This window comes from Pseudomonas sp. FW305-25 (assembly GCF_017351415.1).
GTDB lineage: Bacteria > Pseudomonadota > Gammaproteobacteria > Pseudomonadales > Pseudomonadaceae > Aquipseudomonas > Aquipseudomonas chlororaphis.
The window spans coordinates 115,344-173,014 of record NZ_JACNDE010000011.1; the positions used below are offsets into that span (position 1 = coordinate 115,344).

General features: G+C 64.0%; 48 protein-coding genes (2 of these 48 cut by a window edge). 28 read left to right on the plus strand and 20 right to left on the minus strand.

What is annotated here, in order from left to right; genetic code table 11:
* Nucleotides 1–774, plus strand: the 3' portion of a protein-coding gene (locus J4E58_RS13275; RefSeq protein WP_087089455.1) for an acyltransferase. 114 nt of this gene lie to the left of the window's left edge; the window shows 774 of its 888 coding nt (coding positions 115–888); its start codon lies beyond the left edge, outside the window; its stop codon occupies nt 772–774.
* Here the strand turns inward: J4E58_RS13275 and J4E58_RS13280 are convergent, their stop codons facing one another.
* The 9 genes from J4E58_RS13280 to J4E58_RS13320 all read right to left on the minus strand — a co-directional run bounded on the left by J4E58_RS13280 (nt 775) and on the right by J4E58_RS13320 (nt 11,906).
* The gene (locus J4E58_RS13280) at nt 775–1,347 is read right to left on the minus strand and encodes a DUF2780 domain-containing protein (RefSeq protein ID WP_053262917.1); all 573 of its coding nucleotides are present in this window, start codon (nt 1,345–1,347) and stop codon (nt 775–777) included.
* 322 nt (nt 1,348–1,669) lie between these two features.
* Complete coding sequence (fdhA, locus tag J4E58_RS13285; protein ID WP_007931017.1) at nt 1,670–2,869, minus strand: formaldehyde dehydrogenase, glutathione-independent; 1,200 nt, start codon at nt 2,867–2,869, stop codon at nt 1,670–1,672.
* Nucleotides 2,870–3,006: 137 nt separating this feature from the next.
* Nucleotides 3,007–3,864 (minus strand): formyltetrahydrofolate deformylase, encoded by an 858-nt coding sequence (gene purU / locus J4E58_RS13290; protein ID WP_007926386.1) that lies wholly within the window; start codon nt 3,862–3,864, stop codon nt 3,007–3,009.
* 156 nt (nt 3,865–4,020) lie between these two features.
* Entirely contained in the window at nt 4,021–4,653 is a 633-nt protein-coding gene (locus tag J4E58_RS13295) for a sarcosine oxidase subunit gamma (RefSeq protein WP_087089457.1), read from the minus strand.
* A gap of 176 nt (nt 4,654–4,829) precedes the next feature.
* Entirely contained in the window at nt 4,830–7,847 is a 3,018-nt protein-coding gene (locus J4E58_RS13300) for a sarcosine oxidase subunit alpha (RefSeq protein WP_007926382.1), read from the minus strand.
* Nucleotides 7,844–8,173: a sarcosine oxidase subunit delta gene (locus J4E58_RS13305; protein ID WP_007926380.1), complete on the minus strand. Its 330-nt coding sequence runs from the start codon at nt 8,171–8,173 to the stop codon at nt 7,844–7,846. The genes J4E58_RS13300 and J4E58_RS13305 overlap by 4 nt, the downstream gene beginning before the upstream one ends.
* Before the next feature lie 14 nt (nt 8,174–8,187).
* Nucleotides 8,188–9,438: a sarcosine oxidase subunit beta family protein gene (locus J4E58_RS13310; RefSeq protein ID WP_007926378.1), complete on the minus strand. Its 1,251-nt coding sequence runs from the start codon at nt 9,436–9,438 to the stop codon at nt 8,188–8,190.
* 23 nt (nt 9,439–9,461) lie between these two features.
* Entirely contained in the window at nt 9,462–10,715 is a 1,254-nt protein-coding gene (gene glyA, locus J4E58_RS13315) for a serine hydroxymethyltransferase (RefSeq protein WP_087089459.1), read from the minus strand.
* A gap of 447 nt (nt 10,716–11,162) precedes the next feature.
* Nucleotides 11,163–11,906 (minus strand): TraX family protein, encoded by a 744-nt coding sequence (locus J4E58_RS13320; RefSeq protein WP_087089461.1) that lies wholly within the window; start codon nt 11,904–11,906, stop codon nt 11,163–11,165.
* A gap of 224 nt (nt 11,907–12,130) precedes the next feature.
* On the opposite strand from J4E58_RS13320, the gene J4E58_RS13325 reads away from it, so the two are divergent.
* From J4E58_RS13325 to J4E58_RS13340, 4 genes are all read left to right on the plus strand, one after another.
* Nucleotides 12,131–13,171 (plus strand): low specificity L-threonine aldolase, encoded by a 1,041-nt coding sequence (locus J4E58_RS13325; protein WP_007926372.1) that lies wholly within the window; start codon nt 12,131–12,133, stop codon nt 13,169–13,171.
* A 167-nt stretch (nt 13,172–13,338) separates the two neighbouring features.
* Nucleotides 13,339–14,784: a cytosine permease gene (locus J4E58_RS13330; protein WP_087089462.1), complete on the plus strand. Its 1,446-nt coding sequence runs from the start codon at nt 13,339–13,341 to the stop codon at nt 14,782–14,784.
* Nucleotides 14,781–15,605 (plus strand): nitrilase-related carbon-nitrogen hydrolase, encoded by an 825-nt coding sequence (locus J4E58_RS13335; protein ID WP_087089465.1) that lies wholly within the window; start codon nt 14,781–14,783, stop codon nt 15,603–15,605. Before J4E58_RS13330 ends, J4E58_RS13335 begins: the two co-directional genes overlap by 4 nt.
* A 137-nt stretch (nt 15,606–15,742) precedes the next feature.
* Nucleotides 15,743–16,567, plus strand: coding sequence for an NAD(P)-dependent oxidoreductase (locus tag J4E58_RS13340; protein WP_007926369.1), 825 nt, complete (start codon nt 15,743–15,745; stop codon nt 16,565–16,567).
* 129 nt (nt 16,568–16,696) lie between these two features.
* Here J4E58_RS13340 and gbcB read toward each other — a convergent pair whose 3' ends face one another.
* Nucleotides 16,697–17,797 carry a glycine-betaine demethylase subunit GbcB gene (gene gbcB / locus J4E58_RS13345; protein ID WP_009045947.1) on the minus strand — a complete coding sequence of 367 codons (1,101 nt, stop codon included), beginning with the start codon at nt 17,795–17,797 and terminating at the stop codon, nt 16,697–16,699.
* A 330-nt stretch (nt 17,798–18,127) separates the two neighbouring features.
* Between gbcB and gbcA the strand changes: the two genes are divergently transcribed.
* On the plus strand, nt 18,128–19,423 hold the full coding sequence (gbcA, locus tag J4E58_RS13350) for a glycine-betaine demethylase subunit GbcA (RefSeq protein ID WP_007926366.1): 1,296 nt from the start codon (nt 18,128–18,130) through the stop codon (nt 19,421–19,423).
* 862 nt (nt 19,424–20,285) lie between these two features.
* Here the strand turns inward: gbcA and J4E58_RS13355 are convergent.
* The 6 genes from J4E58_RS13355 to J4E58_RS13380 form a co-directional block, all read right to left on the minus strand.
* Nucleotides 20,286–21,056, minus strand: a complete 771-nt coding sequence (locus J4E58_RS13355; RefSeq protein WP_087089466.1) for an electron transfer flavoprotein subunit beta — start codon at nt 21,054–21,056, stop codon at nt 20,286–20,288.
* Nucleotides 21,057–21,071: 15 nt separating this feature from the next.
* Nucleotides 21,072–22,292, minus strand: a complete 1,221-nt coding sequence (locus tag J4E58_RS13360; RefSeq protein ID WP_053262926.1) for an electron transfer flavoprotein subunit alpha/FixB family protein — start codon at nt 22,290–22,292, stop codon at nt 21,072–21,074.
* Nucleotides 22,292–24,241 (minus strand): dimethylglycine demethylation protein DgcB, encoded by a 1,950-nt coding sequence (gene dgcB, locus J4E58_RS13365; protein ID WP_087089468.1) that lies wholly within the window; start codon nt 24,239–24,241, stop codon nt 22,292–22,294. The genes J4E58_RS13360 and dgcB overlap by 1 nt, the downstream gene beginning before the upstream one ends.
* 140 nt (nt 24,242–24,381) lie before the next feature.
* Complete coding sequence (gene dgcA, locus J4E58_RS13370; RefSeq protein WP_087089470.1) at nt 24,382–26,442, minus strand: dimethylglycine demethylation protein DgcA; 2,061 nt, start codon at nt 26,440–26,442, stop codon at nt 24,382–24,384.
* Between the two features lie 15 nt (nt 26,443–26,457).
* Nucleotides 26,458–26,988, minus strand: coding sequence for a DUF5943 domain-containing protein (locus J4E58_RS13375; protein WP_007926354.1), 531 nt, complete (start codon nt 26,986–26,988; stop codon nt 26,458–26,460).
* Nucleotides 26,989–27,151: 163 nt separating this feature from the next.
* Nucleotides 27,152–28,129 carry a dipeptidase gene (locus J4E58_RS13380; protein ID WP_007926352.1) on the minus strand — a complete coding sequence of 326 codons (978 nt, stop codon included), beginning with the start codon at nt 28,127–28,129 and terminating at the stop codon, nt 27,152–27,154.
* A 227-nt stretch (nt 28,130–28,356) separates the two neighbouring features.
* On the opposite strand from J4E58_RS13380, the gene J4E58_RS13385 reads away from it, so the two are divergent.
* From J4E58_RS13385 to J4E58_RS13400, 4 genes are all read left to right on the plus strand, one after another.
* Nucleotides 28,357–28,758, plus strand: a complete 402-nt coding sequence (locus J4E58_RS13385) for a lysozyme inhibitor LprI family protein (RefSeq protein WP_087089472.1) — start codon at nt 28,357–28,359, stop codon at nt 28,756–28,758.
* Between the two features lie 229 nt (nt 28,759–28,987).
* The gene (locus J4E58_RS13390; protein ID WP_087089474.1) at nt 28,988–29,242 is read left to right on the plus strand and encodes a type II toxin-antitoxin system RelE/ParE family toxin; all 255 of its coding nucleotides are present in this window, start codon (nt 28,988–28,990) and stop codon (nt 29,240–29,242) included.
* Nucleotides 29,181–29,549: a helix-turn-helix domain-containing protein gene (locus tag J4E58_RS13395; RefSeq protein WP_087089476.1), complete on the plus strand. Its 369-nt coding sequence runs from the start codon at nt 29,181–29,183 to the stop codon at nt 29,547–29,549. Before J4E58_RS13390 ends, J4E58_RS13395 begins: the two co-directional genes overlap by 62 nt.
* 33 nt (nt 29,550–29,582) lie before the next feature.
* A complete protein-coding gene (locus J4E58_RS13400) occupies nt 29,583–29,999 on the plus strand; it encodes a DUF3010 family protein (protein WP_087089478.1) in 417 nt (138 codons plus the stop codon).
* 99 nt (nt 30,000–30,098) lie between these two features.
* Here the strand turns inward: J4E58_RS13400 and J4E58_RS13405 are convergent, their stop codons facing one another.
* On the minus strand, nt 30,099–31,046 hold the full coding sequence (locus tag J4E58_RS13405) for a GlxA family transcriptional regulator (RefSeq protein ID WP_087089480.1): 948 nt from the start codon (nt 31,044–31,046) through the stop codon (nt 30,099–30,101).
* A 193-nt stretch (nt 31,047–31,239) separates the two neighbouring features.
* Between J4E58_RS13405 and choX the strand changes: the two genes are divergently transcribed.
* The 7 genes from choX to aac(6') all read left to right on the plus strand — a co-directional run bounded on the left by choX (nt 31,240) and on the right by aac(6') (nt 37,213).
* A complete protein-coding gene (gene choX / locus J4E58_RS13410) occupies nt 31,240–32,184 on the plus strand; it encodes a choline ABC transporter substrate-binding protein (protein WP_087089482.1) in 945 nt (314 codons plus the stop codon).
* Between the two features lie 73 nt (nt 32,185–32,257).
* A complete protein-coding gene (locus J4E58_RS13415) occupies nt 32,258–33,145 on the plus strand; it encodes a 3-keto-5-aminohexanoate cleavage protein (RefSeq protein WP_053262932.1) in 888 nt (295 codons plus the stop codon).
* 140 nt (nt 33,146–33,285) lie between these two features.
* Nucleotides 33,286–34,251, plus strand: coding sequence for an L-carnitine dehydrogenase (locus tag J4E58_RS13420; protein ID WP_087089484.1), 966 nt, complete (start codon nt 33,286–33,288; stop codon nt 34,249–34,251).
* 147 nt (nt 34,252–34,398) lie between these two features.
* Nucleotides 34,399–34,875 carry a thioesterase family protein gene (locus J4E58_RS13425; RefSeq protein WP_087089486.1) on the plus strand — a complete coding sequence of 159 codons (477 nt, stop codon included), beginning with the start codon at nt 34,399–34,401 and terminating at the stop codon, nt 34,873–34,875.
* 23 nt (nt 34,876–34,898) lie between these two features.
* On the plus strand, nt 34,899–36,062 hold the full coding sequence (locus J4E58_RS13430) for a gamma-butyrobetaine dioxygenase (RefSeq protein ID WP_087089488.1): 1,164 nt from the start codon (nt 34,899–34,901) through the stop codon (nt 36,060–36,062).
* Nucleotides 36,063–36,443: 381 nt separating this feature from the next.
* Nucleotides 36,444–36,704 (plus strand): hypothetical protein, encoded by a 261-nt coding sequence (locus tag J4E58_RS13435; RefSeq protein ID WP_007925996.1) that lies wholly within the window; start codon nt 36,444–36,446, stop codon nt 36,702–36,704.
* Between the two features lie 62 nt (nt 36,705–36,766).
* Nucleotides 36,767–37,213, plus strand: coding sequence for an aminoglycoside 6'-N-acetyltransferase (aac(6'), locus tag J4E58_RS13440; protein ID WP_087089490.1), 447 nt, complete (start codon nt 36,767–36,769; stop codon nt 37,211–37,213).
* Here the strand turns inward: aac(6') and J4E58_RS13445 are convergent, their stop codons facing one another.
* Nucleotides 37,214–38,308 carry a GlxA family transcriptional regulator gene (locus tag J4E58_RS13445; protein ID WP_007925992.1) on the minus strand — a complete coding sequence of 365 codons (1,095 nt, stop codon included), beginning with the start codon at nt 38,306–38,308 and terminating at the stop codon, nt 37,214–37,216.
* A 466-nt stretch (nt 38,309–38,774) separates the two neighbouring features.
* Nucleotides 38,775–40,151 (minus strand): L-serine ammonia-lyase, encoded by a 1,377-nt coding sequence (locus tag J4E58_RS13450; RefSeq protein WP_087089492.1) that lies wholly within the window; start codon nt 40,149–40,151, stop codon nt 38,775–38,777.
* 426 nt (nt 40,152–40,577) lie between these two features.
* Here J4E58_RS13450 and J4E58_RS13455 point away from each other — a divergent pair, with 426 nt between their 5' ends.
* The 3 genes from J4E58_RS13455 (at nt 40,578) to choV (ending at nt 43,612) form a co-directional block, all read left to right on the plus strand.
* The gene (locus J4E58_RS13455; protein WP_053262938.1) at nt 40,578–41,525 is read left to right on the plus strand and encodes a choline ABC transporter substrate-binding protein; all 948 of its coding nucleotides are present in this window, start codon (nt 40,578–40,580) and stop codon (nt 41,523–41,525) included.
* 66 nt (nt 41,526–41,591) lie between these two features.
* A complete protein-coding gene (choW, locus tag J4E58_RS13460) occupies nt 41,592–42,437 on the plus strand; it encodes a choline ABC transporter permease subunit (RefSeq protein ID WP_007925985.1) in 846 nt (281 codons plus the stop codon).
* Nucleotides 42,434–43,612, plus strand: a complete 1,179-nt coding sequence (choV, locus tag J4E58_RS13465; RefSeq protein WP_007925983.1) for a choline ABC transporter ATP-binding protein — start codon at nt 42,434–42,436, stop codon at nt 43,610–43,612. Before choW ends, choV begins: the two co-directional genes overlap by 4 nt.
* A 230-nt stretch (nt 43,613–43,842) precedes the next feature.
* Here choV and betT read toward each other — a convergent pair whose 3' ends face one another.
* Nucleotides 43,843–45,840, minus strand: coding sequence for a choline BCCT transporter BetT (gene betT / locus J4E58_RS13470; protein WP_007925980.1), 1,998 nt, complete (start codon nt 45,838–45,840; stop codon nt 43,843–43,845).
* 425 nt (nt 45,841–46,265) lie between these two features.
* Between betT and betI the strand changes: the two genes are divergently transcribed.
* The 8 genes from betI to J4E58_RS13510 form a co-directional block, all read left to right on the plus strand.
* Nucleotides 46,266–46,859 carry a transcriptional regulator BetI gene (gene betI / locus J4E58_RS13475; protein ID WP_007925978.1) on the plus strand — a complete coding sequence of 198 codons (594 nt, stop codon included), beginning with the start codon at nt 46,266–46,268 and terminating at the stop codon, nt 46,857–46,859.
* Between the two features lie 110 nt (nt 46,860–46,969).
* Complete coding sequence (betB, locus tag J4E58_RS13480) at nt 46,970–48,442, plus strand: betaine-aldehyde dehydrogenase (RefSeq protein WP_087089494.1); 1,473 nt, start codon at nt 46,970–46,972, stop codon at nt 48,440–48,442.
* Nucleotides 48,443–48,581: 139 nt separating this feature from the next.
* On the plus strand, nt 48,582–50,285 hold the full coding sequence (gene betA / locus J4E58_RS13485) for a choline dehydrogenase (RefSeq protein WP_087089496.1): 1,704 nt from the start codon (nt 48,582–48,584) through the stop codon (nt 50,283–50,285).
* A gap of 410 nt (nt 50,286–50,695) precedes the next feature.
* Nucleotides 50,696–52,138 (plus strand): TldD/PmbA family protein, encoded by a 1,443-nt coding sequence (locus tag J4E58_RS13490; protein ID WP_087089500.1) that lies wholly within the window; start codon nt 50,696–50,698, stop codon nt 52,136–52,138.
* On the plus strand, nt 52,138–53,475 hold the full coding sequence (locus J4E58_RS13495) for a TldD/PmbA family protein (protein ID WP_087089502.1): 1,338 nt from the start codon (nt 52,138–52,140) through the stop codon (nt 53,473–53,475). The genes J4E58_RS13490 and J4E58_RS13495 overlap by 1 nt, the downstream gene beginning before the upstream one ends.
* Before the next feature lie 16 nt (nt 53,476–53,491).
* Nucleotides 53,492–55,012, plus strand: coding sequence for a multidrug transporter subunit MdtD (gene mdtD, locus J4E58_RS13500; RefSeq protein WP_331459910.1), 1,521 nt, complete (start codon nt 53,492–53,494; stop codon nt 55,010–55,012).
* Between the two features lie 213 nt (nt 55,013–55,225).
* Nucleotides 55,226–56,563: an ATP-dependent RNA helicase DbpA gene (dbpA, locus tag J4E58_RS13505; protein WP_238437657.1), complete on the plus strand. Its 1,338-nt coding sequence runs from the start codon at nt 55,226–55,228 to the stop codon at nt 56,561–56,563.
* Between the two features lie 157 nt (nt 56,564–56,720).
* Nucleotides 56,721–57,671, plus strand: the 5' portion of a protein-coding gene (locus J4E58_RS13510) for an NAD(P)/FAD-dependent oxidoreductase (protein WP_087089506.1). Its footprint extends 228 nt past the window's final position; 951 of the gene's 1,179 nt are visible here — the first part of the coding sequence; the start codon lies at nt 56,721–56,723; the stop codon falls past the right edge of the window.

The window sequence follows — 57,671 nt, forward strand, 5'->3', positions numbered from 1 at the left end:
CTGCGCGACCATGCGTCGAAGGCGGTGATGTGGATTGCCGAAACCTGGGCCGAAATCGACAAGCTGATCTTCGCCCTGTGCATTCCCACCCAATGGGATATCCGCGGCGGTGACGAGCTGCGGGGCGACACTTCTTACCTGGTGATCAGCAACCACCAGTCCTGGGTCGACATCCCGGCGCTGATCCAGACCCTCAACCGCCGTACCCCCTTCTTCAAGTTCTTCCTGAAAAAAGAGCTGATCTGGGTGCCCTTCCTCGGCCTCGCCTGGTGGGCCCTGGACTACCCCTTCATGAAGCGCTACAGCAAGGCGTTCCTGGCCAGGAACCCGGAGCTGCAAGGCAAGGACCTGGAAATCACCAAGGCCGCCTGCGAGCTGTTCAAGCGCCAGCCGGTCACGGTGGTCAACTACCTGGAAGGCACCCGCTTCACGCCGGCCAAGCGTGAGCAACAGCAATCCCCTTTCAAGCAGTTGCTCAAGCCGAAGGCCGGCGGCGTGGCCTTCGTGCTGGCGGCCATGGGCGAACAGCTCGACGCCATCCTCGATGTGACGGTGGTCTATCCGCAGCAGAAGATTCCCGGTTTCTGGGACCTGATCAGCGGCAACGTGCCGCGGGTGATCGTCGATATCCAGACCCGTGAGCTGGACCCGGCGTTGTGGCAGGGGGATTACGAAAACGATCCGGCGTTTCGCCAGACCGTCCAGAACTGGGTCAACCAGCTCTGGACCGAAAAGGACCAGTGCATCGACGCCTTGCGCGCCGAGCGCCGTTGATCAGCTGCCGCTGCCGACGCCCCAGATCCCGCCCAGGCTGTTGAGCAGCGAACCGCCCACGCCCTGCTGACCCAGGTATTGCAGGAGCACCGGGGCGAACTGGCCGATCATGCCGCTGTCCATGCCCAGGGCGCTGAACGCGCTGTTCAGGTCATTGGTGTTCTGCACGTTACCCAGCGCGCTCTCCAGACCGGCGGTCTTGCTGCCACCGCTCTGCCCGAGCAGGCCACTCAAGGCGCCCAGGCTGCCCAGCGCGTTGCCGCCCGAGAGCTTGTCCAACCCCGGAACGCTTTTGCTCAGTTGCGAGTAGTCGGTGCTGCTCAGCTGGTTCTTCGCCAGGCCCAGCATCGCACCGGTACCGCCGATGGCCTGCTCCGGCGTGACATCCAGTTGCGAAAGGGCACTGAGCAGATTGGCGGTCTGCGAGGTTGGAGCGGCAGCGGCGGCCTTGTCGCCACCCTGCATGCTGGACACCGCATTGGCGGCATCGCTCAGGCTGAAGCCTGCGGCAAAGACCGGGCTGGCTCCCAGGGTCAGCAACGTAGCCAGTGCAACACTGCGGGAAATTTTCATCGAGACAACCTCTTGAACCAGAAAGACACCGTGACAACGGCGGGAAAACTGCGGATTTGACCGGGAAAACCGGAGCAATGTTCCGCATCGGCCCATCCATATTTAGCCGGCCCGGATATACCCGGAACCTCGCGGACGGGCAACCATTATTCCAACGCCGATATCTGTAGCCGCTGCCGCAGGTTGCGATACCAAGAGCGGCGCCCGCTTCGCGGTCGATCGCAGCCTGCGGCAGCGGCTACAGGATGCATGATCGGGTTTTGCTCGAGCCAGGCATAAAAAAGGGCGACCCGAGGGTCGCCCTTTTTACTGCGTCAAAGCCTTACGCCGCGCTGAACAGCTTGTGCGGGTCGATGACGAATTTCTTCGGCACGCCGGCGTCGAATTCGCCGTAGCCACGCGGGGCGTCGTCCAGGCTGATGACCTGCACGCCGACCACTTCGGCGATGTTGATGCGGTCCCACATGATGGCTTGCATCAGTTGGCGGTTGTACTTCATCACCGGGGTCTGGCCGGTGTGGAAGCTGTGGGACTTGGCCCAGCCGAGGCCGAAGCGGATGCTCAGGCTGCCCATCTTGGCCGCGGCATCCACAGCGCCCGGGTCTTCGGTGACGTAGAGGCCGGGAATACCGATCTTGCCGGCAACCCGCACCACGCCCATCAACGAGTTGAGCACCGTGGCCGGCGCTTCGTGCTGGGCACCGGCATGGCCATGGCCGCGGGCCTCGAAGCCCACCGCGTCGACCGCGCAATCCACTTCCGGCTCGCCGAGCAGGGCGGCGATCTGTTCGTGCAATGGAGTGTCCTTGGACAGGTCGGCGATTTCAAAACCCTGGGCCTTGGCGTGGGCCAGGCGTACCGGGTTGACGTCGCCAACGATCACCACCGCCGCGCCCAGCAGACGGGCGGACGCAGCCGCGGCCAGGCCCACCGGGCCGGCACCGGCGATGTAGACGGTGCTGCCCGGGCCAACGCCGGCCGTTACCGCGCCGTGGTAGCCGGTCGGCAGGATGTCGGACAGGCAGGTCAGGTCGCGGATCTTCTCCATGGCCTTGTCGCGGTCCGGCAGCTTCAGCAGGTTGAAGTCGGCGTACGGCACCAGCACGTATTCGGCCTGGCCACCGGTCCAGTCGCCCATGTCGACGTAGCCGTAGGCACCGCCGGCGCGGGCCGGGTTGACGGTCAGGCAGACCCCGGTGTGTTGCTCCTTGCAGGAACGGCAGCGCCCGCAAGCCACGTTGAACGGCACCGAGACCAGGTCGCCGAGCTTCAGGTTCTCGACGTCGCTGCCCTTCTCCACCACCTCGCCGGTGATTTCGTGACCCAGGACCAGGCCGACCTGGGCAGTGGTACGGCCGCGCACCATGTGCTGGTCCGAACCGCAGATATTGGTGGATACCACGCGCAGGATGACGCCGTGCTCAATCTTCCTGCCGCGCGGGTCCTGCATTTTTGGATAGTCGATTTTCTGTACTTCGACCTTGCCATTGCCGAGATACACGACACCACGATTACCAGACATGCTTTCACCTCGCTGTTGTTATTAGAGCAGCTACAAGCGTCAAGCCATAAGCCGCAAGTTTGAAGCGTGAAACCGTTGCTACGTCTGACATCTACCGCTCTTTCTTGCGGCTTGAAGCTCGAAACTTGCAGCTGCCGCTAAAGCACCACCGTCCGGTTGGCGTTGAGGAACACCCGCCGTTCGATGTGATAACCCACGGCCCGCGCCAGGGTCAGGCCTTCGATATCGCGCCCCTTGGCAATCAGGTCCTCGGGGTAATGACTGTGGTCCACCACTTCCACGCCCTGGGCGATGATCGGGCCCTCGTCCAGGTCGTTGTTGATGTAGTGCGCGGTAGCGCCCACCAGTTTCACGCCCTTGTTGTAGGCCTGGTGATAAGGCTTGGCGCCCTTGAAACCGGGCAGCAGGGAGTGGTGGATGTTGATCGCCTTGCCATCGAGCTTGCGGCACAGCTCCGGCGACAGCACTTGCATGTAGCGCGCAAGGATCACCAGTTCGGCGCCGGAGTCCTCGATCACCTGCCACACCTGGCGCTCCTGGGACGGCTTGTCGTTGGGGTCCAGGGGGAAGTGGTAGTACGGGATCTGGTGCCAGTCGGCCAAGGGCTTGAGGTCCGGGTGGTTGGACACCACCGCCACCACGTCCATCGCCAGCTGGCCGATGCGCTGGCGGTAGAGCAGGTCGTTGAGGCAGTGATCGGCCTTGGAGACCATGATCACCACTTTCGGCCGATGCTGCGGTGGGGTCAGCTCGACGTTCATGTCGAAGGCCCGGGCGCGTTCGGCCAGACCGTCGCGCAGGCCCTGCTCGTTGAAATTCTCGGGTTGACGGAATTCCACGCGAATGAAGAAGCGCGCCGAAAGCCGGTCATCGAAGGAGTGGTGCTCGGTGACGTAGCAGCCCTGCTCGAACAGAAAGCGGGTCACCGCGTCCACCGTGCCGAGCACGCTGGGGCAGTCGGCGGTGAGAATCCAGGTATCGGGGGCGCGGCTCATGGTGCGGAACTCCTAAAACATCGGTAGGCAAAGCCGAGTCCTGTAGGAGCGAGCTTGCTCGCGAAGAGTCCAGAAGCACCGCGTGCTTTCAGCAAGCACGCGTTATCGTTGACGTCCTTCGCGAGCAAGCTCGCTCCTACAGGGAATTACGGCGTCTCAGGCCTGGACGCTGAGGCCGTATTCGGCGGCGGCATCCTGCAGCCACAACCACCAGTAATCGGAGAAGCTGCGGCGGATCACCAGTTCCCAGGTGTCTTCGCCCATGCGGCGGATCACCAGTTGCGACTTGGCGAACACAGTGCCAACGGCCTTGCCCACCGGGAAGTTGTTGGGGTGCACGTCGTAGCTGGTGGACTTCATCAGCACCTGGCGCACGTTCGGGCCGGACAGTTCGAGAATCTGCTGGCCGCCACTGACGTTGACGATCTGGATGTGCAGGTCGCCCAGCGCTTCGCGCAGTTTTTTCTCGGCGGCGAATTCTTCGCCGCTCGGCACCACCAGCAACCACTCGTCCGGCCCCATCCACTGCAGGCTGGTTTCGCCCTTGGCGACCACGGTCAGGGCCACTGGCAGCTCCAGGCCCAGGGCCTTGTGCACGCCGGCAGCGAAGGCCGGGTCATGAGCATCGCCACGGAGGGTCAGGTGGCCGAGGAGTTTCTTCTCGCGCAGGGTCACGCCTGCGTTCTTGCGGCCCTTGCCCACCAGGCTGGCGAGGTCGGCATGGTGCAGCGACGACTCGGCTTTGGCGCCAGTGGTCGGGCGCTGTTGGTAAACGTTGACTGCGGTCATAGAGCACCTGTCTTGAATTCTGTTTCGCGGCGAACCGCAAATAGGTAGAGCCTGTTCGATCGCTGCCCTGTAGGAGCGAGCTTGCTCGCGATAGCCGCAAAGCGGCGGTCGATCCCGCAACAACGGTTGTCGTCGCTGATCTTTTCGCGAGCAAGCTCGCTCCTACAGGACCTTTGTTAAACGTTCTGGCGATCGCCTTTCGGATCGAAGAACACCGAAGAAACGATTTCCGCCTCGATCACCGTACCGTCGGCCAATGGCGCGAACACCCGCTCGCCCATCCGCTTCAGGCCGCCCTTGACCACGCCCATGGCAAACGAATAACCCAGGGAGTTATGGGCGTAGCTGGAGGTCACGTGACCGACCATGCTCATCGGGATCGCCTGCTTGGTGTTGAACACCAGTTGCGCGCCTTCCGGCAGCCACTGGTTCGGGTCGATCGGCTTCAGGCCCACCAGTTGCTTGCGCTGGTCGCGCACGCAGTCTTCGCGGTTCATGCCACGCCAGCCGATCCACGAGAACGGTTTGGTGCGACCGACACACCAGCCCATGTTCAAGTCATCCGGGGTCATCGAGCCGTCGGTGTCCTGGCCGACGATGATGAAGCCCTTCTCGGCCCGCAGTACGTGCATGGTTTCGGTGCCGTACGGGGTCAGGTTGTACTTCTTGCCGGCCTCGACGATCTGCTCCAGCACGCCCATGGCGTAATCGGCCTGGACGTTGACTTCGTACGACAGCTCGCCGGTGAAGGAAATGCGGAACACCCGCGCCGGCACACCGCCCACCAGGCCTTCTTTCCAGGTCATGAACGGGAAGCCGTCCTTGTCCAGGTCGATGTCGGTGACTTCGCTGAGCAGCTTGCGGCTGTTCGGCCCGGACAGGGTCATGGTCGCCCAGTGGTCGGTGACCGAGGTGAAGTACACCTTGAGGTCCGGCCATTCGGTCTGCTGATAGATCTCCAGCCATTGCAGGACGCGCGCGGCGCCGCCCGTGGTGGTGGTCATGATGAAGTGGTTTTCGCCGACGCAGGCAGTCACGCCGTCGTCGAAGACCATGCCGTCTTCCTTGCACATCAGGCCGTAGCGCGCCTTGCCCACATCGAGCTTGGTCCAGGCGTTGGTGTAGATGCGGTTGAGGAACTCACGGGCGTCCGGGCCCTGGATATCGATCTTGCCCAGGGTCGAGGCGTCGAGCAGGCCGACGCTGTCGCGCACCGCCTTGCACTCGCGCTTGACTGCGGCGTGCAGGTCTTCGCCATTCTTCGGGAAGTACCAGGGGCGCTTCCACTGGCCGACGTCCTCGAACTCGGCGCCGTTCTTCACGTGCCACGCATGCAGCGCGGTGAAACGCACAGGCTCGAAGATGTGCCCGCAGTGACGACCGGCCACGGCGCCGAAAGTCACCGGCGTGTAGTTCGGACGGAACATGGTGGTGCCCATCTGCGGGATGCTCACGTTCAGCGAACGAGCCGCGATAGCCAGGCCGTTGACGTTGCCGAGCTTGCCCTGGTCGGTACCGAAGCCCAGCGCGGTGTAGCGCTTGACGTGCTCGACCGACTCGAAGCCCTCGCGGGTCGCCAGTTCGATGGCGGCGGCGGTGACGTCGTTCTGCAGGTCGACGAATTGCTTGGGTGCCCGCGCGGTGCCTTTCTCATGGGGCACCTGGAACAGCGCCAGGGTCGGTTCTTCCAGACGACTCAGGGCCTTGGGCAGTACCGCTTCCACGGCCTTGAAACCTGCTTCGCTGGCGGCACGCACGCCCCCTTCGAAACCGTCGGCCAGGGAATCGCCGAGGCTGTAGACGCCATTGATGCCGCCGACGCACACGCGTTTCTGCGGTGCTTCGCCCGGTACGAAACCGAGGATGTCTTCACGCCAGATCGGCTTGCCGCCCAGGTGCGAAGCCAGGTGCACCACCGGGCTGTAGCCGCCGGAGCTGGCAATCAGGTCGCACTCCAGCCACTCGCCTGGGCTGGTGACCTTGTGAGCCTTGACGTCGATCGCCGCGACGCGGGCGCCGGTCACATGCTTGCTGCCACGGGCTTCGATCACCGCACTGGAGGTGAGGATGCGAATGCCCTTGGCGCGGGCTTCTTCCACCAGCGCGCCGCGTGGGTTGTGACGGGCATCGGCGATGGCCACCACTTGCAGGCTGGCGTCGAGCCAGTCCAGGGCCACACGGTAGGCGTGGTCGTTGTTGGTGCTCAGCACCAGCTTCTTGCCCGGTGCCACGCCGTAGCGGCGCACGTAGACCGAGACCGCGCCGGCCAGCATGTTGCCCGGCACGTCGTTGTTGCCGTAGACCAGCGGACGCTCGCAGGCGCCGGTGGCCAACACCACGCGCTTGGCACGCACCCGGTGGATGCGCTGGCGCACCTGGCCGATTGGTGCGCGGTCGCCGAGGTGGTCGGTCAGGCGCTCGTGAATGGTCAGGAAGTTATGGTCGTGGTAGCCGTTCACGGTTGCCCGTGGCAGCAGGGTCACGTCTGGCAGCGACTTCAGCTCGGCGACCACGGTGGCAATCCACTCGGCCGCCGGCTTGCCGTCCAGGCTTTCGCGGCTGTCCAGCAGGCTGCCGCCGAATTCTTCCTGCTCGTCGGCGAGGATCACCCGCGCACCGCTGCGCGCAGCCGCCAGGGCCGCGGCCAGGCCGGCGGGGCCGGCACCGACGATCAGCACGTCGCAGTGCTGGTTCATGTAGTCGTAGGTGTCCGGATCGTTCTCGGTCGGCGAGCGACCCAGGCCCGCGGCCTTGCGGATGTACTTCTCGTAGGTCATCCAGAACGATTGCGGGTACATGAAGGTTTTGTAGTAGAAGCCCGGCGGCATCAGCTTGCCGCCGACCTTGCCGAGAATCCCCATCATGTCGTTGTTGACGCTCGGCCAGCCGTTGGTGCTGGTGGCGACCAGGCCCTGGTACAGCGCCTGTTGGGTGGCGCGCACGTTGGGGATCTGGGTGGCTTCGGTGGCGCCGATCTGCAGCACCGCGTTCGGCTCTTCGGCACCGGCGGCGAAAATGCCGCGCGGCCGGGAATACTTGAAGCTGCGACCGATGATGTCCACGCCGTTGGCCAGCAGGGCGGCGGCCAGGGTGTCGCCTTCGAAGCCTTTGTAGGTCTGGCCGTTGAAGGTGAAGCTGAGGACTTTGTTGCGGTCGATGCGTCCGCCGTTGGACAGGCGATTGGACTGGCTCATACCTTCTCTCCCAGAGCCTGCGTGGCCGCTTTCGGGCTATCGGTCTTGTCGGTGAATTGCGGCTTGGTACCGATCTTGTAGGTTTCGAGAATCTCGTAGGTCACGGTGTCGCGGGTGGCGTTGAAGTACTGACGGCAGCCGGCGGCATGGATCCACAGCTCGTGGTGCAGGCCGCGAGGGTTGTCGCGGAAGAACATGTAGTCGCCCCACTCCTCGTCGGTGCAGTTGTTCGGGTCCAGTGGACGCGGGATATGCGCCTGGCCGGACGAATGGAATTCCTCTTCGGAGCGCAGTTCGCCGCAGTGAGGACAGAAGATGTGCAACATAGGGATTTCTCCTGTTAGTGGGCGACAGCTGCAGCGCCGTGTTCGTCGATCAGCGCACCGTTGTGGAAACGGTCGATGGAGAAAGGTGCGGCCAGCGGGTGCATTTCACCCTTGGCCAGGCTCGCGGCGAATACGTTGCCCGAGCCAGGTGTTGCCTTGAAGCCGCCGGTACCCCAACCGCAGTTGAAGAACATGTTCGGCACCGGAGTCTTGGAGATGATCGGGCAGGCGTCCGGAGTGGTGTCGACGATGCCGCCCCATTGGCGGTTCATGCGCACCCGCGAAAGGATCGGGAACATCTCGACGATGGCCTGGATGGTGTGCTCGATCACCGGGTACGAACCGCGCTGGCCGTAGCCGACCCAGCCGTCGATACCGGCGCCGATCACCAGGTCGCCCTTGTCGGACTGGCTGATGTAACCGTGCACCGCGTTGGACATGATCACGCTGTCGATGATCGGCTTGATCGGCTCGGACACCAGCGCTTGCAGCGGGTGCGATTCGATCGGCAGGCGGAAACCGGCGAGCTTGGCCATGTGCCCGGAGTTACCGGCGGTGACCACGCCGACGCGCTTGGCGCCGATGAAGCCCTTGTTGGTTTCCACGCCGATGCACACACCGTTTTCCTTGCGGAAGCCGATCACTTCGGTCTGCTGGATCAGGTCCACGCCCAGGGCGTCGGCGGCACGGGCGAAGCCCCAGGCCACGGCGTCGTGACGGGCCACGCCGCCACGGCGCTGGACGGTGGCGCCCAGCACCGGGTAGCGGGTGTTCTTGGAGCAGTCCAGGTACGGAATCTCGTCCGCCACCTGCTTGGCGTTGAGCAGCTCGCCGTCCACGCCGTTGAGGCGGTTGGCGCTGACCCGACGCTCGGAATCACGGATGTCCTGCAGGGTGTGGCACAGGTTGTAGACGCCGCGCTGGGAGAACATCACGTTGTAGTTGAGGTCCTGGGACAGGCCTTCCCACAGTTTCATCGCGTGTTCGTACAGGTGCGCCGACTCGTCCCACAGGTAGTTGGAACGCACGATGGTGGTGTTGCGCGCGGTGTTACCGCCGCCCAGCCAGCCTTTCTCGACCACGGCGACGTTGGTGATGCCGTGCTCCTTGGCCAGGTAGTAGGCGGTCGCCAGGCCATGCCCGCCACCGCCGACGATGACCACGTCGTAGACCTTTTTCGGGGTCGGCGTGCGCCACATGCGCTGCCAGTTTTCATGGTGGCTGAGGGAGTGCTTGAAGAGGCCGAAGCCCGAGTAGCGTTGCATAGTCATTTACTCCAAAACCGCACTCAGCGATAAACCGGGAAGTCCGCGCACAGGGCCGATACCTGACGAGCGACATTGGCCTCGACATCGGCATCGCCGAGGTGGTCGAGGATGTCGCAGATCCAGCCGGCCAGCTCCACGCACTGGGTAACCTTGAAGCCGCGGGTGGTCACCGCCGGGGTGCCGATACGCAGGCCGGAGGTCACGAACGGCGACTGTGGATCGTTCGGCACGGCGTTCTTGTTCACGGTGATGTGCGCGCGACCCAGGGCGGCGTCCGCCTCCTTGCCGGTGAGGCCCTGACGGATCAGGCTGACCAGGAACAGGTGGTTGTCGGTGCCGCCGGACACTACATCGTAGCCGCGGTTGATAAAGACGCCGGCCATGGCCTGGGCGTTGTCGATCACTTGCTGCTGGTAGGCCTTGAAGCCAGGCTCCAGCGCTTCCTTGAAGCACACCGCCTTACCGGCGATCACGTGCATCAGCGGGCCGCCCTGGGCGCCCGGGAAGACCGCGGCGTTGAGCTTCTTCTCGATTTCTTCGTTGGCCTTGGCCAGGATCAGGCCGCCCCGCGGACCGCGCAGGGTCTTGTGGGTGGTGGTAGTGACCACGTCGGCGTAAGGCAGCGGGTTCGGGTACAGGCCAGCGGCGACCAGGCCGGCGACGTGGGCCATGTCGACGAACAGCAGCGCGCCGACCTTATCGGCGATCTGGCGGAAGCGTGGGAAGTCGAGGGTCTTGGAGTAGGCCGAGAAGCCGGCGACGATCATCTTCGGCTTGCACTCGACGGCCAGGCGCTCGACTTCGTCGTAGTCGATCAGCCCGGTGTTGGTGTCGATGCCGTACTGCACGGCGTTGTACAGCTTGCCCGAGGACGACACCTTGGCGCCGTGGGTCAGGTGGCCGCCGTGGGCCAGGCTCATGCCCAGGATGGTGTCGCCGGCTTGCAGCAGGGCCAGGTACACGGCGCTGTTGGCCGAGGAACCGGAGTGCGGCTGGACGTTGGCGTAGTCGGCGCCGAACAGTTGCTTGGCGCGTTCGATGGCCAGGGCCTCGACCTTGTCCACGTGCTCGCAGCCGCCGTAGTAGCGCTTGCCCGGATAACCTTCGGCGTACTTGTTGGTCAGGCCGCTGCCTTGCGCTTGCATTACGCGCTTGCTGGTGTAGTTCTCCGACGCGATCAGCTCGATGTGATCTTCCTGACGTTGCTCCTCGGCATTCATGGCCGCCAGCAGTGCATCGTCATAACCCTGGATTTGGTCTTGCTTGCTGAACATCGCGTCTCTCCCAGCGGCGGCGGTGCGCCTTTCGTCTCGGTGAGGCACGTACCCTGCGGTAGTGCCCTTTGGATGCGATGGTATGACCGGCGCTGACCGGCCAAATGCCTATGGACGCCACGCAAAGGTGCGTTTACGACATGGCCTGGCGCAGAGAGACAAATGCTTGCGGGCGCCACGCGCCGAAGGCTCTATGTCGGTGGCTTGCCCGCGCCCGCCAGCCCCCGCCACCGACCAGTGGCGCGACAGGTTTCGGGTTGGCGTGTCGCATCTGTAGCCGCTGCCGAGCCTGCGAGGCTGCGCTCGAGGACGCAGTCCTCGCAAAACCTCAGCACGCGATATGCCTGGAAGAACAGGTTGCCTGGTTTTACGACCGCTTCGCGGCCGAGCGCAGCCTCGCCAGCTCGGCAGCGGCTACAGGGCGTTCGCAGCGACAACGGTTCGCCGTCAGGCCAGCAGGTTGCGCAGCATCAGCAGCAGGAGGAAATGCCCGGGGTACAGCAGATAGGCCCAGCGCCGCATCGGTGGCGGCGAAAAACCGCGCATCCGGCGCAGGATCGCCAGCCCCAGCCACGGCGCCAGCACGCAGGCGAGCAGCGCCCAGGCGGCCACCTGATTACCCAGGCGCGCCGCCGGCAGCAGGCTTTGCCACTGGTTGGCCGCCAGGCACAGCAACCCCGGCAGCAGCGCCCAGTACCAGCGGCGCTGCAGCACCAGCAACATCGCCAGCGGCAGCAAGACGCCGAACAGGCCGAACATCAGGTACCGGTCGAACAGCCCGCCGAGCAAGGCCGCGCCGATCCCCAGCCACAGCGCCAGCCCGCCGCGACGCTGCCAGGCGCGGGCCACCAACAGGCCCAGGGCCAGGGTCGGCAGCACATTCAGGGTGTCGGGGCCGGGAATGTACAGCCGGTACGGCACCTCGCTGAGCAGGCTGAACAACAGCAGCCAGCCCAGGTAACGCCATTGCCCCGCGCCCTCGCGACCCACCGCGCCGGCCCGCGCCACATTGGCCGCCAGCGCCAGGCAGAACCAGGGAAACGCCAGGCGCCCGGGCACATACAGCAGGTCGAGGCTCCAGCCGACGTAGCGCAGGTGATCGAGCACCATGCAAAGCAGCGCCAGCCACTTGAGCAGGTCGAGGGCGCCATCGCGTCGGGCGGCCAGCGGGGTCAGCAGCGGGTCTGGCATATATCCTCATGGCCTGTGCATTTTTCACCCATAAACAGAGCGTGTGCTCCCCCCTCAATCTTGGGTAAAGTGGCGCTCCACCGATCTCTGCGGGGCCTGCGCTGTCCTGCCGGCCCAGACCTCGTTGCGGACGCTTTACCCAAGGGCTCCTTACCCAGGAGCGCCTTATCCGGAGCCCTTTATCGAAGGACTCCCCTCTCGGACCCTTAGCACGGAAGACGGCCATGACCGACAAGAGCCAACAATTCGCCAGCGACAACTATTCCGGCATTTGCCCCGAGGCCTGGGCGGCCATGGACCAGGCCAACCGCGGCCACGAACGCGCCTATGGCGACGACCAGTGGACCGCGCGCGCCGCTGATTATTTCCGCAAGCTGTTCGAGACCGACTGCGAGGTGTTCTTCGCCTTCAACGGCACCGCCGCCAACTCCCTGGCCCTGTCGTCGCTGTGCCAGAGTTACCACAGCGTCATCTGCTCGGAAACCGCCCACGTCGAAACCGACGAATGCGGCGCGCCGGAATTCTTCTCCAACGGCTCCAAGCTGCTGATCGCCGGCACCGAGAACGGCAAGCTGACCCCGGACTCGATCCGCGACATCGCCCTCAAGCGCCAGGACATCCACTACCCCAAGCCACGGGTGGTGACCCTGACCCAGGCCACCGAGGTCGGCAGTGTCTATACCCCGGAAGAAATCCGCGCCATCAGCGCCACCTGCAAGGAGCTGGGGCTGAACCTGCACATGGACGGCGCGCGCTTCTCCAACGCCTGCGCCTTCCTTGGCTGCTCGCCCGCCGACCTGACCTGGAAAGCCGGGGTCGACGTGCTGTGCTTCGGCGGCACGAAAAACGGCATGGCGGTGGGCGAGGCGATCCTGTTCTTCAACCACAAGCTGGCCGAAGACTTCGACTACCGCTGCAAGCAGGCCGGCCAGCTGGCCTCGAAGATGCGCTTCCTGTCGGCGCCCTGGGTCGGCCTGCTGGAAAACGACGCCTGGCTCAAATACGCCCGCCACGCCAACCATTGCGCGCAATTGCTGGCCGAGCTGGTGGCGGACATTCCAGGGGTGGAGCTGATGTTCCCGGTGCAGGCCAACGGCGTGTTCCTGCAACTTTCGGAACCGGCCATCGCCGCGCTGACCGCCAAGGGCTGGCGCTTCTACACCTTCATCGGTAAAGGCGGCGCGCGCTTCATGTGCTCGTGGGACACCGAAGAAGCGCGGGTCCGTGAACTGGCCGCGGACATTCGCCAGGTCATGGCCGGCTGAATGCCCTCGCCGGCCTGCCGCCTCCTGTCGAGATCGGGAGCGGTGGGCCGGCGCTGCGTGACATCAGTTCACAAATTCCTGAACTGATTATTTCCCTCCACTGATTCAACATCACAGGCGTATATCCGAGACTCCGGGGTCAATTTATAAAAACAAGGCACTGCCCCATGACCAGCCTGCCCGCGGCAACGGAAAAAGCCCCGCCCCCCAGCCTCAAGATCGAAACCCGCTCCATCGACTACGTGCCGCGCCACGAGCGCCACGGCAAGGTCTGGCACCAGGGTCCGTTCTGGTTCACCGGCAACTTCGTCCTGACCACCATGGTCACCGGCTTCACCGGCGCCGCCCTCGGCCTGAGCCTGCACTACTCGATCCTGGCCATCGTCATCGGCGTGTGCCTGGGCACCTTCTGCATGGCCTTCCACGCCAACCAGGGACCACGCATGGGCCTGCCGCAGATGATCCAGTCGCGGGCGCAATTCGGCCTGCGCGGGGCCATCGTGCCCTTCACCGCGGTGGTCTTCGTCTACATCGGCTTCAACGTGTTCAACGTGATCCTCGCCACCGACGCCATCAACACCGTGGTGCCCGGCGCGCGGGCGCCCTGGTACAGCCTGATGATCATCCTCGCGGTGATCATCGCCGTGGTCGGGCATGACCTGCTGCACGCCGTGCAGCGCTGGCTGACCTACATCATGATCAGCGTGTTCACCGTGCTGACCATCAGCGCGCTGATGACCCTGCAGGCCGACGCCGCCGTGGCCGACGCGCACTTCTCCTGGTCGGCGTTCCTGATCCAGCTGTCGGCGGCCGCCGGCTACCAGATCAGCTACTCGGTGTATGTCTCGGACTATTCGCGCTACCTGCCGCACAAGACCTCGTCGCGCCAGGTGATTTTCTGGACCTACCTGGGCGCCGCGGGCTCGGCGCTGTGGCTGATGTCCCTGGGTGCCTTCCTCGCCTCCGCCCTGCCGTCCCCGGACGCCATCGGCAGCGTCCGCGAAGTCGGCAACCAGATGATCCCGGGCTTCGGCACCTTTACCGTGCTGATCGCCGTGCCCGCCCTGGTCGGCATCATGGCGGTCAACTGCTACGGCGCGATGCTCACCGGCATCAGCGCCATCGACGGCTTCCTGCAGATCCAGCCGAACCTCAAGAGCCGGGTGGTGGGCATCGCCCTGGTGGCGGTGGTGATTTTCCTGATCGCCATGAACATTCCCGACAGCTACCTGGCGAGCTTCAATACCTTCGTGCTGCTGATGCTGTATTTCCTGGTGCCCTGGACCGCGGTCAACCTGGCGGACTTCTACGTGGTGCGCAAAGGTCACTACGCCATCAGCGACATCTTCAACCCGGCCGGCATCTATGGCCGCTGGGCCATGCCTGGGCTCATCGCCTATTTCCTCGGCCTGGTCGCGATGATTCCGTTCATGTCCCTGAGCTTCTACCAGGGCCCTGTGGCCCGGGCGCTGGAGGGCGCGGACATTGCCTTTGTCATCGGCCTGGCCGTGGCCGGCGTGGCCTACTGGGCGCTGACCCGGGGCCTGGACCTGGACGCCGAGCGCCTGGCGATTCAGGCCAGCGAACGCCAACTGGAAGGAGCCGGCCAATGACTGGATTGCCCACCCTGAAAGTCGCCTGCCAGCAGATCGCCCCACGGGTGGGCGAGCTCGACTACAACCGCGAGCTGGGCCAGCGGGCCATCCGCCAGGCCGCTGCCCAGGGCGCCCAGGTGGTGGTGCTGCCGGAACTGGTGCAAAGCGGTTATGTGTTCACCGATCGCCAGGAAGCGCTGGCGCTGTCCGAGGCCCTCGACGGGCCGACGCTGACCCTGTGGAAGGCCCTGGCCGCAGAGCTGCAGGTGGTGATCGTCGGCGGTTTCTGCGAGCGCCTGAATGCCGGGCAGGTGGCCAACAGCGCCGCGCTGGTCGAGCCCGAGGGGCGGGTGACGGTGTATCGCAAGGCCCATCTGTGGGACCGGGAAAAGCTTGTGTTCACTGTCGGCGACCAACCGCCACCGGTGGTCGAAACCCGTTTTGGCGCGATCGCGATGCTGATCTGCTACGACCTGGAATTCCCGGAATGGGTGCGCCTGCCCGCGCTGGCCGGCGCCGCCCTGCTCTGCGCCCCGGTCAACTGGCCGGACGGGCCGCGTCCGCCGGGCGAACGCCCGGCGGAAATGGTCCGGGTCCAGGCCAACGCCGCGGTCAACCGCATGTTCATCGCCGCTTGCGACCGCTGCGGCGACGAACGTGGCGTGGCCTGGGTCGGCGGCTCGCTGATTGTCGACGCCGACGGTTATCCGCTGGCCGGCAGCGCCCGTCATCCCCAGCAGCAACTGCTATTGGCGGAGCTGCCCCTGGCGGACGCCCAGCACAAGCACATCAGCGCCCACAACCACGTGCATCTGGACCGCCGCCCGGCGTTGTACTGAGCCCTCCCCGACCGCGGGCAACGCTCGTGGCCCTTCGCCTTTTCGCCCCTGATCCGCACGCGCCGCCAGACATGAACTAGATTGTCTGGCGAGCCGCTGTACCCGCTCGGATAACGACAATAATCAGGAGCGCATCCATGTCCTTACAAGGCAAGACCCTGTTCATCACCGGCGCCAGTCGTGGCATCGGCCGTGAAATCGCCCTGCGGGCGGCGCGGGACGGGGCCAATATCGTGATCGCGGCGAAAAGCGCCGACCCCCATCCCAAGCTGCCCGGCACCATCTTCAGCGTGGCCCGCGAAGTCGAGGCGGCGGGCGGCAAGGCCCTGGCGTTGCAGGTGGACGTGCGTGACGAAGAGACGGTGCGCCAGGCCCTGGCCAAGGCTGCCGAGCAGTTCGGCGGCATCGATGCGCTGGTCAACAATGCCGGGGCGATCAAGCTGACCGGGGTGCAGCACATCGAGCTCAAGCGCTTCGACCTGATGCACCAGATCAACACCCGCGCCGTGCTGCTGTGCAGCCAGGCGGCCCTGCCCTACCTGAAAACCAGCGGTGGGCACATCCTCAACCTGTCGCCGCCGCTGAACCTGGCGAGCAAATGGTTCGCCCAGTACAGCCCCTACACCGTGACCAAATACGGCATGAGCATGCTGACCCTGGGCATGAGCGAGGAATTCAAGAACTACGGCATCAGCGTCAACTCGCTGTGGCCGCAGACCATGATCGCCACGGCCGCCATCGAGTTCCAGCTGGGTTCGCGCGAGTCGTTCAAGCATGCGCGCACGCCGGCAATCATGGCCGATGCGGCCCACGCGATCCTTTCCAGCAGCCAGCGCCGCATCACCGGGCGCTTGCTGATCGACGAAGAAATACTGCGCGAACAGGGGGTGAGCGACTTCGCCCATTACCGCTTCGATCCCGACAGCAGCGAAACGCTGATGACGGATCTGTTTATCGATTGAAAAAAGACGATGCGCCCAATCGCGAGCAAGCTCGCTCCTACAGGTCAGGTGCAGAACCTGTAGGAGCGAGCTTGCTCGCGATGAACGATAACGCGGTCCCAAGCCATGCCCGGGACCGGAAACGTTCGCTCAATACTCGACCCGCACATCCCCCTTCGGCACGCTGCAGCAGGACAGGATGTAGCCTTCGGCTTCGTCTTCCTCGGTGATCCCACCGTTGTGGTCCATCTCCACCTCACCGCCCAGCTTGAGCACCTTGCAGGTGCCGCAGATCCCCATGCCGCAGGCCTTGGGGATCATCAGGCCGAGCTTGGCCGCGGCGGCGTGGACGGTCTCGCCCGGCGCCACGCGGATGCTCTTGCCCGAAGCGGTGAACTCCACCTGGTGCAGGTCGGCGATGTCGATTTCCGGCGCCTCGGCGGCCTGCTCGGCCTGTTCCACGGCGTCGGCACGGGCTTCCGCCGGCGTCGCGCCGAAGGATTCCTCGTGGTAGCGCGACATGTCGAAGCCGCTGGCTTCGAGCAGGCGCTTGACCGCGTTCATGTACGGCGTCGGGCCGCAGCAGAACACCTCGCGTTCGAGGAAGTCCGGCGCCATCAGCTCCAGCATCTTGTGGTTCAGGTAGCCGCGATAACCGGCCCAGGGCTCGCCCAGGCCGTGTTTCTCGCAGATCAGGTGCAGGCTGAAGTTGTCGATCCGCGACGCCATGTGCTCCAGCTCGCGGTGATAGATGATGTCCTTCGGCGAACGGGCGCTGTGGATAAACACCATGTCGACATTGCCGTTGGTGTCGTAGAACCAGCGCGCCATGGACATCACCGGCGTGATGCCGACGCCGCCGCTGAGGTACAGGACTTTCGGGCTTGGGAAGTCGATGGCGTTGAACAGCCCCACCGGCCCGTGCACCGCCAGCTCCTGGCCTTCGTGCAGGGTGTCGTGCAGCCAGTTGGAGACCTTGCCGCCCGGGACGCGCTTGATGGTCACCGAGAAGCTGTATGGCACCGAGGGCGAGCTGGAAATGGTGTAGGAACGCATGATCGGCTGGCCTTCGATCTCCAGCTCCAGGGTGACGAACTGCCCCGGCTTGAAGAAGAACATGATCGGCTGGTCGGCCATGAAACAGAAGGTGCGCACGTCCCAGGTTTCCTGGATGACTTTGACGCAACGGACGATGTGTCGGCCATTGGCCCAGGTCTGGGTGGTTACCGGGTTCAGGAAGTTGTTGGACATGCTGATCTCCACGGCCGACTGCCGGCCTTTATGGTGGCGATTGTGCGCAGGCCCATAAACACCCATTTACCTATCTGCGACATTCACATACTTATCGCGACCAGCCCCCAACCACCGGGGCTTGCGCGTCGGGAACAGATTGGGCCATGTCGCCCATGGATAAGGTTCCGGGCCGCGCCGGCCCCACACTCGCCTCAACTGAGAACCGCTGATTTTTCAGCCTTGCGTCGTAACCGTGGCCGGTGTGACGGGCTTGTGCGGAGCAAGCCCGTTACACCGGCCACACTGCCACTTTCGCCGGCCACACAGATGGCCATGAGGACCAAAACGATGGACGTCACCGCAACCCTGAGCCTGGGCGATCCGCTGGAACCCGCACGCAAGGCCACCGCGCAAATGCTCCAAGAACGCGAGCGGACCTTTTCCCTGCCGCAGCCGTTCTACTGCGACGAGCGCCTGTTCGATATCGACATGCAGGAGATCTTCCAGAAGGAATGGCTGATCGCCGGCATGACCTGCGAGATTCCGACCAAGGGCAACTACATGACCCTGCAGGTCGGCAAGAACCCGATCATCGTGATCCGTGGCGCCGACGGCGTGGTCCACGCCTTCCATAACGTCTGCCGCCACCGCGGTTCGCGCCTGTGCACCAGCGACAAGGGCAAGGTCGCCAAGCTGGTCTGCCACTACCACCAGTGGACCTACGAGCTGGACGGTCGCCTGCTGTTCGCCGGCACCGAGATGGGCGCCGACTTCGACATGAAGCAATACGGCCTCAAGCCAGTGAACGTGAAGACCGCCGGTGGCTACATCTTCATCTCTCTGGCCGAGAACCCGCCGGCCATCGATGACTTCCTGGCGACCCTGACGCACTACATGGAACCCTACGACATGGAGAACACCAAGGTGGCGGTGCAGACCACCTTGATGGAAAAGGCCAACTGGAAGCTGGTGCTGGAAAACAACCGCGAGTGCTACCACTGCGGCGGTTCGCACCCGGAACTGCTGAAGACCCTGCTGGAGTGGGACGACGTCACCGACCCGCGCGCCGACCAGGCGTTCAAGGACCACGTGGCCGCCTCCGCCGCCGCCTGGGAAGCCGAGAAGATCCCTTATGCCCACGCCAGCTTCGGCCTGCGCAACCGCATCGTGCGCATGCCGCTGCTCAAGGGCACCGTGTCCATGACCATGGACGGCAAGCAGGGCTGCGCCAAGCTGATGGGCCGAATCAAGAACCCCGACCTGGGCTCGATGCGCATCCTGCACCTGCCGCACTCGTGGAACCACTGCATGGGCGACCACATCATTGTGTTCACCGTGTGGCCGATCAGCGCCCAGGAAACCATGGTCACCACCAAGTGGCTGGTGCACAAGGACGCGGTCGAAGGCGTGGACTACGACGTCGCGCGCATGCGCCAGGTGTGGGACGCCACCAACGACCAGGACCGTCGCCTGGCCGAAGAGAACCAGCGCGGCATCAACTCCACCGCCTACCAGCCAGGCCCGTACTCCAAGACCTACGAGTTCGGCGTGGTCAACTTCGTGGATTGGTACAGCGAGCGCATGCTGAGCAACCTCGGCGCCGAACCGGCTCCGTACCTCAAGGGCGTGCCGGTTCACGGCTGATCCCGGGCTGGGCTTCTGTAGGAGCGAGGCTTGCCCGCGAAGGCCGCGACACGGTGTACCCGAACCACCGCGTTAGCGTTCATCGCGAGCAAGCTTCGCTCCTACGGGGGCAAGCTTGCTGTACGTTTTTTGATCGGAATCCCTCCCGGCCATGGCCGACAAGGCTCCCAGCCTTCCGCGAACAAGTTATCCACACCTCCACCCACAGCAAATGTGGGCAACTCGGCTTTCAGCCGGCGAATTCGTTGGTAGAACCTGAAGAAAATCCGTGACTTATCCGGAAAGGCCTTTTCCACAAGACTTTGTTCATTTTTTGAACAGCGCTCTGTAAGCCACGTTTTTAAAGGCCCGCAGATGAAGGCGAACACCTTATCCACAGAAGCGCCAACAGACTTTGGGGGCAACTTTGCGGCCAAGGGCAGCGAGCTGTGGAAAACCGCCGAATAGCGCGAAATATCAAGGCTTCAGTGCCGCCGGCGGGGCAAAACCCCGGACTTGCCTGTTTTTTGATCAGACCTCTGCAGGCCACTGTTTATAAGGCTCTCAGCGGACAGCGAACATCTTATCCACAAAGAGGCCAACAGACTTTGGGGGCAACTCGGCAGCGGCAGAGGACCGAGGGAATTCCTTATCCACAGAAAAACCTTCGGAAAAACCTCGACTTAGCTTGATCGTTTTTCGTACAACGCGCTGTAGCGCTTGATTGGCGAGGCTTGCAGAGAGGGACGAACATCTTATCCACAGAGGCGCGCACAGGGATTGTGGGTAACCGTGGATACAGGAGGGAAATCAATCGCAGGCAAGCCACGCCCCTGCAGGAGCGAAGCTTGCTCGCGATAACGATAGTGCGACAGGCCTGGCCCTAACGGACCACGCCTTCTTCGATCAGCAGCTTGAGGATGGCCTCGGCCCCGGCTTCGGCGCTGACGCCCTTGAGCACCTGGCCGCCACCGCCGCTGGCCTTGGCGGTCGCGGCTTTCATGCGGTCGGCGCCGCTCTTGGCCTTGATCACTTTCAGGCGCTTGGGCCGCGGTTTGGCCGGTTGCAGGGTGGCGCTGGTGAATAACTCATCGTCGAGCACTTCCACCTGCCGCGCCTGCAGCAGCCCACGCCGGGCCGGGCCGTAGGCACTCTGCCGTGGCTTGGGCGCGGCGTTATCCACAGTGGCGAGGAACGGCAGGCGCACCTTCAGCCGACGGCGCTGGCCACGCGGCAGGGCTTGCAGCACCAGGGCCACGCCAGCGTCGATGGACTCCACCTGGGCCAGGCCCACCACCAGCGGCCAACCGAGGTTTTCCGCCAGCAGGAACGGCAGCATGCCCGAACCTTCGCCGGTTTCCGCCTGGCTGCCGGTGAGCACCACTTGCGCCCCGGCATCGCGCAGATAATCGGTCAGCGCCGGCAGCGCATCGGCACCGGCCGACTGCTCCAGCACGTGCATCTGTTCCAGGCCCATGCCCAGGTACGCGCGCAGGGCCGGCTCGGCAATATCGCCGGCGTGCAGCACCTGCAGCCTGTCCCCGGCCAGTTGCAGCCCCAGCTCGACCGCCCGCGCATCCTGCTCGGCGCGCCGGGGCCGGCCGGAAGTCGGGTGGGCGCCGATGGACACCAGGCTGATCACATTAGTACTCATAACCCTATCCTTCCCTTAAGCCGCATCGCGCTTGGCGCCGTTGCGGTAGGCCTCTACCGCCGCGATCAAGGCTTGAAGCAGCTCGGCGCTTTCGCCAATCACCGACAGGTCGGCGCGTTTGATCATGTCGCAGCCCGGATCGAGGTTGATCGCCACCACCTTGTCGCAGGCACCGATGCCCTGCAGGTGCTGGATCGCCCCGGAAATCCCCACCGCCACGTACACCCGGGCGGTGACCCAAGTGCCCGAGGCGCCGACCTGACGGTCGCGGGCCATGAAACCGTCGTCCACCGCCACCCGCGACGCGCCTTCGGTGGCGCCCAGGGCCGCGGCGGTTTTGTGGAACAGCTCCCAGTCCTTGACCCCGTTGCCGCCGGAGAAAATGAATTCGGCCTCGGCCATGGGAATCGCCGCCGGGTCCACCGCCACCGCGCCCAGGTCCTCGATTCGCGCCAGGCTGCGCGCCACCGTTGTGGATAACTCCACCGGCAGGGCTTCGTGGCGGGTTTCACTGACCGGCTCCGCGCATTCGGCAGCGGCCAGGATCAAGCGCGCCAGCGGTCGAGCCAGGTCCTGCAAGCCGGCACCGGCGCGGCCGATGCATTGCGCGTCCTTGACCTGCCAGACCCGCGTGGCCGGGCGTTCGCCCAGGGCCGCGGCAAAACGCCGGCCCAGTTCGCCGCCACCGGTGCGGCTGTCGGGCAGCAACCAGTGGCGTGGGCTGAACTGGTTATCCACAGCCCGCAGGCCCTGGACTCGCTGTTCCGGTGCATAACCGCTGAATTCGTTGCCTTCGAGCACCAGCAGACGGTCGACGCCGGCCGTGGCGAAGGCGTTTTCCTTGTGCTCGCCAAACACCACCGCCAGCACCGCGCCGTCCTTGCCGGCCAGCTGATGGGCCAGGCCCAGCAGGTCGCGGTCGTGGCTGCTCAGGCGGCCGCCGACCATGTCCGGCACCACGCTGATGTAGAACGCCGGCTGCGCCACCTGATGCAGCGGCAGCTGGACTTCGACCGCGGCGCTGCGCTTGACCGCCCCGCCCTGCTGGGCGCCGCTGCGGTCGATGCGCTTGATACCGTTGGGGCCGATGAAACCGATCCCGTGGGGGTTCTTGCGGATGATGCCGTTGGGCCCCATCCAGCTGTGCTGCGCCGGCTGCATGGCCGCGTGCAGCGGGTGCAGGCGGTTACGGGCGATCCATTCGGCCCGCGGATCGCGGCGGATAATGTCGCTCATCAGTGGGCCTCCGCAGGTTCACGTTTGACCGGGGTCACCGGCTTGCCAGGCGCGGCGTCTTCGAGCAAGGCGTCGGCCACCAGTTCGGCGATGTCCTTGATCAGCGGTCGTGGTTCGACCACGCCTTCGAGCATCGCGGTGCACTGTGGACAACCCACGGCCACCAGCTCGGCGCCGGTTTCGCGGATGTCGTCCATGCGCATGTCGGGGATCCGCTGCTTGCCCGGAATGTCGGTGATCGGCGCGCCGCCGCCACCGCCGCAGCAGCGCGAGCGGAAACCGGAGCGTTGCATTTCCTTGACCTCGATCCCCAGGGCGCGCAGGACCTCGCGCGGCGCCTCGTACTCGCCGTTGTAGCGGCCCAGGTAGCACGGGTCGTGATAGGTCACGCTGTTGCCTTTGTGCTGGCCCAGGTTGAGGGCACCGGCGCCAATCAGCTCGGCCATGTAGGTGCTGTGGTGCTGCACCACGTACTCGCCGCCGAGGGCGCCGTATTCGTTTTTCAGCACATGGAAACTGTGGGGGTCGCAGGTAACGATGCGCTTGAAGCTGTACTTGGCCAGGGTCTGGATATTGCGCTTGGCCAGCAGCTGGAAGGTCGCCTCGTCGCCCAGGCGCCGAGCCACGTCGCCGCTGTCGCGTTCTTCCAGGCCCAGCACCGCGAAGTCGACCTTGGCCGCTTTCAGCACTTTGACGAAGGCGCGCAGGGTGCGCTGGTTGCGCATGTCGAAGGCGCCGTCGCCGACCCAGAACAGCACGTCGGTGGTTTTCTTCTCGCCGAGCAGCGCCAGGTTGAGGTCCGCCGCCCAGTTCATCCGCCCGCCCGGCGCGAAACCGCCCGGGTTGTCGGTGGCGATCAGGTTTTCCAGGACTTCGGCGCCCTTGTTCGGGGTAGCGCCCTTTTCCAGGGTCAGATGACGGCGCATGTCGACGATGGCATCGACGTGCTCGATCATCATCGGGCACTCCTCGACGCAGGCGCGGCAGGTGGTGCAGGACCACAGGGTCTCGGCGTCCACCAGGCCGTTGACGATTGGCTGGTGCGGATTGCCGCTGTGTTCGCCAATGGCTTTGCCGGGATATGGGCTGCCAGCGAACTTGGCATCGGTACCGCCAGCCAGGCCGACGACCATGTCCTGGATCAGCTTTTTCGGGTTCAGCGGCTGGCCGGCGGCAAAGGCCGGGCACGCGGCTTCGCATTTACCGCACTGCACGCAGGCGTCGAAGCCCAGCAGTTGGTTCCAGGTGAAGTCCTTGGGTTTTTCCACCCCCAGCGGCGCGTTCGGGTCTTCCAGGTCCAGCGGCTTGAGGCCAGTGGAGCGGCCGCCACCGAAGCGTTCGGCGCGGCGGTGCCAGGCCAGGTGCAGGGCACCGGCGAAGGCGTGTTTCATCGGGCCGCCCCAGGTCATGCCGAAGAACAGCTCGGACACGCCCCACAACACACCGATACCGAGGATCGCGGCCAGTACCCAGCCGCCGAAGTTTTCCGGGAGGATCCCGGCCACCGGCAGGGTCACCAGGAAGAACGACGCCGAGAACGCCAGCAGGCTTTTCGGCAGGCGCATCCACGGGCCTTTCGACAGGCGCGCCGGCGGGTTGCGACGGCGCAGGTAGACGAAGATCGCGCCGACGAACATCACCGCCGACATCAGCAGCAAGGCGTAGCCGAGGATGCGGTTATGCAGGCCGAAACCGTGCACCAGGATCGCCAGCACGATGGACGCCACGGCGCCACCGGCCGTGGCCACGTGGGTGTTGGCGATGTATTTGTCCCGCGCCACCACATGGTGCAGGTCGACCATGTAGCGCTTGGGCATGGCCAGCAGGCCGCCGATCAGGTCGACCTTGGACGCACGGCCCCGGCGCCACATGGCCACCCGCCGCAACGCGCCCAGGACAGCCAGGCCGATGGCTGCGAACAGCAGGATGGGAAGAAGGGTGTTCAACATGGTGGAGCTCCCAAAGACCAGCTCGGTCGTTGTAGCCGCTGCCGCAGGCTGCGATGAAGTCCGCAGGACTTCCCTGCGAACTCAAGAGCACGACTGCTTCGCAGTCGATCGCAGCCTTCGGCAGCGGCTACAGGTATGGCTTAGAAATCCTTGCAGATCCGCAGGGCGTCATAGATGGCCGCGTGGGTGTTGCGCTGCGCCACGCAGTCACCGATGCGGAACAGCAGATAACCGTCGCCCGCCTGGCTCAACGAAGGCTGCGGCTTGATCGCGAACAGCGCTTCGACGTCGACCTGGCCCTTGTTGCGCGAGCCTTCCTTGAGCGCGTAATAGATCGCTTCGTCGGGCCGCACACCGTTCTCCACCACCACCTGGTCGACCACCCGTTCCTCTTTGGAGCCGGTGTATTCGTTCTCCAGCACCGCCACCAGCTTGTCGCCTTCGCGGTAGACCTTTTCCAGCATCATGTCGCCGGTCATGATCACTTCCTTGGGGTACATGCTGCGGTAGTAGGTCGGGAACGACGTACCGCCGATAGCCACGCCCGGCTTGATGTCGTCGGTGACGATCTCGACCTGGCTGCCCTTGTCGGCGAGGAAGTCGGCCACCGACATGCCGGTGAACTCGCAGATGGTGTCGTAGACCAGCACGTTCTTGCCCGGCGCAACCTTGCCGTCGAGCACGTCCCAGCTGCTGACCACCAGCCCTTCGGCGGCGCCCCAGTGCTCGTTCTGTTCAAGGAATGGATGCCCGCCGACGGCCAGCACCACGATGTCCGGACGCAGGTCGAGGATGGTCTCGGCATCGGCCGCGGTGCCCAGGCGCAGGTCGACCTTCAGCCGTGCCAGCTCCAGCTGATACCAGCGGGTGATGCCGGCGATCTGGTCGCGCTGCGGCGCTTTCGACGCAGTGGTGATCTGCCCGCCGATGGCCTCTTTCTTCTCGAACAGGGTCACGTCGTGGCCACGTTCGGCCGCCACCCGCGCCGATTCCATACCGGCCGGGCCGGCACCGACCACCACCACCTTGCGTTTCGGCCCGGTGGACTTCTCGATGATGTGCGGCACGCCCATGTATTCACGGGAGGTCGCGGCGTTCTGGATGCACAGTACATCCAGGCCCTGGTACTGGCGGTCGATGCAGTAGTTGGCGCCCACGCACTGCTTGATCTGGTCGACCTGGCCCATCTTGATCTTGGCGATCAGGTGCGGGTCGGCGATGTGCGCGCGGGTCATGCCGACCATGTCGACATAGCCGCCTTCCAGGATACGGGTGGCCTGGTTCGGGTCCTTGATGTTCTGCGCATGCAGTACCGGAACCTTGACCACTTCCTTGATCCCGGCAGCCAGGTGCAGGAACGGCTCCGGTGGATAACTCATGTTCGGAATCACGTTGGCCAGGGTGTTGTGGGTGTCGCAACCCGAACCCACGACGCCGATGAAATCGAGCATGCCGGTGTCGTCGTAATACTTGGCGATCTGCTTCATGTCCTCGTGGGACAGGCCGTCCGGGTGGAACTCGTCACCGCAGATACGCATGCCCACGCAGAAATCGTCGCCGACTTCGGCGCGCACCGCCTTGAGCACTTCCAGGCCGAACTTCATCCGGCCTTCGAAGCTGCCGCCCCATTCGTCGGTCCGCTTGTTGACCCGCGGGCTCCAGAACTGGTCGATCATGTGCTGGTGCACGGCGGACAGCTCGACGCCGTCCAGGCCACCAGCCTTTGCGCGACGGGCAGCTTGCGCGTAGTTGCCGATCACCCGCCAGATCTCCTCCGGCTCGATGGTCTTGCAGGTGGCGCGGTGCACCGGTTCGCGGATGCCCGACGGCGACATCAGGGTCGGCCAGTTGAAACCGTCCCAGCGCGAGCGGCGGCCCATGTGGGTAATCTGGATCATGATCTTGGCGCCATGCTTGTGCATGGCGTCGGCCAGGTTCTGGAAGTGCGGAATGATGCGGTCGGTGGACAGGTTCACCGAGCTCCACCATTCCTGCGGGCTGTCGATGGCCACCACGGACGAACCGCCACAGATCGCCAGGCCGATACCGCCCTTGGCTTTCTCTTCGTAATACTTCACGTAGCGGTCGGTGGTCATGCCGCCATCGGTGGCGTAGACCTCGGCGTGCGCGGTGCTGAGCACCCGGTTGCGGATGGTCAGTTTGCCGATCTGGATCGGCTGGAACATCGCTTCGAAAGCCATTTTTCTTAACTCCGCTTACAACGGCTTGACGGTGAACAGGCCATCGTCGTGGCCTTCTTCGGAACCGCCGTAGACCTGTTCGGCGACGGTGCGGATCTTGCTACCGCGGGCGGCCAGAATCTGGTCCATGGCGCCGGCGAACCAGCCGGTGAACATGTAGTCGACCTTGCGCCCGACCTTGCCGTACACATAGACGAAGGCCGAGTGTTCGAGCTTGACGCTGGCGGTGCCCTTGTCGAGGTCGATGTCCTGGATCTTGAACAGGCCCCAGCCGCGCTGCGACAGGCGCTTCATGTAGTGCTCGAACACCGCGACGCCTTCCAGGCCGTGGCATTCGGCTTCTTTTTCACACCAGTGCCAGGCGGACTTGTAGCCGGCCTTGTAGAGGATCTCGGCGTAGGCGTCGGCGCCCAGTACTTCCTCGATGCCCATGTGGTTGTTGACGAAGAAGTGACGCGGCACGTACAGCATCGGCAGGGCGTCGGAGGTCCAGACACCGGTTTCGCTGTCGACTTCGATGGGCAGTTGCGGGGCGATCTTGGCCATGTTTCAAAACTCCGGAATTCTTTTGGATTGGTGCATCCGTAGCCGCTGCCGCAGGCTGCGATAAGGCTCGAAGAGCCTTCCGAGGGCCGCAGGAGCGCGTCTCCTTCGGAGCCGATCGCAGCCTTCGGCAGCGGCTACAGGTGTGTGCTGTGGAGGGTTGGCGTTATTCGCCCCAGACGTCCTTGAGGACGTTGACCCAGTTCTCGCCCATGATCTTGCGCACCACACGCTCGGAGTGACCGCGCTTGAGCAGGGTCTCGGTGAGGTTGGGGAACTCGCCCACGGTGCGGATGCCCAGCGGGTTGATGATCTTGCCGAAGTTGGTCAGGCGACGGGCGTAGCCCTTGTCGTGGGTCAGGTATTCGAAGAAGTCCTGGCCATGGCCCTGGGTGAAGTCGGTACCGATGCCGATGGCGTCTTCGCCGACGATGTTCATGGTGTATTCGATGGCCTCGGCGTAGTCGTCGATGGTCGAATCGATGCCCTTGGCCAGGAACGGCGCGAACATGGTCACGCCAACGAAACCGCCGTGGTCGGCGATGAACTTCAGCTCTTCATCGGACTTGTTGCGCGGGTGTTCCTTGAGGCCAGACGGCAGGCAGTGGGAGTAGCAGACCGGCTTTTTCGATTCGAGGATGACTTCCTCGGAGGTCTTGGAGCCGACGTGGGACAGGTCGCACATGACGCCGACGCGGTTCATCTCGGCGACGATCTCGCGACCGAAGCCCGACAGGCCGCCATCGCGCTCGTAGCAGCCGGTACCCACCAGGTTTTGGGTGTTGTAGCACATCTGCACGATCCCCACGCCCAGCTGCTTGAACACCTCGACGTAGCCGATCTGGTCCTCGTAGGCGTGGGCATTCTGGAAGCCGAACAGGATGCCGGTCTTGCCCAGTTCCTTGGCCTTGCGGATGTCGGCGGTGGTGCGCACCGGCATCACCAGGTCGCTGTTCTCGCGGATCAGCTTCTGGCTGGAGGCGATATTGTTGACCGTGGCCTGGAAGCCCTCCCACACCGACACGGTGCAGTTGGCCGCGGTCAGGCCGCCCTTGCGCATGTCTTCGAACAGCTCACGGTTCCACTTGGCAATGATCAGCCCGTCGATAACGATGCTGTCGGCGTGCAATTCGGCTGGGCTCATCAGGCAGTCCCCTTATTGGCAATTCATGCGCCGAATCGTCTGCCGGCGCTTTGGGGTCAGCATATGCCTCGGTGCCCGGGCAGCCGGGTGCAAAAACGACAGGGGAATTGCCGAAAGCGTCAATCCGCGACAAAGGGTCTGCCGGGCGTCCCTTGCCCCATCTGTTCTTTGTCATGCGCATGGGCCAGAATCCGCCGCATCACTGGATTAGAGGGGGCTGCGACGCAATGAAATCGATCTTCCTGGCTTTGGCACTGCTGGCGACGGGCGCACAGGCGGCTGAAGAGGCCGACAACTCCCCGTGCGACAGCGTCGAACAGGATCAACAGACTCTGGAATGCGCCACCTTCAACAAAATCACCGCCGAGCAACTGCTGAGCGACAACCTGCAGGGCCTGCTCGAACGCCTGGGCACGCAATACGGCAGCGACAAGGCGCAGTTGGCCGACATCACCGCCAAGGTACAGAACGCCCAGCAGCTGTGGCAGAAACAGCGCGACGCCGACTGCGCCGTCGACACTTTCCCCGCCAAACCCGGCAGCAAGGCCTACGCCATTGCCCAGGCCGATTGCCTGGCGCGCATGAGCGATGAACGGTCGGAGTTTCTGGAGTCGATCGGGCAGGAATAGGCCCGACCGATACCTCTGCGGTAACCGTCATGACGTCATCGCGAGCCAGCTAGCTCCTACAGGCGTTGCGCCATACCTGTAGAGCGAGCTTGCTCGCGAAAATCCCCCGGCCTCCCCTCTCTCCCCGCTGTAACAAGCCATGAGCAATACCCGGACAAGGTTCTCGCCTTGGCCCGCGAGCAAATATAAGCAAAGATTGATTAATCTTATAAAAGACTTATATTTGTTCATGAACAGCATCCTGTGGACCCGTAAGGCCGTCAAACAACTGCTGCGATTGCACAGCGCCCATCAGGTACAGATCCGCGACGCGGTGACCTTGCTCGGCGACATGCCCGACACCGGCAACGTCAAGGCGCTTAGCGGCCACACCTATGCCTACCGCCTGCGAGTAGGCAGCTATCGAATCCTGTTCGACTGGGATGGCGCTATCAGAGTGGTCAGTATTCAAGAGGTCAAGAAACGTGACGAACGCACCTACTGACATCCAGATCATCAACGGCACGGACGGCAAGCCGGCGTTCGTGGTGATCCCTTATGCGGACTATGTGGCGCAACGCCAGGAGCCGGACCTGATCCCCCATGATGTGGTCAGCCGCATCGTTGACGGCGCTACGCCGATCCGCGCCTGGCGCGAGCACCTGCACCTGACCCAGGACGAGGTCGCCAGGCGCCTGGGCATTTCCCAGCCGGCCTTCGCCCAGCAGGAAAGCGTTGCCAAGCCCCGCCGCGCCACCCGCGAGAAGATCGCCGCGGCCTTCGGCATTCGCGCCGACCAGCTGGAACTGTAAGCTGCACGCCATTCATCGAGAAAAGGTTTTCCCATGAGCATCTGCGGCATCGAAATCAAAGGCAGCGAAGCCATCTTCGCCCTGGCCACCCTGCAAGACGGCACGGCGCAACACCTGGCCAACACCTGCAAGAAAATCGCCCTGGACGACGATGACGAAGCCGCCAACGTCAAAGCCTTCGCGGTCCAGGTGGCAGCCTTCGTCCGCGACAACGGCATCAGCCGCATCGCCATCAAGAAGCGCAGCAAAAAAGGCGAATTCGCCGGCGGCCCGACCACCTTCAAGATCGAAGGCGTGTTCCAGCTGCTGGACAACTGCGAGGTGACCCTGCTGTCGCCGCAGACCATCAACGCGCAGAACAAGAAGCACAGCTTCGACCTGCCGGCGACGCTGAACAAGTATCAGCATGAAGCCTACAAAACTGCCTGTGCGGCCCTGCTGAAGAAATAAACCCTGACTCTGGAGCGAGGCTTGCCCGCGATGGCGGCCCGCCTGACCCAACGCGTTGCCTGCATCGCGAGCAAGCTGCGCTCCTACAGAATCAGCAGCTCAGGCCTTCAGGCTTTGGCGCCGGTCTTCCCGCGGGCACTGGGCAAACCGCGCGCGATAGCTGCGGGTGAAATACGAGGGTGATTCGAAGCCGCAGGCGATGCTGACTTCCAGCACGCTCATGTCGGTCTGGCGCAGCAGTTGCCGGGCCTTTTCCAGGCGCAGCCCCAGGTAGAAGTTGCTCGGGGTGTCGTTCAGGTGCAGGCGGAACAGGCGTTCGAGCTGGCGCCGGGTGACCTTGATCGACTCGGCCAGTTGCAGGGTGCTCAGGGGCGGCTCGCTGTGCTGTTCCATCTCGCCGATCACCTGCACCAGCTTCTTGTTGCGGATGCCGTAGCGGGTGGCGACTTCCATGCGCTGGTGGTCCTTGCGCGGGCGGATGCGCCCGAGCACGAACTGTTCGCTGACCTGGATCGCCAGTTCCGGGCCGTGGGCCTGGCCGATCAGGTCGAGCATCATGTCGATGGACGCGGTGCCGCCGGCCGAGGTGATGCGCCGCCGGTCGATCTCGAACAGCTCCTGGGTCACGCTGAGCTGCGGATAGGACTCCTTGAACGCCTCGATCGCTTCCCAGTGCAGGGTCACGCGGTGGCCTTCAAGCAGCCCGGCTTGCGCCAGGACCACGCTGCCGGTGTCGATGCCGCCCAGGGTCACGCCCTCCACATCCAGGCGGCGCAACCAGTGCACCAGCGCCGGGGTGACGAACTTCAACGGTTCGAAGCCGGCCACCACCAGCAGGGTCGCGCCCTTCTTCAACGGCTCCAGCGCCGCGGCGGCGTTGACCGACATGCCATTGCTCGCCAATACCGCGCCGCCATCGGCGCTCAGCACATGCCAGCGATACAGCTCGCCGCGAAAGCGATTGGCCACGCGCAGCGGCTCGATGGCCGAGATGAACCCGATGGCCGAGAAGCCCGGCATCAGCAAGAAATAGAAATCCTGGGACATGGAACGCACTCGGATGACGGGCAGCGTGGCCACTGTGATACGCCGTTTCCACGCCGGGTTCAAGACGAAGGTCGCTGCAGTGCAAGAGCCGGTCGCCGCTGTGCGTTTTCAGCGCCCGCCGGCTGCGTAACGTGGCATCACCGGCGCACATAGACGCCGGAACCGACAATAACGACCTGCCGAGGAAACCTTCATGAAACGACTGATCAGCAGTTGCGTCCTTGCACTCAGCGGTACCGTCTTTCTCAGCTCCGGCGCCATGGCCGCCGACGCCGCCAGCTGCCAGAACGTGCGCCTCGGCGTGGTCAACTGGACCGACGTGATCGCCACTAGCGCCATGGCCCAGGTGCTGCTCGACGGCCTCGGCTACAAGACCAAGCAGACCAGCGCCTCGCAGCAGATCATTTTCGCTGGCATCCGCGACCAGCGCCTGGACCTGTTCCTCGGCTACTGGAACCCGCTGATGACCCAGACCATCACCCCCTTCGTCGACGCCAAGCAGGTCAAGGTGCTGGCCGAGCCCAGCCTCAAGGACGCCCGCGCGACCCTCGCCGTGCCTACCTACCTGGCGGACAAGGGCCTGAAAACCTTCGCCGACATCGCCAAATTCGAGAAGGAACTGGGCGGCAAGATCTACGGCATCGAGCCCGGCTCGGGCGCCAATACCCAGATCAAGGCGCTGATCACCAAGAACCAGTTCGGCCTGGGCAAATTCCAGCTGGTCGAATCCAGCGAGGCCGGCATGCTCGCGGCGGTGGATCGCGCCGTGCGACGCAAGGAAGCCGTGGTGTTCTTCGGCTGGGCGCCGCACCCGATGAACGTCAATGTGCAGATGACCTACCTCACCGGCAGCGACGACGCCCTGGGCCCGAACGAAGGCATGGCCACGGTGTGGACCGTCACCGCGCCGACCTACGCCGAGCAGTGCCCGAATGTCAGCCGGCTGCTGAGCAACCTGACCTTCAGCGCCGAGGACGAGAGCCGCATGATGCAACCGCTGCTCGACCACAAGGACGCCCTGGAATCGGCCAGGCAATGGCTAGCCGAGCATCCGCAGGACAAGGCGCGCTGGCTCCAAGGGGTCACCACCTTCGACGGCAAGCCGGCCGCCGACAACCTGAAACTGACCAGCCAATAACCACCCCGAACTCCCTCTGCGCAGCGCCAAACGGCTGCGCAGCGACCCACCACGCCTGTAAGGAACCCGCACCATGAACCACGACGTCATCATCACCTGCGCACTCACCGGTGCTGGCGACACGACCGCCAAGAGCCCCCACGTGCCGGTCACCCCGAAACAGATTGCCGCCGCCGCGGTGGAAGCGGCCAAGGCCGGCGCCACCGTGGTCCACTGCCACGTGCGCAACCCGGACACCGGCAAGTTCAGCCGCGATGTCGCGCTGTACCGCGAAGTGATGGAGCGTATCCGCGAGGCGGACGTCGACATCATCGTCAACCTCACCGCCGGCATGGGCGGCGACTTGGAGATCGGCGGCGGCGAAAACCCGATGGAGTTCGGCCCCAATACCGACCTGGTCGGCCCGTTGACCCGCCTGGCCCACGTCGAGGAACTGCTGCCGGAAATCTGCACCCTGGACTGCGGCACCCTGAACTTCGGCGACGGCGACACCATTTACGTGTCCACCCCGGCGCAACTGCGCGCCGGCGCCAAGCGCATCCAGGAGCTGGGGGTGAAGGCCGAACTGGAAATCTTCGACACCGGCCACCTGTGGTTCGCCAAGCAGATGATCAAGGAAGGCCTGCTGGACGACCCGCTGTTCCAGCTGTGCCTGGGCATTCCCTGGGGTGCGCCGGCCGACACCACCACCATGAAGGCCATGGTCGACAACCTGCCGGCCGGCGCGGTCTGGGCCGGCTTCGGTATCGGCCGCATGCAGATGCCGATGGCCGCGCAGGCGGTGCTGCTGGGCGGCAACGTGCGGGTCGGCCTGGAAGACAACCTGTGGCTGGACAAGGGCGTACTGGCGACCAACGGCCAGTTGGTGGAGCGCGCCGGCGAGATCCTCAGCCGCCTCGGCGCCCGCGTCCTGACCCCGGCCGAGGGCCGGGCCAAGATGGGCCTGCGCAAGCGCGGCTGACCCCGATATCCCTTCTTCTGTAGGAGCGAGCTTGCTCGCGAAAAATGGCTGCATCCGATGCAATTTCTGCGTCTGGAAGATTGCCATCGCGAGCAAGCTCGCTCCTACAGGAAGACCGTGAACTCTTTCAGGAAATGACCATGAGCTTTATCACCGAGATCAAAACCTTCGCCGCCCTGGGCAGCGGTGTCATCGGCAGCGGCTGGGTATCGCGCGCCCTCGCCCACGGCCTGGACGTGGTGGCCTGGGACCCGGCGCCCGGCGCCGAGGCGGCCCTGCGCAAGCGCGTGGCCAATGCCTGGGGCGCCCTGGAGAAACAGGGCCTGGCAGCGGGCGCGTCCCAGGATCGCCTACGCTTTGTCGCGACCATCGAGGAGTGCGTGAAAGACGCCGACTTCATCCAGGAAAGCGCCCCGGAACGCCTGGAGCTGAAGCTCGAGCTGCACGCCAGGATTAGCGCCGCGGCCAAGCCCAATGCGCTGATCGGCTCCAGCACCTCCGGCCTGCTGCCGAGCGAGTTCTACGAGAGTTCCACCCACCCGGAGCGCTGCGTGGTCGGCCACCCGTTCAACCCGGTGTACCTGCTGCCGCTGGTGGAAGTGGTCGGCGGCAAGAACACCGCGCCAGAAGCCGTGCAGGCCGCGATCAAGGTCTATGAATCCCTCGGCATGCGCCCGCTGCATGTACGCAAGGAAGTCCCGGGCTTTATCGCCGACCGTCTTTTGGAGGCGCTGTGGCGCGAGGCCCTGCACCTGGTCAACGACGGCGTCGCCACCACCGGCGAAATCGACGACGCGATCCGTTTCGGCGCCGGCCTGCGCTGGTCGTTCATGGGCACTTTCCTGACCTACACCCTGGCCGGGGGCGATGCCGGCATGCGCCACTTCATGGCCCAGTTCGGCCCGGCCCTGCAGCTGCCGTGGACCTACCTGCCGGCCCCGGAGCTGACCGACAAGCTGATCGACGACGTGGTCGAAGGCACCGCCGAGCAGCTCGGCACCCACAGCATTTCGGCGTTGGAGCGCTATCGTGATGACTGCCTGCTCGCCGTGCTCGAAGCGGTTAAAACCACCAAGACCAAACACGGCATGAGCTTCAGCGAGTAACCCTGACGTCCCCTGTAGCCGCTGCCGCAGGCTGCGATAAGGCTCGAAGAGCCTTCCAGGGGCCGCAAGAGCGCGCCTCCTGCGGAGCCGATCGCAGCCTGCGGCAGCGGCTACAGGTTCAGCCCGCCATTTTCGTGAGCCCATGACATGCCCGCACTCACCACCTACACCACCCGCATCAGCCCCGACTGGGTCGATTACAACGGCCACCTGCGGGACGCCTTCTACCTGCTGATTTTCAGTTACGCCACCGACGCCCTGATGGACCGGCTGGGCATGGACAGCAACCACCGCGAAGCCAGCGGCAACTCGCTGTTCACCCTGGAGCTGCACCTCAATTACCTGCATGAAGTGAAGCTCGATACCGAGGTCGAAGTGCGCACCCAGATCATCGGCCACGACCGCAAGCGCCTGCACCTGTACCACAGCCTGCACAAGGTCGGTGACGACCTGGAACTGGCCGGCAACGAGCAGATGCTGCTCCACGTCGACCTCGCCGGTCCGCGTTCGGCGCCGTTCAGCGAGCCAGTGCTGAACAGGCTGCGAGCCATCGCCGCCGAGCAGGCCGACCTCCCTGCCCCCGCCTGGATCGGCCGGGTGATTGCCCTGCCGCCGGAAAAATAACCGCCCATAAACAGGAGCGCACCGTGAATACTTCCACCGCTTTTGCCGACTTCCGCAGTTACCCGTTGATCAGCGCGTTGACCGCCGTACAAGCCCAGGCGGACCGTGTTCAGGTGCAGTGGGCCGACGGTCGCTCGAGCCCCTTTCATCATCAGTGGCTGCGCGACAACTGCCCCTGCGCGCATTGCGTGTACAGCGTGACCCGCGAGCAGGTGCTGGAGATCGTCGACGTCACCGAAGACCTGGCCCCGGCGTCCAGCCGGATCGACGCCCAGGGCTGCCTGAGCATCGACTGGCAGGACGGCCACCTCAGCCGCTTCGATCCGGGCTGGCTGCGGGCCCACGCCTACGACGATGAAAGCCGCGCCGAGCGCCGCGCGCGTCGCCCGCACAGCCAGTTGTGGGACAGCCGGCTGCAACTGCCGGTGTTCGAGTACCAGGTGCTGATGGAGGACCCGCAGGCGCTGTTGCAATGGCTGCTGGCGGTGCGCGATATCGGCCTGACGCAGGTCCGCGGCGTGCCCACCGAACCGGGGTCGCTGGCCCAGGTCGCCAAGCGCATTTCCTTTATCCGCGAGAGCAATTTCGGCGTGCTGTTCAATGTGCAATCCAAGGCCGACGCCGACAGCAACGCCTACACCGCCTTCAATCTGCCGCTGCACACCGACCTGCCGACCCGCGAACTGCAACCGGGCCTGCAGCTCCTGCATTGCCTGGTGAACGACGCCGAAGGCGGCGAAAGCATCTTTGTCGACGGTTTTGCCATCGCCGACGCCTTGCGCCGCGAAGACCCCGAGGCATTTCGCGCGCTGTGCGAAATCCCCGTGGAGTTTCGCAACAAGGACCGCCACAGCGACTACCGCTGCCTGGCGCCGGTGATCGCCCTGGATGCGCTGGGCGAGGTCACGGAGATCCGCATGGCCAACTTCCTGCGCGGGCCGTTCGAGGCCTCGGTGGACGACATGCCCCGGCTCTACCGCGCTTATCGACGTTTTATCGCCATGACCCGCGAGCCGCGCTTTCGCCTGACCCGGCGCCTCAACCCGGGCGAGCTGTGGTGCTTCGACAACCGCCGCACCCTGCACGCGCGCAACGCCTTCGACCCCGCCACCGGCGCGCGGCATTTCCAGGGTTGCTACATCGACCGCGACGAGTTGCTGTCGCGGATCCTGGTGTTGCAGCGCTAGACCGCGTCGCGTCAATCGCGAGCAAGCTCGCTCCTACAGAGGCGATGTCGTACCCAGCATCGTGCTACGACGCGAACCTGTAGGAGCGAGCTTGCTCGCGAAAAAATGGCCCAGACACCACCTTTCTCCAGGCAAAAAAATCCCCGATCAAGCCGTGACAGGATCGGGGCAGAGGAGGTTTTCTGAGGAGCCGACACGAGGGTGACCAAACCTTCGATGACCGAGCTGGAATCCAGTGTGCCCAGTCGCCTTCAAGCCAAGTTAGCCGAAAACGACCTGTTCATAGGCATCCCGGCCATTGCGACAATTCGCCCTTGCCGACTGTCCGGGTGGCTACCAGAATCGGCTCACGACCACGCTCCCTGAACAAGGATAAGAGTCATGATGCACGCGGATCTGATTGACCAGGACGACCTGCTCGGCCAACTGAGGGCCCTGGGTTTTGAAATGCCGGCCGGCGCCACGGCCGACCAGGCTTGCGAGTGTGCGGTGCGCGGCTTGAGCGATGCCCGGGCCAAGGCCCTCAAGGGCATGGTCGAGCAGATGCTCACCGGCAATGCCACCATCCTGCCGGCCGTGCGCCAGGCCATCGACAAACAACTGTTGCCGGCCCTGGCCCAATTCCAGAACAGCCGCGCCTGAGCCTTCGCCGGGAGCGGATCGCGGAGTAGAGTGCGGTGCCTGCACACCAAGGAGCCGCCCCCATGATTCGAATCGAACCCTGCCAGTCAGCCCATCAAGCGGACTGGCTGCCGTTGCGCCAGGCGCTGTGGCCCGACTGTCCGGCCGAGGAACACCGGGACGAAATCGCCAGTTTGCTGGACGACCCGCGGCGCTATATCAACCTGCTCGCTTATACCGCCGATGGGCAGCCAGTAGGGTTGGCCGAGGCTTCGTTGCGCCACGACTACGTGAACGGCACCGAGCATTCGCCGGTGGTGTTTCTGGAGGGTTTGTATGTCAGCGCCGAACAGCGGCGCCAGGGCATTGCCGAACGACTGATCGATGCCGTCGCCCAATGGGGGCGGGATCAGGGCTGCGTGGAAATGGCTTCGGATACCGGCCTGGAAAACCTGGTGAGCCAGACCGTGCACAAGGCGCTCGGTTTCGAGGAAACCGAGCGCGTCGTGTACTTCAGGAAAAGCCTGTGATTACAGCCTGACGCTGGCGAAGGTCGATTCGTTGCGCGCCTGGCTCAGCGAGGACATCGGGCCAGCCAGCACCAGCGCCTGCGGAATCGGCATCATCGCCACCTGTTGGGCGGTGTTGGAACCCACGCGTTCGTCACGCGGAGGAATGCCGAAGTACTCGCGGTAGCACTTGGAGAAGTGCGGCGTGGAGACAAAACCGCAGACCGAAGCCACTTCGATGATCGACATCGGCGTCTGCTTGAGCAACTGGCGGGCGCGGATCAGACGCAGCTTCAGGTAGTAGCGCGATGGCGAGCAGTGCAGGTACTTCTGGAACAGCCGCTCCAGCTGGCGACGGGATACCGAAACGTAGACCGCCAGTTCGTCGAGGTCGATCGGCTCTTCCAGGTTGGCTTCCATCAGCGCAACGATTTCCTGCAGTTTCGGCTGGTTGGTGCCGAGCATGTGCTTGAGCGGCACGCGCTGGTGATCCTGCTCGTTGCGGATACGTTCGTAGACGAACATTTCCGAGATCGCCGCCGATAGTTCACGGCCGTGATCGCGGCTGATCAAGTGCAGCATCATGTCCAGCGGCGCGGTGCCACCGGAACTGGTGAAGCGGTTGCGGTCGAGGGTGAACAGGCGGGTGCTCATGGCCACCCGCGGGAAGGCTTCCTGCATCGAGGCCAGGCATTCCCAGTGCACGCTGCAATCGAAGCCGTCGAGCAGGCCGGCACAGGCCAGGGCCCAGCTGCCGGTGCAGACCGCGCCGAGGCGGCGGGACTGGCGCGCCTGGCTTTGTAGCCACGACACATGTTCGCGGGTCACGGTGCGCTGGATGCCGATGCCGCCGCAGACGATCACGGTGTCCAGGGCGGGAGCTTTGTGCATGGAGGCGTCGGGGGTGATCTGCAGGCCATCACTGGCCCAGACCTGGCCACCGTCGACGCTGAGGGTGGTCCAGCGATACAGCTCGCGACCGGACAACTGGTTGGCCATGCGCAGCGGCTCGACCGCGGACGCCAGGGAAATCAGCGTGAAATTGTCCAGCAGCAAAAAGCCGATGGATTGAGGCGCACGGTTCTGGGGTTGAGCCCCGGAGTTGAACGACGTCATCGCGGTATCTCCTCACACAAAGCAGGTGATGGCCTCAGGCGGAGGCTCTTGTTATTGCCATCGTTCTCACGCGGGAGACGGGCTTTGTGATGACAGAGCAATTGCCATGCCTAAAATTGAATGGCCATTCAATAACTCCTGAAAACGACGTCGCGATGCGTCTATATAAGCCGTGCGCAATGTGCGGGTTATCAGTGTCGAATCGGCCTGGAAGGGCCCTGGCCCGGTGGCTGTGAGCAAATCGGTAGCACTTGTGGGAACGGCGAGAAACGTCCCGGGAAAAGAGTGTCACCGCAAGCACAGGTGGGCGCTCAGCCGAGGTCAGCGAAAAACCTGACCGATGAGCCTTGGGACTTACCTGTTTGCGACGCTCCAAAAGGTGGCGAGGGCGCCGCGAGGTGTTCAATTTATGAGCAGCAGGCTGGAAACAGGCGATGGACTGCGCAGCAGTCCCGCTGTTAAAGCATCAACACTCCACAGCGCTGACCGCCAAGCCGCCGCGGGATGTCTCCTTGTATTTGTCGTGCATGTCGGCGCCGGTATCGCGCATGGTGCGGATCACCCGGTCCAGGGAAATGAAGTGCTGGCCGTCGCCGCGCAGGGCCATTTGCGCGGCGTTGATGGCCTTCACCGCGGCAATCGCGTTGCGCTCGATGCACGGCACCTGCACCAGGCCGCCGACCGGGTCGCAGGTCAGGCCGAGGTTATGTTCCAGGCCGATTTCCGCGGCGTTGCACAACTGCTCCGGCGACGCCCCGAGAATCTCCGCCAGGCCGGCGGCGGCCATGGCGCAGGCGGAACCCACCTCGCCCTGGCAGCCGACTTCGGCGCCGGAGATCGAGGCGTTTTTCTTGCAGAGGATGCCCACCGCCGCCGCACCGAGGAAAAAGTCCACCACGTTGGCGTCGGTGACGTCCTCGCTGAAGCGCATGAAGTAATGCAGCACCGCCGGGATGATCCCCGCCGCGCCGTTGGTCGGCGCCGTCACCATGCGCCCGCCGGCGGCGTTTTCCTCGTTCACCGCCAGGGCGAACAGGTTGACCCATTCCATGGCGCTCAGGGTCGAGCCGATCACATTGGGTTTGTTCAATTCCTGCAGGCTGCGATGCAGCTTGGCCGCGCGGCGCCGCACATTGAGCCCGCCAGGCAGGATGCCTTCGTGTTTCAGGCCCTGCTCGACGCAATCCTGCATGGCCTGCCAGAGCTTCATCAGGCCCGCGCGGATCTCCTCCTCCGAACGCCAGACCTTCTCGTTGGCCATCATCAGTTCGGCCACCCGCAGGTTGTGCTTCTGGCACAGGCTCAGCAGCTCCACGGCGCTGGAGAAGTCATAAGGCAATTCGGTGCGATCCAGGTCCACCACGCCGCTGCTGGCCTGGGCCTGGTCGACGACAAAACCGCCGCCCACGGAATAATAGGTATCGCGGTGCAGCTCCCCGGAGTCACCTTCGGCCACCAGGGTCATGGCGTTGGGATGGAACGGCAGGTTTTCGTCGACCAGCAGCATGTCGCGCGCCCAGACGAAGGGAATCGGCAGGCGGTTGTCGAGCAGCAGGGTATTGGTTTCGCGCAGGGTCTCGATGCGACAGCCGATCTGCGACGGATCGATCGCATCCGGCCATTCGCCCATCAGCCCCATGATCACCGCGTTGTCGCTGCCGTGGCCGATGCCGGTGGCCGACAGCGAACCGTAGAGCCGTACCTCAATGCGGCGCACCTGGCCCAGCAGGTCTTTCTCGCGCAGGGCCTGGACGAACAGCGCCGCGGCGCGCATGGGTCCGACGGTGTGGGAACTGGAGGGGCCGATGCCGATTTTGAACAGATCGAAAACACTGATAGCCATGACTGCGAAACTCCTCGATGAGCACACGCCGGGCGCCAAAACGCCCGGTGGCGAAGCTGCTACGCTCAAGCAGTAATCCGCCGAGATACGCGCATCATCAGGCTTTTGCAGTGTCGTTCGACGTCTCACACCGACTCACTCATGCCCACCAACGCCGTGGCCCGCCGACCTGCGGTTCTGGCCGTTTTTTTGCGGTTCAGATGGGCAAAAAGTGCTGAAAAAAGCTGTAAGCGACCTCACCGACACTGGATGCGACCCTCCCTGTACTGGATACGACGCACCCTGTAGGCGTCAGATTTTCACTGGTACATGATCAGTCTCGACTCGATTGCAAGGCACTGTGGTAGAGCTGTCCCACTCGCCCCAACCGCAACACTTATAAGTGCGGTCAGACACACCGCCAGAAAACACCCAGGAGTCCACCCCATGAAAGGTTCCCCGTCGTTGTTGTTGGCCGCCATGCTGAGTCTGCCGCTTCTGGCGCACGCCGCAGAACCGGCGCAATGCAGCACCGTAAACTTCTCCGATGTCGGCTGGACCGACATCACCGTCACCACCGCGACCACCAGCGTCGTGCTCGATGCCCTTGGTTACAAGACCAAGACCACGATGATTTCCGTGCCGGTGACCTACAAGTCCCTGGCCGACGGCAAGAACATGGACGTGTTCCTCGGCAACTGGATGCCGACCATGGAAAACGACATCAAGCCCTACCGCGATGCCGGCACCGTGGAAACCATCCGCGCCAACCTGGAGAACGCCAAGTACACCCTGGCGGTCCCGGAAGAGCTGTACAACAAGGGCCTGAAGGATTTCGCCGACATCGCCAAGTTCAAGAAAGAACTGGACGGCAAGATCTACGGCATCGAGCCGGGCAACGACGGCAACCGCATGATCCAGAGCATGATCGACAAGAACGCCTTCGGCCTCAAGGACGCCGGCTTCAAGGTGGTCGAGTCCAGCGAGGCGGGCATGCTGTCCCAGGTCGAGCGCGCGCAACGGCGCAGCACCGCGGTGGTGTTCCTGGGCTGGGAACCGCATCCGATGAACACCCGTTTCAAGATGAAGTACCTGACCGGCGGCGACGACTTCTTCGGCCCCAACTACGGCCAGGCGACCATCTACACCAACACCCGCAAGGGCTACGCCGAGGAATGCAGCAACGTCGGTCAGTTGCTGAAGAATCTGTCGTTCACCCTGAACATGGAAAGCACCCTGATGGGTAACGTCCTGGACGACAAAATGAAGCCCGAGGCGGCCGCCAAGGCCTGGCTGAAGAAAAACCCCGAGGTACTCGATACCTGGCTCGCTGGCGTGACCACCATTGACGGAAAACCTGGCCTGGAGGCCGTGAAAGCCAAGCTTGCACAGTAAGTCGCTTATGCCGGGCGGGGTCGCCCGCCCGGGCTGTTTATTCCTTGCATGCGGACGTTCAATACCATGCTCATTGATCAGAAAATCCCTTTAGGCCAGTACATCGCTGCCTTCGTCGAATGGTTGACGCAACACGGCGCCAACACATTCGATGCGATCGCATCGACCCTGGAAACGATGATCCACGGCGTGACGTTTGCGCTGACCTGGTTCAACCCACTGGCCTTGATCGGCCTGATTGCCTTGCTGGCGCACATCATTCAACGCAAATGGGGCCTGACCGCCTTCGTCGTGCTGTCCTTCCTGTTGATTCTCAATCTGGGTTACTGGCAGGAAACCATGGAAACCCTGGCCCAGGTGCTGTTCGCCACCCTGGTCTGCGTGCTCATTGGCGTGCCGTTGGGCATCGTCGCCGCGCATAAGCCGATGTTCTACACCATGATGCGTCCGGTGCTCGATCTGATGCAGACCGTACCGACCTTCGTTTACCTCATTCCTACCCTGACCCTGTTCGGTCTGGGCGTGGTACCAGGCCTGATTTCCACGGTGGTGTTCGCCATTGCCGCGCCGATCCGCCTGACCTACCTGGGCATCCGCGATGTACCACAAGAGTTGATGGACGCCGGCAAGGCCTTTGGCTGCTCCCGCCGTCAACTGTTGTCGCGTATCGAGCTGCCCCATGCCATGCCGAGCATCGCCGCCGGCATCACCCAGTGCATCATGCTGTCGTTGTCGATGGTGGTGATCGCGGCCCTGGTGGGCGCCGACGGCCTGGGCAAACCCGTGGTCAACGCACTGAACACCGCCGATATCGCCCTGGGCTTCGAAGCGGGCCTGGCAATCGTACTGCTGGCGATCATGCTCGACCGTATCTGCAAACAACCCGAAGCCAAAGTAGGGGGTGACGCATGAGCATAATCCGCTTCGATAACGTCGACGTTATCTTCTCCAAGGATCCACGCGAGGCGCTCAAGCTGCTGGATCAGGGCATGACCCGCAACGAGATCCTGAAAAAGACCGGCCTGATCGTCGGTGTGGAAAAGGCCAGCCTGGACATCGAGAAAGGCGAAATCTGCGTGCTGATGGGCCTCTCCGGTTCCGGCAAGTCGAGCCTGCTGCGCTGCATCAACGGCCTCAACACCGTCAGCCGTGGCAAGCTGTTCGTCGAGCATGAGGGCAAGCAGATCGACATCGCTTCCTGTACCCCGGCGGAACTGAAGATGATGCGCACCAAGCGCATCGCCATGGTGTTCCAGAAGTTCGCCCTGATGCCCTGGCTGACCGTTCGCGAGAACATCAGCTTCGGCCTGGAAATGCAGGGCCGGCCGGAAAAGGAACGGCGCAAGCTGGTGGACGAGAAACTCGAGCTGGTGGGCCTGACCCAGTGGCGCAACAAGAAGCCCGACGAACTGTCCGGCGGTATGCAGCAACGTGTCGGCCTGGCCCGCGCCCTGGCGATGGACGCCGACATCCTGCTGATGGACGAACCCTTCTCCGCCCTCGACCCGCTGATCCGCCAGGGCCTGCAGGACGAACTGCTGGAGCTGCAACGCAAGCTGAGCAAGACCATCGTGTTCGTCAGCCATGACCTCGACGAGGCCCTGAAACTGGGCAGCCGCATCGCCATCATGAAAGACGGGCGGATCATCCAGTACAGCAAGCCGGAAGAAATCGTGCTGAACCCGGCGGACGACTATGTGCGCACCTTCGTCGCCCATACCAACCCGCTCAACGTGCTCTGCGGCCGCAGCCTGATGCGCACCCTGGACAACTGCAAACGCATCAACGGCTCGGTGTGCCTGGACCCGGGTGGCGACTCCTGGCTCGACCTGGCCGAGGGCAACACCATCAAGGGCGCACGCCAGAACGGCGCCAGCCTCGACCTGCAGAACTGGATCCCGGGCCAGGCGGTGGAAGGCCTGGGCCGCAAGCCGACCCTGGTGGACTCCAACATCGGCATGCGCGACGCGCTGCAGATCCGCTACCAGACCGGCAACAAGCTGGTGCTGCACGACAACAACAAGGTGGTGGGGATCCTCGGCGACAGCGAGCTCTACCACGCGCTGCTCGGCAAGAACCTGGGGTAATAGCGACACGCAAACAAAAACGCCGCGACATCAATCGCGGCGTTTTTGTTTTATCGGGAATAAAGGGTGCAGGTTTGCTCCCTGTTGCGGGAGCGGGTGTTGCGCTGGGTCAGGGATGGCGCTTCGCGAGCAAGCTCGCTCCTACAGGTCAAATGCAATCCTTGTAGGAGCGAGCTTGCTCGCGATACAGGCGACGCGGTGTAACAGGGCTACACCGCGCCTCTCACGTCTTAGCTGTAGACCCGGCCAAGGAGCTGCCGATGGCTTTCGAACTGATCGAGCACGTCACGGGTGATCTGCTCCTGCGTGAAGCCCATCAAGTCGTATTCCTGGCTGCCGTTGTGCAGGTAGACCTCGGCGCGGTAGTAGCGCGCACGCTCTTCGGGCGCATCGGCCGATTCGCTCGGCGCCGCCAGATAGCCGTCCAGGCTCACTTCATAGACAAAAGGGTTGCCCTCTTCCATCTCGATCCGCACGCCCATGCAACGCTTGGACTTGCCCAGCAGGGTTTGCACATCCAGGCCCTGGTTGCGCAGCTGGGTCGCGGCTTCTTCCAGTGCCGGCGTCACGTGCTTGTCCATGAAACGCTGGACCACTGCCTGGGTTGGCTGCAAGTCCAGCTGGGTCAGGCGCTCGCTGAAACCACGACGACCACGGGCCGCCAGTTCCGCCTGTTCCTGTTCGATCTGCGTGTCCTGGCGCATGGCCTTGTGCAGGCCGAACATGAAGCACACCAGCACCACCGAGAACGGCAGGCCGGCCAGCACCACCATGGTCTGCATGGCTTCGAAGTTACCGGCGAACAGCAGGCCGACGGTCACCAGGGTGATCACCACCGACCAGAAGATCCGCAGCCAGTGCGGGGCGTCTTCGTCGACGTTGCCGCCCTTGCAGGACAGGTTGGCCATCATCACCGCGCCGGAGTCGGCCGGGGTCAGGAACAGCACGAAGCCGACGAAAATCGACACGCCGATGACAATCTTCGACGCCGGGTAATGATCCAGCAGCTGGTAGATCGCCATGGACGGCTGTTCCAGCGCCGTCTTGCCGAGCTCCACCGCGCCATGGTTCATCACCAGGTCCAGGGCCGAGTTACCGAACACCGACAGCCAGGCCAGGGTGAAGCCCAGCGGAATCAGCAGCACGCCCGCCACCAGTTCGCGCACGGTACGGCCACGGGAAATACGCGCGATGAACATGCCGACGAATGGCGCCCAGGAAATCCACCAGGCCCAGTAGAACAGGGTCCACAGGCCCAGCCAGCGATCGGACTTGGCGCTGTCGCCTTCGTACACATAGAGGTCGAAGGTCTTGAGCACCACACCGTTGAGGTAATCGCCGACGTTTTGCACGAAGCCGTTGAGCAGGTGCAGGGTCGGACCAAACAGCAGCACGAAGATCAGCAGGCCGCTGAACAGCACGATGTTCAGGTTGGACAGGCGGCGAATGCCGTTTTCCACACCGGATACCGCGGCGATAGTGGCCACGGTGCTCATGACGATGATCACGATCAGCAGGTTGGTGTTGCTGTGTTCCATGCCGAACAGGTTTTCCAGGCCGGAAGACACCTGCATCGAGCCGATGCCCAGGTTGGTCACCAGGCCCAGAAGGGTCACGAACATGCCGAAACCGTCCACCGCATGGCCGGCCGCGCCTTTGACCCAGCGCTCGCCCACCAGCGGGTACAACGCCGAACGCAGCGCCAGCGGCTGGTTGTGGCGGTAGGCAAAGTAGGCCACGGCCAGGCCGACCAGGGCGTAGATCGCCCAGCCGTGCAGGCCCCAGTGCAGGAACGTCAGTTGCAGCGCCGAACGCGCGGCCTGGTTGCTGCCCGGTACGCCTTCAGGCGGATTGAAGTAGTGGTCCAGCGGTTCGGAAGCGCCGAAGTACAGCAGCGAAATGCCGATACCGGACGAGAACAGCATGCCGGCCCAGGCGCCGTAGCTGAAATCCGGGGTGTCTTGCTTGGTCCCCAGCTTGAGCTTGCCGTAGGAGGAAAACGCCAGGCCGACGACGAAGACCAGGTAGGCGGCGATCACCACCATGTAGTACCAGCCGAAGCTGCGGGACAACCAGGCCTGGGCAATGCCGAGCAGTCTGCCGGCCTCTTGCGGGGCGATGATCAGAATGGCGGTCAGCAGCAGGATCAGCGCGGTGGAGGTGTAGAACACCCAACCGTTGACCCGCACCTTTTCCGGTGGGGTCTTTATAAGAGAGGCAGAACTCATGGCACAGATGCTCCAGGCAGTGCGAGAGAAGAACACAAGGCAACACGGCACCCGACCAATCGGTTAGTTGGCAGCCGACCGACGGGTGATATAAAGACACCCCGAAAAAAGCCCGAACCCGCAGGGGTTGCGTTGAGAACCAGCGTCGAAGGCCTTGTGCAAACGTGCAGTTCGTCACCTGGCCTTAAGCGTCTTGCCCATTCAACACATCCGTCCTCGCTGGCTCACGCTATGCCCTGCTTGGGTTTCAGACTTTTTCGGAGGTCGCTTTTCCGCCATCTACACGCAGGAAGGACCTGGAGGCAGCGACGATTTGTCGCAGATCTTATTCTTTGTTGATTGAACGTTCAATCAAAACAAAATAGACTGGCCCTCACGCCGGTAGCCGTTTCACGACTGCCAGCAGGCCTAAGGAGATGTGCAAGATGCCCAAGGTCGGTATGCAACCCATACGCCGCCAGCAGTTGATCGAAGCCACGTTGCTGGCGGTCGATCAGGTCGGGATGGGGGACGCCAGCATTGCGCTGATCGCCCGTTTGGCCGGTGTCTCGAACGGCATCATCAGTCACTACTTTCAGGACAAGAACGGCCTGATCGCCGCCACGGCGCAGTATCTGATGAGTGTCCTCAGCGAGAACGTCACCGCGCGCCGTCAGGCGCTGGAGGACAGCAGCCCGCGGGCGCACCTCCAGGTGATCATCGAAGGCAACTTCGACGCCAGCCAGGTCAATGGCCCGGCAATGAAAACCTGGCTGGCCTTCTGGGCCACCAGCATGCACCACCCGTCTTTGCACAGGTTGCAGCGGATCAACGATCACCGCCTGTATTCCAACCTGTGCTGTCAGTTCCGCCGCGTCCTGCCGCTGGATGATGCACGCAGCGCGGCGCGAGGCCTGGCAGCCCTGATCGACGGTTTGTGGTTGCGCGGCGCGCTGTCGGGAGACGCTTTCGACACCGAGCAGGCGCACCGGATCGCTTACGAATACATGGATTTCCAACTGGCTAAGCAGGAGCGCTAGAGCACATTACAAGACGCTCGGCCCCCTGAACCGCCACTGACCAGCGCGCCCAGGCTACACGGCGCGCCCAGTGGTCAACGCCAACCACTCATGCACTTGCGAGGACTATCATGGCCCGTTACGAACTGCAAAAACTCTACATTGACGGCGGCTACACCGACGCCGGCAGCGACGCCACCTTCGACGCCATCAATCCGGCCAACGGTGAAGTCCTCGCTCAAGTGCAACGTGCGACCTTTGATGACGTCGAGCGCGCTGTCGTCAGCGCCGAGAAAGGCCAGAAGATCTGGGCCGCGATGACCGCCATGGAGCGTTCGCGCATCCTGCGTCGCGCCGTGGACATCCTGCGCGAGCGCAACGATGAACTGGCAGCCCTGGAAACCCTGGACACCGGCAAGGCCTACTCCGAAACCAAGTATGTCGACATCGTCACCGGCGCCGACGTGCTGGAATACTACGCGGGCCTGGTACCGGCCATCGAAGGCGAGCAGATCCCGCTGCGCACCACTTCGTTCGTCTACACCCGTCGCGAGCCGCTGGGCGTCGTGGCCGGTATCGGCGCGTGGAACTACCCGATCCAGATCGCCCTGTGGAAATCCGCGCCAGCCCTGGCGGCCGGTAACGCGATGATCTTCAAGCCAAGCGAAGTCACTTCGCTGACCACCCTGAAACTGGCCGAGATCTACACCGAAGCCGGCGTTCCGGCTGGCGTGTTCAACGTCCTGACCGGTAGCGGCCGCGAAGTCGGCACCTGGCTGACCGAACACCCGCGCATCGAGAAAGTCTCCTTCACCGGCGGCACCGACACCGGCAAGAAGGTCATGGCCAGCGCTTCCAGCTCCTCGCTGAAAGACGTGACCATGGAACTGGGCGGCAAGTCGCCGCTGATCATCTTCGACGACGCCGACCTGGATCGCGCCGCCGACACCGCGATGATGGCCAACTTCTACAGCTCCGGTCAGGTCTGCACCAACGGTACCCGCGTCTTCGTACCGAGCCACCTGAAAGCCGCTTTCGAAGCCAAGATCGTCGAGCGCGTCGCACGCATTCGCGTTGGCAACCCGGAAGACGAAAACACCAACTTCGGCCCGCTGGTCAGCTTCGCCCACATGGAAAGCGTGCTGGGCTACATCGCCAAGGGCAAGGAAGAAGGTGCCCGCCTGCTGTGCGGCGGCGAACGCCTGACCGACGGCGCATTCGCCAAAGGCGCTTTCGTGGCGCCGACCGTGTTCACCGACTGCACCGACGAGATGACCATCGTTCGCGAAGAAATCTTCGGCCCGGTGATGAGCATCCTGACCTACGAAACCGAAGAAGAAGTGATCCGTCGCGCCAACGACACCGACTTCGGCCTGGCCGCCGGTGTGGTAACCCGTGACCTGAACCGCGCGCACCGCGTGATTCATCAGCTCGAAGCCGGTATCTGCTGGATCAACGCCTGGGGCGAATCCGACGCCAAGATGCCGGTCGGCGGCTACAAGCAGTCGGGTGTTGGCCGTGAGAACGGGATCAGCTCGCTGAACAACTTCACCCGCATCAAGTCCGTACAAGTCGAACTGGGTGAGTACGCTTCGGTATTTTGATTAGCTGATCCAGCTACAAGCGGCAAGCTTCAAGCTGCAAGAAAAAGCAGCTTGTGTTTGCCGCCCCCTCTTGTGCACACCGCTCGCTGCTTTTTCTTGCAGCTTGAAGCTTGGAGCTTGTAGCTCCCCCGGAGTACCCATGACTCAAGAATACGACTACATCATTGTTGGCGCAGGATCGGCGGGCAACACCTTAGCGACCCGTCTGACTGAAGACGAAGGCGTCACCGTGCTGCTGCTCGAAGCCGGCGGCCCGGACTACCGTTTCGACTTCCGCACGCAGATGCCGGCCGCCCTGGCGTTCCCGCTGCAAGGCCGTCGCTACAACTGGGCCTATGAAACCGACCCAGAGCCACACATGAACGGGCGCCGGATGGAATGCGGCCGCGGCAAGGGCCTGGGCGGCTCCTCGCTGATCAACGGCATGTGCTACATCCGCGGCAACGCCATGGACTACGACGGCTGGGCAAAACTGCCAGGCCTGGAAGACTGGACCTACCTGGACTGCCTGCCGTACTTCCGTAAAGCCGAAACCCGCGACATCGGCCCGAACGACTACCACGGCGGCGAAGGCCCGGTCAGCGTGACCACGCCGAAAGCCGGCAACAACCCGCTGTTCCACGCCATGGTCGAAGCCGGCGTGCAGGCCGGCTACCCGCGTACCGAAGACCTCAACGGCTACCAGCAGGAAGGTTTCGGCCCGATGGACCGTACCGTGACGCCTAAGGGCCGTCGCGCCAGTACCGCCCGCGGTTACCTCGACGTGGCGAAAAAACGTTCGACCCTGAGCATCGTCACCCACGCCCTGACCGACAAGATCCTGTTCGAAGGCAAGCGTGCCGTTGGCGTGCGTTACCTGGTCGGCTCCGCCGAAGAGCGCGTCGAAGCCCGTGCCCGCAAGGAAGTGCTGCTGTGCTCCGGCGCCATCGCCTCGCCACAGATCCTGCAACGTTCCGGCGTCGGCCCGGCCAAGCTCCTGGAAAGCCTGGACATCCCGGTGGTCCACGACCTGCCGGGCGTTGGTGAAAACCTGCAAGACCACCTGGAACTGTACCTGCAGTACGCCTGCACCCAGCCGGTCTCGCTGTACCCGTCGCTGCTCTGGTACAACCAGCCGGCCATCGGTGCCGAGTGGCTGTTCAACGGCACCGGTATCGGCGCCAGCAACCAGTTCGAAGCCGGCGGCTTTATCCGCACTCGCGAAGAGTTCGAATGGCCGAATATCCAGTACCACTTCCTGCCGGTGGCGATTAACTACAACGGCAGCAACGGTGTGCAGGAGCACGGTTTCCAGGCGCACATGGGTTCCATGCGTTCGCCAAGCCGCGGCCGGATCCAGCTCAAGTCGAAGAACCCGCGCGATTATCCGAGCATTCTCTTCAACTACATGGCCACCGAGCAGGACTGGCAGGAATTCCGCGACGGCATCCGCCTGACCCGGGAAATCATGCAACAGCCGGCGCTGGACGCCTTCCGCGGCCGCGAAATCAGCCCGGGCATCGAGGTGCAGACCGACGAGCAGCTGGATAAATTCATCCGCGAGCACGCCGAAACCGCGTTCCACCCATCCTGCTCGTGCAAGATGGGCACCGACGAAATGGCCGTGGTCGATGGCCAGGGTCGCGTGCATGGCATGCAGGGTCTGCGCGTGGTCGATGCCTCGATCATGCCGATCATCACCACCGGCAACCTGAACGCGCCGACGATCATGATGGCCGAGAAAATCGCCGACAAGATCCGTGGCCGTCAGCCACTGCCGCGCAGCAAGGCCGCCTACTACGTGGCGGGCGATGCCCCGGTACGTGGCAAGCCGGTACGTGAAGTGAGCGCTACCGCGCAGTAACTTCGAAAGGCGCCGATCGCAACGATCGGCGCCTTTTTGCTGTATCCGGCCTGTAGCCGCTGCCGCAGGTTCGGGCCGCGTTCGGACGATCGGCGGCGCAGCCGACGTAAACCAGCCACCACGATTCACCAGGCAAGAACCCGATTGCCGAATCACAGCCCTTGGCCACGACTACAGTTCTCCAACATTTCCCTGCGCCTCCCTGCTTGATACCGCCCACCGCACGGGCCTAATCTAGGCGCTCGCAGCGTTCCCCAGCACCTTTTCCGACCTGGCTTCAAAGCCCTTCGGGCTTTATCGCGAGCAATCGAGCGTCGACCGGCTGCTCCTACAGAAAAACCCTGGCCCAACGCCCGCTTGCTCTCGATAAGGCCTGCAACAGCCAGACTGTTCACATGGAGGTTCCTCAGATGTTCGATTTCCACCCCCAGCTCAAGCAGCGCTTCGCTGCCTTGCGCACGGGCGCCGAATTCTTTTCCCTGCGCTACGTGCGCGAGTCCGGCCAGTACCTGTCGGTGCGCAAGAACGTCGCGGAGCCGCCGAGCCTGAGCCGTGACGAAGGCGCGATGCTCACCGTGCGGGTCAATGGCGTCGAGGCTTACGCCGCCACCAACGACCTGTCGCAAAGCGGTCTGCAGGCCGCGCTGCAACGCGCCGAGCAACAGGCCCGGCTGATCGCCGCCCATGCCCTGCTCGACCTGCGCGAACAGGCGGTGTCCAGCGACCGCGGCGACTACTTCTCGCCCAACCTCGACCAGCCCTTTCCCTCCCTGAGCGACTGCTACCAGTTGCTTGGCGACGAGTCCGCGGCCGTGCCCAAGGACGAGCGCCTGGTGAACTGGCAGGTCAGCCTCGGCCTCACCCAGGTCGAACAGATCTACCTCAACAGCGCCGGCGCCGAACTGCGCCAGGCCCAGCGCTTCGTCTACCCGGGCATGGACGTCACCGCCTACGACGGCAGCGACAGCCAGACCCGCAGCCTGGGCCGCGAGAACTTCGGCCAGCAAGGCGGTGCCGACGTGATCAGCCGCTGCGGGCTGATCGGCGCCGGAGCCCAGGTCGCCGACCAGGCGCTGCAATTGCTGCTGGCGCCCAATACGCCCCAAGGCCCGCGCGACCTGTTGCTGATGCCGGACCAGATGATGCTGCAGATCCACGAATCCATCGGCCACCCGCTGGAGCTGGACCGCATCCTCGGCGACGAGCGCAACTACGCCGGCACCAGCTTCGTGAAAAGCAGCGACTTCGGCAGCCTGCAATACGGCTCCAGCCTGCTCAACGTGACCTTCGACCCGGACATTCCCGAGCAGTTGGCCAGCTACGGCCATGACGACGACGGCACGCCCGCCAGCAAGCAGTTCCTGATCAGGCAAGGCCTGCTGCTGCGCCCGCTGGGCGGCGCGCTCTCGCAATTTCGCGCCGGCCTCGACGGCGTGGCCAACAGCCGCGCCTGCAGCTGGAACCGCCCGCCCATCGACCGCATGGCCAACCTCAATATCGAACCCGGCGACCAGCCGCTGGAGAAGCTGATCGGCGGTATCGAGAACGGCATCCTGATGTCCACCAACCGTTCCTGGTCCATCGACGATGCGCGCAACAAGTTCCAGTTCGGCTGTGAATGGGGCCAGTTGATCGAGAACGGCGAACTCAAGGGCGTGGTGAAAAACCCCAACTACCGGGCGATTTCCGCGCACTTCTGGAAAAACCTCAGCGCCGTCGGCGACGCCAGCACCTTCAAGGTCCTGGGCACGCCGAACTGCGGCAAGGGCGAACCGAACCAGGTGATCCGCGTCGGCCATGCCTCGCCGGCCTGTGTGTTCAGCCATGTCGATGTATTTGGAGGAGACGCCTGATGAGTACGTCCCTGAATCAGGCCGAGCAGTTCAAGGCTTTGGTGGACTGGCTGCGCGATGCCGTGCGCGAGCCCGAACAGTTCACCCTGAGCTACGCCGCCGAGTCTTCGCAGTTCATCCGTTTCAACCACGCCAAGGTGCGCCAGGCCGGGCAAGTGCAGCAGGCCAGCCTCGGCTTCAAGCTGATCGACGACGGGCGCCATGCCGACCTCGAGATCACCCTCGCCGGCGACCCGCAAGTCGATGTCCAGCGCCTGGCCGAAGGCCTGCAGCAGTTGCGCGAGACCCTGCCGCTGCTGCCCCGGGACCCGTACCTGCTGCTCAACCCCGATGCCTGGAACACCCACAATGTGCAGGAGCACCCGCTGCCCAGCAGCGAGCAGGTGGTGGCCGAAATCGGCCAGGCTGCCGCCGGGCTGGACCTGGTGGGGTTCTATGCGGCAGGTCCCATCAGCCGCGGTTTTGCCAGTTCCTCGGGAGCCTTTGGCTGGCACCAGGCCAATAGCTTCAACTTCGATTTCAGCCTGTTCCACGAAAATGGCCAGGCCGTCAAAGCCAGCTACGCCGGGCACGAATGGAGCAGCCTGGGTTTTGCCCAGCGCTTCCAGCAGGCCCGGGAACAGCTGGCGTTTCTCGGACGACCGTTGCGCACCCTGGCGCCCGGGCAGTATCGCGCCTACCTGGCGCCAGCGGCCCTGGAAGAAATCATGGGCATGCTGAGCTGGGGCGGGTTTTCCGCGCAGTCCATCGCCAGCAAGCACAGCCCGCTGCAAAAGCTCTATGCCGGCGATGCCAGCCTGAGCCCCCTGGTGTCGCTGGACGAGCAGGTCAGCGGCTCGTTGAGCCCGGCGTTTTCCGATGAAGGCTACCCGCGCAGCGACCTGTCGCTGATCGCCGGCGGCGTCGCCCAAGGGCAACTGATCAACTCGCGCAGCGCCGCCGAATACAGCCTGGCCACCAACGGTGCCGGCAGCGGCGAATACCCCAGCGCGTTGAACATGGCGCCCGGGCAGTTGTCGCAGCAGGAGATTCTCAAGCAACTGGGCACCGGCCTGTACATCAGCAACCTGTGGTACCTGAACTACTCGGACCAGCCGGCGGCGCGCCTGACCGGCATGACCCGCTTCGCTACCTTCTGGGTGGAGAACGGCGAGATCCAGGCTCCGGTCAGCACCATGCGTTTCGATGACAGCGTCTACAGCCTGCTGGGTTCGCACCTGGAAGGCCTGACCCGGGAGCGCGAGCTGCTGCTGTCGGCCAGTACCTACAGCCAGCGCCAGACCGCCTCGGCGCAATTGCCGGGCGCACTGGTGAGCCGGCTGACGTTGACCTTGTAACCGCTGTCGCACGCAAATCTCGCTCCTACGGGATGGCGTCTGTAGGAGCGAGGCTTGCCCGCGATGCGGTTGCAGGGGGGATAGGTGTTCACAACAAGAAAGAGGTCCCATGCCCAACCGTGCCGAACTTGACGCCACCACCGCCCGCTGGCTGCCGTGGGTGGTGGCCATCGCCTTTTTCATGCAATCCCTCGACGGGACCATCCTCAATACCGCCCTGCCGGCCATGGCCCGCGACCTGGCGGAAGATCCGTTGCGCATGCAGGGCGTGGTCATCGCCTACATGCTCACCGTGGCGCTGCTGATCCCGGCCTCGGGCTGGATCGCCGACCGTTTCGGCACCAAGAAGATCTTCTTCGGCGCCATCCTGCTGTTCAGCATCGGCTCATTGCTCTGTGCCCTGTCCAACTCCCTGAGCATGCTGGTCGGCGCCCGGGTGATCCAGGGCCTGGGCGGCGCCCTGATGCTGCCCGTCGGCCGGCTGGTGGTGCTGCGCGCCTACCCGCGCTCGGAACTGGTGCGGATCATGGGTTTCATCACCATTCCCGGGCTGCTCGGCCCGCTGATCGGCCCGACCATGGGCGGCTGGATGGTGCAGTACCTGACCTGGCACTGGATCTTCCTGATCAACCTGCCGGTGGGCGCGATCGGCTGTTATGCCGTTTGGAAGTTCATTCCCGACCTGCGCGGCAACGAGCGCACGCGTTTCGACGGCCTGGGCTTTTTGCTGTTCGGCGCGGCGATGGTGCTGATCACCATCGCCATGGAGGGCCTGGGCGAACTGCACCTGCCGCACCTGCGGGTGATGTTGCTGCTGTTCGGCGGCCTGGCCTGCCTCGCGGCCTACTGGCTGCGGGCCGGGCATATCGACAACCCGCTGTTCGCGCCTTCGCTGTTCAAGGTGCGGACCTTTGCCGTAGGCATCCTCGGCAATCTGTTCGCCCGCCTCGGCAGCGGCGCCCTACCGTTCCTGGTGCCCTTGCTGCTGCAAGTGGCCCTCGGTTATTCACCGTCCCAGGCCGGGATGAGCATGCTGCCGCTGGCCGCAGCGGCGATGCTCGCCAAGTCCATCGCCCGTCCGCTGATCGAACGCCTGGGCTACCGCATCGTCCTCACCGGCAACACCCTGGCGCTGGGGATCATGCTCGCCAGCATGGGTCTAGTGACGGAACAGACGCCCTACCCGCTGCTGCTGGGCATGCTGGCGGTGCTGGGGGCGATCAACTCGCTGCAGTTCACGGCGATGAACACCGTGACCCTGATCGACCTCGACGACGCTTCCGCCAGCAGCGGCAACAGCCTGCTGTCGGTGGTGGCGCAACTGTCCCTGAGCCTGGGGGTGGCCTGCGCCGGCGCGCTGCTCGGCGGCTTCACCGCCGAAGTCGGCAACGATGGCGTGAACACCGTGCTCGGCGCCTTCCAGCTGACCTTCCTCACGGTGGGGATCATGGCAATGCTGGCGGCGGCGATCTTCCTGCAGCTGTCGCCCAGGGACGGCCGACGGGCGAAGAAGGTCCAGGAGCATATCGAGCACTGAGCCGCATCGGATAAAACATGCAGCTCGATTGACGTCGGCTGCGCCGCCGATCGCAGCCTTCGGCAGCGGCAACAGGAGCGAGCGATGGCTCGCTCGTCCAGAAATTGCAGGTAAAGGGAGCGGGACTGATACACTGCGCGACATTTTGTTTTGCAGGCCCGTCCCGTGACCACCATTGCCACCGCTTTTAATACTTTGCCGCTGTCCGCCGCCATGCTGGCTAACCTCGACTCACTCGGTTATGCCCAGATGACGCCGGTCCAGGCGCAAAGCTTGCCGGTGATCCTCAAGGGGATGGACCTGATCGCCCAGGCCAAGACCGGCAGCGGCAAGACCGCCGCGTTCGGCATCGGCCTGCTGAACCCGATCAATCCGCGCTACTTCGGTTGCCAGGCCCTGGTGATCTGCCCGACCCGCGAGCTGGCCGACCAGGTGGCCAAGGAAATCCGCCGCCTGGCCCGCGCCGAAGACAACATCAAGGTCCTGACCCTGTGCGGCGGCGTGTCCTTCGGCCCGCAGATCGCCTCGCTGGAACACGGCGCGCACATCATCGTCGGCACCCCGGGCCGTCTGTCCCAGCACCTGCGCAAGGGCTCGCTGAAACTCGACGGCCTCAACACCCTGGTCCTCGACGAAGCCGACCGCATGCTGGACATGGGCTTCTACGACCCGATCGAAGAAATCATCGCCTACACCCCCGAGCGCCGGCAGACCCTGCTGTTCTCCGCCACCTACCCGGTGGGCATCAAGCAGTTGGCCTCGAAGTTCATGCGCGACCCGCAGCAGGTGAAGGCCGAAGCCCTGCACGCCGACAGCCAGATCGAACAGCGTTTCTACGAGATCTCGCCGGAAGAACGCATCGACGCGGTGGTCAAGGTGCTGAACCACTTCCGTCCAGAGTCCTGCGTGGCCTTCTGCTTCACCAAGCAGCAGGTCCAGGAAACCGTCGACCACCTGACCGCCAAGGGCATGTCCGCGGTGGGCCTGCACGGCGACCTGGAACAGCGCGACCGCGACCAGGTATTGGCGATGTTCGCCAACCGCAGCACCTCGGTGCTGGTGGCCACCGATGTGGCCGCCCGCGGCCTGGACATCGATGCCCTGGACATGGTGATCAACGTCGAGCTGGCGCGGGATTCGGAGATCCACATCCACCGCGTCGGCCGCACCGGCCGCGCCGGCGAGAAGGGCCTGGCGGTCAGCCTGGTGGCGCCGTCCGAGGCGCACCGCGCCCAGGCCATCGAGCAATTGCAGAAGTCGCCCTTGAACTGGGAACAGATCGACAGCCTGAAATCCCAGGGCGGCGGCCCGCTGCTGCCGGCCATGAGCACCCTGTGCATCGGCGCCGGGCGCAAGGACAAAGTGCGTCCGGGCGACATCCTCGGCGCCCTGACCGGTGAAGCCGGCATCCCCGGCACCCAGGTCGGCAAGATCGCGATCTTCGACTTCCAGGCCTATGTCGCCGTGGACCGCGGCATTGCCAAGCAGGCCCTGCAACGCCTGAACAGCGGCAAGATCAAGGGCCGTTCGCTGCGCGTGCGCATCCTGTAATACCACCGCGGCCAATGCCTGCTCTCCCGTAGGAGCGAGGCTTGCCCGCGATCAAGGCACCGCGGTCTGCCAGGTACAACCGCATCATCGTTTATCGCGGGCAAGCCTCGCTCCTACGGGAACGGGGTTGCCTCGACACTTGTGTGAGGACACCGTTTTGCGCTCTACCGAAGTCGTGATCATTGGCGCTGGCGCCGCAGGGTTGATGTGCGCGCTGACCGCGGCCGGCCGTGGCCGCCAGGTGCTGCTGCTGGACCACGCCAACAAGGCCGGCAAGAAGATCCTCATGTCCGGCGGTGGGCGCTGCAACTTCACCAATATGTACACCGAGCCGGGCAATTTCCTCTCGCACAACCCGCATTTCTGCAAGTCGGCCCTGGCCCGCTACACCCAGTGGGATTTCATCGGCCTGGTGGCCAAGCACGGCGTGCCGTACCACGAGAAAAAACTCGGCCAGCTGTTCTGCGACAACAAGTCCAGCGACATCCTCGGCATGCTGCTCGACGAGTGCGACCAGGTCGGCGTCCAGCTGCACCTGGACACCTCGATCCAGCAGATCGAGAAGCTCGACAGCGGCTACCTGCTGGAAACCACCCTCGGCCAGCTCCAGTGCCAATCCCTGGTGATCGCCACCGGCGGCCTGTCGATTCCGACCCTGGGCGCCACCGGCTTCGGCTATCAGGTGGCCAAGCAGTTCGGCCACGAGCTGCTGCCGACCCGCGCGGGCCTGGTGCCGTTCACCATCACCGACCAGCTCAAGGAGCTGTGCGGCGAGCTGTCCGGTACCTCGGTGGACTGCCTGGTGAGCTGCAACGACATGAGCTTTCGCGAGAACATCCTGTTCACCCACCGAGGCCTGAGCGGTCCGGCGATCCTGCAGATTTCCTCGTTCTGGGAATCCGGCGACACGGTGGAGATCAACCTGCTGCCGGACCACGACGCCGCAAGCTGGCTGCAACAGCAACAGGCCGAACGCCCGAACAGCGAGCTGAAGACCCTGCTCGGCGAGATCTTCACCAAGAAGATGGCCGGCCTGCTGGCGGACAACTGGTTCGTCTCCAAACCGATGAAGCAGTACACCCACGCCGAACTGGCGCAGATCGCCGAG

What these genes read in the sequence shown, in the direction of transcription:
- J4E58_RS13280 (WP_053262917.1), bottom strand. Translation starts at nt 1,347, where the DNA reads ATGAAAATTTCCCGCAGTGTTGCACTGGCTACGTTGCTGACCCTGGGA.
- fdhA (WP_007931017.1), bottom strand. Translation starts at nt 2,869, where the DNA reads ATGTCTGGTAATCGTGGTGTCGTGTATCTCGGCAATGGCAAGGTCGAA.
- purU (WP_007926386.1), bottom strand. Translation starts at nt 3,864, where the DNA reads ATGAGCCGCGCCCCCGATACCTGGATTCTCACCGCCGACTGCCCCAGC.
- J4E58_RS13295 (WP_087089457.1), bottom strand. Translation starts at nt 4,653, where the DNA reads ATGACCGCAGTCAACGTTTACCAACAGCGCCCGACCACTGGCGCCAAA.
- J4E58_RS13300 (WP_007926382.1), bottom strand. Translation starts at nt 7,847, where the DNA reads ATGAGCCAGTCCAATCGCCTGTCCAACGGCGGACGCATCGACCGCAAC.
- J4E58_RS13305 (WP_007926380.1), bottom strand. Translation starts at nt 8,173, where the DNA reads ATGTTGCACATCTTCTGTCCTCACTGCGGCGAACTGCGCTCCGAAGAG.
- J4E58_RS13310 (WP_007926378.1), bottom strand. Translation starts at nt 9,438, where the DNA reads ATGCAACGCTACTCGGGCTTCGGCCTCTTCAAGCACTCCCTCAGCCAC.
- glyA (WP_087089459.1), bottom strand. Translation starts at nt 10,715, where the DNA reads ATGTTCAGCAAGCAAGACCAAATCCAGGGTTATGACGATGCACTGCTG.
- J4E58_RS13320 (WP_087089461.1), bottom strand. Translation starts at nt 11,906, where the DNA reads ATGCCAGACCCGCTGCTGACCCCGCTGGCCGCCCGACGCGATGGCGCC.
- J4E58_RS13325 (WP_007926372.1), top strand. Translation starts at nt 12,131, where the DNA reads ATGACCGACAAGAGCCAACAATTCGCCAGCGACAACTATTCCGGCATT.
- J4E58_RS13330 (WP_087089462.1), top strand. Translation starts at nt 13,339, where the DNA reads ATGACCAGCCTGCCCGCGGCAACGGAAAAAGCCCCGCCCCCCAGCCTC.
- J4E58_RS13335 (WP_087089465.1), top strand. Translation starts at nt 14,781, where the DNA reads ATGACTGGATTGCCCACCCTGAAAGTCGCCTGCCAGCAGATCGCCCCA.
- J4E58_RS13340 (WP_007926369.1), top strand. Translation starts at nt 15,743, where the DNA reads ATGTCCTTACAAGGCAAGACCCTGTTCATCACCGGCGCCAGTCGTGGC.
- gbcB (WP_009045947.1), bottom strand. Translation starts at nt 17,797, where the DNA reads ATGTCCAACAACTTCCTGAACCCGGTAACCACCCAGACCTGGGCCAAT.
- gbcA (WP_007926366.1), top strand. Translation starts at nt 18,128, where the DNA reads ATGGACGTCACCGCAACCCTGAGCCTGGGCGATCCGCTGGAACCCGCA.
- J4E58_RS13355 (WP_087089466.1), bottom strand. Translation starts at nt 21,056, where the DNA reads ATGAGTACTAATGTGATCAGCCTGGTGTCCATCGGCGCCCACCCGACT.
- J4E58_RS13360 (WP_053262926.1), bottom strand. Translation starts at nt 22,292, where the DNA reads ATGAGCGACATTATCCGCCGCGATCCGCGGGCCGAATGGATCGCCCGT.
- dgcB (WP_087089468.1), bottom strand. Translation starts at nt 24,241, where the DNA reads ATGTTGAACACCCTTCTTCCCATCCTGCTGTTCGCAGCCATCGGCCTG.
- dgcA (WP_087089470.1), bottom strand. Translation starts at nt 26,442, where the DNA reads ATGGCTTTCGAAGCGATGTTCCAGCCGATCCAGATCGGCAAACTGACC.
- J4E58_RS13375 (WP_007926354.1), bottom strand. Translation starts at nt 26,988, where the DNA reads ATGGCCAAGATCGCCCCGCAACTGCCCATCGAAGTCGACAGCGAAACC.
- J4E58_RS13380 (WP_007926352.1), bottom strand. Translation starts at nt 28,129, where the DNA reads ATGAGCCCAGCCGAATTGCACGCCGACAGCATCGTTATCGACGGGCTG.
- J4E58_RS13385 (WP_087089472.1), top strand. Translation starts at nt 28,357, where the DNA reads ATGAAATCGATCTTCCTGGCTTTGGCACTGCTGGCGACGGGCGCACAG.
- J4E58_RS13390 (WP_087089474.1), top strand. Translation starts at nt 28,988, where the DNA reads ATGAACAGCATCCTGTGGACCCGTAAGGCCGTCAAACAACTGCTGCGA.
- J4E58_RS13395 (WP_087089476.1), top strand. Translation starts at nt 29,181, where the DNA reads ATGGCGCTATCAGAGTGGTCAGTATTCAAGAGGTCAAGAAACGTGACG.
- J4E58_RS13400 (WP_087089478.1), top strand. Translation starts at nt 29,583, where the DNA reads ATGAGCATCTGCGGCATCGAAATCAAAGGCAGCGAAGCCATCTTCGCC.
- J4E58_RS13405 (WP_087089480.1), bottom strand. Translation starts at nt 31,046, where the DNA reads ATGTCCCAGGATTTCTATTTCTTGCTGATGCCGGGCTTCTCGGCCATC.
- choX (WP_087089482.1), top strand. Translation starts at nt 31,240, where the DNA reads ATGAAACGACTGATCAGCAGTTGCGTCCTTGCACTCAGCGGTACCGTC.
- J4E58_RS13415 (WP_053262932.1), top strand. Translation starts at nt 32,258, where the DNA reads ATGAACCACGACGTCATCATCACCTGCGCACTCACCGGTGCTGGCGAC.
- J4E58_RS13420 (WP_087089484.1), top strand. Translation starts at nt 33,286, where the DNA reads ATGAGCTTTATCACCGAGATCAAAACCTTCGCCGCCCTGGGCAGCGGT.
- J4E58_RS13425 (WP_087089486.1), top strand. Translation starts at nt 34,399, where the DNA reads ATGCCCGCACTCACCACCTACACCACCCGCATCAGCCCCGACTGGGTC.
- J4E58_RS13435 (WP_007925996.1), top strand. Translation starts at nt 36,444, where the DNA reads ATGATGCACGCGGATCTGATTGACCAGGACGACCTGCTCGGCCAACTG.
- J4E58_RS13445 (WP_007925992.1), bottom strand. Translation starts at nt 38,308, where the DNA reads ATGACGTCGTTCAACTCCGGGGCTCAACCCCAGAACCGTGCGCCTCAA.
- J4E58_RS13450 (WP_087089492.1), bottom strand. Translation starts at nt 40,151, where the DNA reads ATGGCTATCAGTGTTTTCGATCTGTTCAAAATCGGCATCGGCCCCTCC.
- J4E58_RS13455 (WP_053262938.1), top strand. Translation starts at nt 40,578, where the DNA reads ATGAAAGGTTCCCCGTCGTTGTTGTTGGCCGCCATGCTGAGTCTGCCG.
- choW (WP_007925985.1), top strand. Translation starts at nt 41,592, where the DNA reads ATGCTCATTGATCAGAAAATCCCTTTAGGCCAGTACATCGCTGCCTTC.
- choV (WP_007925983.1), top strand. Translation starts at nt 42,434, where the DNA reads ATGAGCATAATCCGCTTCGATAACGTCGACGTTATCTTCTCCAAGGAT.
- betT (WP_007925980.1), bottom strand. Translation starts at nt 45,840, where the DNA reads ATGAGTTCTGCCTCTCTTATAAAGACCCCACCGGAAAAGGTGCGGGTC.
- betI (WP_007925978.1), top strand. Translation starts at nt 46,266, where the DNA reads ATGCCCAAGGTCGGTATGCAACCCATACGCCGCCAGCAGTTGATCGAA.
- betB (WP_087089494.1), top strand. Translation starts at nt 46,970, where the DNA reads ATGGCCCGTTACGAACTGCAAAAACTCTACATTGACGGCGGCTACACC.
- betA (WP_087089496.1), top strand. Translation starts at nt 48,582, where the DNA reads ATGACTCAAGAATACGACTACATCATTGTTGGCGCAGGATCGGCGGGC.
- J4E58_RS13490 (WP_087089500.1), top strand. Translation starts at nt 50,696, where the DNA reads ATGTTCGATTTCCACCCCCAGCTCAAGCAGCGCTTCGCTGCCTTGCGC.
- J4E58_RS13495 (WP_087089502.1), top strand. Translation starts at nt 52,138, where the DNA reads ATGAGTACGTCCCTGAATCAGGCCGAGCAGTTCAAGGCTTTGGTGGAC.
- dbpA (WP_238437657.1), top strand. Translation starts at nt 55,226, where the DNA reads ATGCTGGCTAACCTCGACTCACTCGGTTATGCCCAGATGACGCCGGTC.